Genomic DNA, 57,671 nt, shown 5'->3' with positions numbered 1-57,671 from the left:
CTTTTATAGCTTCAATTGTATCTTTTGCTTGTCCAATAAAAGTAACCTCACAACCTAACTCTTTTGCTCTTGCTAGAAAAGTAGGAGTGTTTGAATTATAAATTTGATAATCTTCTATTTTTTCATAATGAAGTTTTAACTCTTCTCCACTTGCAAAAACTACAATTTTAGGTCTTTTATAAACTTTAATATGTGAAATTCCTTGACTAGCAAGCAGAGTTATTTTAGAAAAATTAATTTCTTCACCTATTTTGACTAAAACTTCATCTTTTTTTATATCTTCACCAATATATCTGATATGTTGAAATTTATTAACTTTTTGTATAATTTTTATTTTATTGTCATTTAGTTCTTCTGTATCTTCTTTTGGAATAATAGCAGTTGCATTTTGAGGGATTCTAGCACCAGTCATAATTTTTATACAACTATTTTTTTCTAAAAGTTTTGTATTATTATCTCCTGCAAAAATTGTATCAATAATTTTTAATTCTTCATCTTTGTCTTCAAATATAATTGCATAACCATCCATAGCAGAATTGTCAAATTTAGGTAAATAACTATTTGCAACAATCTCTTTAGCACAAATTCTATTTAGACAATTTTCAATGGGTAGAATTTCATATTTTAAATTTGTTTTTATATTTGTAATTATATCTAATGCAGTATTAACTGAAATAGCCATATTATCCCTTCTTTAGTTAAAATAAAAACTTATGACAAGTTAGATATAATACCAAAATTTTTTAAAAGTGAGATAAACAAGTATGGAATTAATGCAAAGTGCAATTCAAACACACGTATATACAATATATTTTTTCTTAGCAATTATGTTATTTAATTTATATTCAGTTACAAAAGAAAAAAATTTTATTGTTTTAGCAAAACGATTAAAATTTATGACACCTTTATATCATTTAACAAATGCAATTGTTATTTATACAGGAACAATAGTTGCTTTTTATGCACAAACATTTAGTTTAACAATTGCTTTAATGATTCCTGCTTCAATTTTTTTATTAGTAATTGAAATAAAAAGATATAAAAAAATGAGAGTTATTAAACATGATCAAATTGAACTACAAAATGAATTTTTTATTTATGCAAAAAAGATTTATACAATTGAAATTTCTGTAATTGTAGTTGTTTATATTATTAGTAAGGTGTTTTAATGCAATTTACTTATGATGAATTTTGTGGTAGTGATATTTTAGAAATTAAAGATGAAGTTTATAATTATCTAATAAAAGCAAGACGTCATAAAATAGATGATGAAATATATTTTAGAAATTTAAAAGATGAAAATATCTATTTATATAAACTTTCGTTTATTGATAAAAAAAAGGCACTTTTAAATTTATTATCAAAAGAAGAAAAGATTTTAGTGAATGAAAAAAAATTACACATCGGTTGGTGTGTAATTGATCCAAAAACTGTTGAAAAATATATAACTTCTTTAAATGAAATGGGAGTTGATAAAATTACTTTTATTTACAGTGATTTTTCACAAAAAAATTTTAAAATAAATATTGATAAATTACAAAAGATTTTGATTAATTCTTCATGTCAATGTGGAAGAAGTGATATTATAAAACTTGAAATTTCAAAAAATTTAGAACAATTCGTAAAAGAGAATGAGAATGTTTATTTTTTAGATTTTTCAAATACTTCAATTACAGATAAAAAAGATGAGATAAAAACTTTAGTTATTGGTTGTGAAGGTGGTTTTTCACAAAAAGAGAGAGAAAAATTTAATAAAGATTTTGTTGTTGGATTTGATTCTAATTTGATTCTTCGTTCAGAAACAGCTGTAATATCAGCTTGTTCAAAAATCATTTTATAAAAGAAGATAAATTTAATTTATCTTCTTTAAAATTATTACCAGTTTCTAACTATTGAGTGACAGCTAGAACATGCATTTAACATATCAGAGTAAGCATTAGCTGCATTTACATACGATTTAGTATCTAAATTAAGTTCTAATACGTTGATATCTAATGCAATTCTTTTTGAAGCATTTTCAGCAACATTTGCCATATGTTTTTTATTTTCTGGTAAATATTGAGAGATAACTTTTTTATCAGAGAAAAGGCTATTTCCCTCTTTTACAAGTTCAGTACCTTGTTTTATTAATTCAAGATTGTTATTTAAAAAACCTTGTTGAATTTGAGTCATACCTTTTTCCATGATTGACATAGATTTTTGCATAACATCATTTGCATTTGCAGCAGCAACAAATAAAGATGCAGCTACTAGAATTTTTACTAATTTCATTTAATTTCTCCTATTATAAAAAGAGATGTTCTTAATGAACATCTCTCCATTTACTTGCTTTCCATAAGAATGCAAAGATTGCAAAAATCACTAGATAGATTAAGAATTTAGGTCCTAATTCTTCTCTTTGAGCTTTTTTAGAATCACCAATTTCTTCTAAATATGCAACAACTTGAGCTTGAGATTCTTCAGATAATCCAACTCTAGGCATTGCAGTTCCTTCAAGTTGTTTTTGAGGATTATTAACAAAAGTTTCTAAATACTCGTGACCTCTTGATCTAATATATTGAGATAAATCAGGAGGTAATTTACCCATATATTTTTTAATTTCAGCATCTGGTGTAAATGCTGCCATTGTTCCTTTTTGCATATCTGCATATTTAATACCATGACATCTTTGACAAGCATCAATAAATACTTCTTTATTAGTCATTTCTTTAGGAGCAATTGATTTTAAGAAAGCAACCATATCAGCAATTTCTTGTGGTTGCATCCAGTCATAACCTGGCATTGGATGAACTCTACCATCAACAAATTTATGTTCAACCTTAGCTGCTTTTGCTGGATTTTTAATAAATGCAGCTAAATAATCTTCATTATAAAGTTTTCCAGCACTACTTAAATCAGGAGGTGTAACCCCATAAGCAGCAGCTGAACTCGCATTATCCATAACTTGTGGGAAACCTTTAGCTTCAATTGAGTGACAAGCTGTACAATTTGAAGTAACTAAAGTTTCACCATTTGCAGCATCACCTTTTAGTGCTTTAATATCTTTTACGTCTTCTTGCACATCAGAAAATTTGAAATCTGCAGGTGCAACGTGAGGATGCATTTGTGAGTGAGCAAAAGGCTCAACTCCCCAGTAAGTAATAAGTGTTAATACTATTACTACTGCTAAAATTTTTAATTCTCTCATAGTGATCCCCTTCTTTTCGCATCAATTTTTGTAATAATTGGAAGTACAATGAATAATAAAATAAATGCAACAGCTGCAAAGAATCCTACCCATGCATTTGTACCTGTTGGAGGTAATTTTCCATAAACTGTTAATACAATTAAGTCAATCATTAATATCCAGAACCATACAAAGAATCCAGGTCTTTTGTGTGCTGGTAAAATTTTTGGATCTCTATCTAACCATGGTAATACTAAGAAAATAACGTTTGCAAATGCAAATGCTATAAGACCAATATCAAATGCTTTAAATCCAGCAATATCAAAGAAGAAACCTCTTAATACTTCATATGACCATAAGAAATACCATTCAGGATAGATGTGTGCTGGTGTAACCATCGCATCTGCTGGGTCAAAGTTAACTGGATCCATTGCAAAGTTATAATGGAAGAATACTAAATAGAAGTAGAAAATTAAGAATACACCTAATACAGCTAAATCTTTAGAAATAAACACTGGCCAGAAAGGAATAACTTTTGACTCTTTTTTATTTCCACTTAAATATTTTTCAGCTTCAGCATCAAAATCAAATTCATCAGAAGATTGGTTGTTAACGTGAGGAATTCTTAATGTATAGAAGTGTAAACCAATAATTCCCATAATAGTAATTGGTAATAAGAATACGTGTAACATAAAGAATCTTGTTAATGTAGCATCAGCAACGTTAAAATCCCCTCTAATCCAAACTACAAGTGCATCTCCAATAACAGGAACTCCACCAAATAAGTTTGTAATAACCATTGCAGCCCAGTAAGACATTTGTCCCCATGGTAACATATATCCAGAGAATCCAGCAGCAGAGAATGTCATGAATAATAACATACCTGAAATCCAAATCATTTCTCTTCCTTGTTTATAAGAACCATAATAAATTCCTGTAAACATATGAATATAAATAATTAAGAAAACAACAGAAGCTGCAACACCGTGCATATGTCTAAATAACCAACCAAATGCAACTTCTTGCATGATTGTATAGTTAACAGAATCAAACGCTAAATTTACATCAGGTTTGTAATACATCATTAAGAATAAACCAGAGATTACTAGAATACCAAAAGTAGTAGCTAATAATACACCCATTGCCCATAAGAAGTTAATATCTTTTGGAATCCAATATTCAGTCATCATAACTTTGTTGAATGTAGTTAGATTTAATCTTTGGTCTAACCATTCACCAACAGAGTTAGCTTTTTCAAATTTTGCCATTCATAACTCCTTAAGCTTTTAATGTTGCAGCGATAGCTTTGTATTCAGGACCTTCTTCACCTAATACGATAGAAGTTCCTTTTACACTAAATGGAGGTAAATCAAGTGGTCTTGGAGGTGGTCCAAAAACTTGTTTTCCACTTGGATTGAATTCTCCACCATGACATGCACATTTCCATTTGTCTTTTTTCCAAGCTGGAATACAACCAAGGTGTGTACAAAGTCCTATAGCAACAGTAAATCTATCAGATCCTATTACTAAATCCCTTTCACTATTTTCCATTTCCGCAGTTTTTTTCAAGATAAAGATTGGTTTTCCTCTCCAAGTAAAAGTTTCTGGTTCACCAGCTTTTACAGTAGATAGGTCAATTTCTGTAAATCCACCAGCAAGAACGCTTGGAAGTGGATCCCATACTTGCTTCATACCAACAAGCGACGCGGCACCACCAACTGCAGCAACTGCAGCAAATGAGTAACCAATAAAATCTCGTCTATTTGTTTCTTTAGACATATTTGGCTTCCTTTTTTTAAGTTTAGAATTTGGGTATTATATTACGCAATTACTTAAAATGTATTGATTTAAGTCATGGAAGCTAGTTTTTATAGTGTTTTTTGTGAAAAATTTACACACTGTAAGATAAGTGTTTTTTGAGATTATTATTAGAAAATCTTATGATTTTCTAATAAAATTTACTATTTCAGATTCAATATCTTCTTTATTAATAACTAAAGAATGATTTATTTTTGCAGAGAATAAATCTTTAATACTTTGAGGTAAATTAGCATTGTATTTTGTTGAGATTTCTTCTAAAGCCTCTTTATCAGCATATTTTGTTGAGTTTTCATTTAAAGCATTTAATACTGTTGGAGAAAATTTTGTCCATTCAGCAGTTGAATAAATAACTGTTTTTAAAGGTTTCTCTTTTAACTCTTTATAGGCTTTTATACAAGTTGCAGTGTGTGGATCCATTAAATATCCTGAGTCTAAAAACTCTTTAATTGTGCTTGTACCAAAAGTATCATCAGAATAAATGGCTGAAAAGTATTTTTTCAGTTCATTTGTTTCATTTTCACTCATTTTGAAGATTTTTTTCTCATTTAAATCTTCCATTAACTCTTTAGTTCTTTTTGCACCAAATAAAGAGTAGATAACTCTTTCAATATTTGAAGATTTTAAAATATCCATTGCAGGAGATTTTGTAAGCTTCAATTCTTTATCTCTAATATCGTAAACGCCTGTATTTATCCACTCTGTTAAGATATTATTTTCATTTGAAGCAACTAAAAGTTTTTCTATTGGAACACCCATATTTAGTGCATAAAATGCTCCAAGAACATTTCCAAAGTTTCCACTTGGAACAACTAAATAGATTTTTTCACCAAATTTAATTTCATTTTGTTTTAAAAGTTGGATATATGACCAGAAATGATAAATTATTTGAAAAATAATTCTTCCAAAGTTTACTGAATTTGCAGCACTAAGTTTTATATTATCTTTTTCTAACTCTTCTTTAAATGTTTTAGAAGCAAGTAGATTTTTAAGTGCATTTTGTGCATCATCAAAATTTCCTTTAATTCCTAAAACTTTTAAATTTTTTCCATCTTCACAAACCATTTGTAATCTTTGAACATCAGAAGTTCCACCATCTGGATATAAACAAACTACTTGAATATTTTCTTTATTTTTAAAAGTATTAAGTGCAGCTGGTCCTGTGTCACCTGAAGTTGCAGCAAGAATCAAATATTTTTCATCTCTTTTTTTTGCAATTGAACTTAAAATCGAACCAAAAGGTTGTAACGCCATATCTTTAAAAGCTCGCGTTGGTCCATGGTATTGTTCATGAACAAATAAATCATCTTTTACACGTACTACTGGGCAAGGATTTGAAGTATCATCAAAATTGTCATATAAATCTAAAGCTTTTTTAATTTCACTCTCTTCAATATCAATTTCAAAAGCTTTTAAAATATCATAAGCTAATTGTTTGTAAGTTGAATTTATGTGATTTTGTAAAAAATTTTCTTCTAGTTTTGGTAATTCTTTTGGTACATATAATCCACCAAAAGAAGTACTTGGATTTAATATCGCTTCGCTAAATGGAACTTCGATAGGTTTAATTCCATCGTTTCCTCTTGTTTCTATAAAATTCATAATATTCCTTAATTCTCTAATAATTTCTCTAAGTCAATACCATTATTTGGATTGTCTTTTCTAATAAATTGTGTTCCAATTCCATCACTTGTAAATAACTCTAATAAAATTGAGTGTTCAACTCTTCCATCAATAATATGAGCTTTGTTTACACCATTTTCAATCGCATCAATACAAGAATCAACTTTTGGAATCATACCACCAGCAATTGTTCCATCTTTCTTATAATTTTCAACACTTTGTTTATCTAAAGTTTGAATTAGATTTTTTTCTTTATCTAAAACTCCAATAGTATCTGTTAAAAATAGAACTTTTTGTGCTCCAATTGCAACAGCAATTTCACAAGCTGCAATATCTGCATTTATATTAAATCCTGGATGATTTGGTTCAGCACTATCTGCAATTGGTGCAATAACTGGAATAAATCCCTCTTTGATTAGATTATTTATCATTGTTCCATTTACTTTTGTAATTTCACCTGTGTATCCAAATTTTCCACCATCTTTTGGAACGGCATTTATGATACTTGAATCTTTTCCTGAAATTCCAATAGCTTTTGCCCCATGATGATTTAATAAAGAAGTGATATTTTTATTGATTTCTCCACTTAATACCATCTCAACAACTCTCATACTATCTTCGCAAGTAACTCTATGTCCATCAACAAATGAAGAAGGAATATTTAACTTTGTTAAAAGTTCAGTAATTCTTGCTCCTCCTCCATGTACGATTACAGGTTTGATACCTAATAATGAAAGAAAAACTATGTCTTGTGCAAATTTTTCTTTTAAATCTGGACTAGTTTGTGCAGAACCACCGTATTTGATAACTATAGTTTTTCCAAAAAATTTTTTTATATATGGAATTGCATCAAGTAGTGTTTGAACTTTTTGTTCTTTTGAAAATGGATAATCAGTTTGCATATTTACAATCCTATGTAATTTTTAAAGCAAGATTATATCTAAAAGTATCTTATTAACTAAAATGAAATAGTTACTTTAGTATTATTCTTTTATGAAAAAATATTTAGCTTTAAAAGCCAGTGCAGGAAGTGGTAAAACATTTGCACTTACGGTTCGTTACATCACTTTGTTATTACTTGGTGCAAAACCAAATGAAATTTTAACTCTTACATTTACAAATAAAGCTGCAAATGAAATGAGTGAAAGAATATATAAAACACTTCTTACATTAGGTGATGATGAAGCATATCTAAATGCAATTATTGAACAATCAAATCTTTCAAAAGAAGAGATTTTAGGTAAAAAAGGTTTTTTAGTAAAATCATTTTCAAATGCAAATTTATCAATATTTACTATTGATAAATTTGTAAATAAAATTTTAAGAGAGTTTTGTGGATATATTGGAATTTCAGATGATTTTGAAATAAAAGTTGATGATATTGAAACTCTTAGTTTAAAATTTTTAGAATCACTTGATTTAAAACAGTTTGAAACACTGATAGATTTTTCCCATTATGAGAAAAAGAAATTTAATTCACTTTTTGAACTTTTTAAAATACTTTTAGAAAAAAATGAAAAAATAAATATTTTAAATATTGATGCTAAATTAATAGATTTCCAAAAAGAGAGAGTTTTAGAAAATGCTTTTAAAATAAAAGAGTTTATTTTAAATTGTAGTGTTGCAAGCCCAAGTGCAAAAAAAGCTGTTGATTTTGAAAAATTTGATGATTTATTTGGACGAACATGGCTTGAAAAAGATTGTTTAGCTGAATATTCATATTTTAAAAAATGTGCAAATGAAACAATTGAATCTTATTTTATAGAGTTAAAAAAAGAGATAACAATATATTATAAAATAAGAGCAGGGTACAGTTTAAATAAACTATTTGAACTCTATTTAATGTTTAAAGATTTTAAATTTGAGTTTAACAAAAATAAAAACTATTTAGAATTTAACGATATTTCAAATTTAGTTTATGAATTATTATCAACAAAAATTGATAAAGATTTTTTATATTTTAGACTTGATTCAACTTATTCACATATTTTGATGGATGAGTTTCAAGATACTTCACTTTTACAATATAAAATTTTAGAACCTTTAATAAAAGAGATTCTTTCAGGTGATACAACAAAATTCAAAACATTTTTTTATGTTGGGGATACAAAACAATCTATTTATAGATTTAGAGGTGGGAAAAGAGAACTTTTTGATTATGTAGCAAATACAAATAATGTTTTAGAAGTTGAAGTTTTAAATACAAATTATCGTTCATGTGAAAACATTATCTCTTATGTAAATTCACTTTTTTTAAATCTTAGTAATTATGAATATTATGAACAAGAATCTGTTGCAAAAGATGGTTATGTTGAAGTTTGTGAAGATGAAGCATTAGATGAAGAAGAAAAATTTGTAAATATTGCAAAAAAAATTGAAGAGTTGATAAGTTTGGGTGTAAATTCAAACGATATAGCAATTTTAACTTACACAAATGATGATGTTTTATCTTTATATTATTATTTAAAACAGAAATTTCCTGATATGAAAATATCAACTGAAATGACTTCAAAATTAATAAATCAACAAAATGTAAAAGCAGTTATTAATGCTATGAAATATCTTTATTTTAAAGAGGAAATTTATAAAGAGAATGTAAATGCACTTATTGGAAAAGAGATATTAAATGAATTGGATTTACAAATCCAATTGGAAGAAAAATCTGTTCAAGAAATTATAAAAGAGTTATCAAAAAAATTAAAAATAATAGATGAAAATGTTGTTAAATTAATTGAAGTAAGTTCAAGTTTTAATAATATTGTAGATTTTGTTTATGAGATAGATAAATTAGATGCAAATATGGAAAATAGTGAATCAGTTGGACTTCAAATATTAACTATTTTTAAATCAAAAGGTTTGGAGTTTCATACAGTTATTTTACTTGATAGAATTAAAAGAAAAAATGTAGATAAATCTTCACTTTTATTTGAATATGAAAATCTTGAATTAAAAAATATTTTTTACAAAATAAAAGGTTATGAAAATTTTGATAAAGATTATGAAAAAGCAATAGCAAAAGAAAAGGCACTAAGTCTTGAAGATGAAATAAATATTTTATATGTTGCAATGACAAGAGCTAAAAATAATATGATTATCTTTAAAAAAATAAAATCATCTGTTTTTGATATTTTAAATATGAAAGTTTGTAAAATTGGAAAAATAAAAGAGAGTATTAATTTATCAATAAATAAAGATGAAAAAAATATTGTTTCATATACTCCTTTAGATTTAGGAACACAAGAAAAACAAATCTCAAAAGAAAAAGAGTTAGAAGTTGACCATTTGCATGCAAAATATTTTGGATTGGCAACTCACTATTGTTTAGAGATGATGAATGAATTTGATGAAAAAAATTTAGATTATTCTATGGATTTAGTTCAAACTAGATATTCAAACTATTTAAGTGAAGATGATTTTTTTGATATAAAAAATAGATTGAGATTTTTATTGAATGATTCAACTTTTAAATCTTTATTGGAAAACTCAATGTTTATTTCAGAGCAATCTTTGATTTATAAAGAAGAGATAAAGATAATTGATTTACTTTTATTTAAAGAAGATTGTTTTTATATTATTGATTATAAAACAACAAAAGAAGAACTTGATGAACACAAAATTCAAGTTTCATATTATAAAAAAGCTATAAAAGAGATATTTAAAACTTCAAATGTAAAATCATATCTAGTTTATTTAAAACCTAGTGATTGTATTATTAAAGAAGTTTAAATAAAATATCGAATAGATGCAAAACCGTAGGCTTTTTTATTTTCTATTTTAGCGATTTGTTCTTCTGAAACTATCCCTCCAAGGGCAATAATATTTATATCTTTATATAAGTTTGTTGCCTCTTCTAACTTTTCTATTCCTTTAGGTTCACCTTTATTTGGTGTATTAAAAATAGGAGAAAAAGTAATCGCATCTGCTTTTTGTTCAATAGCTTTTTCAATCTCTAAAAAAGTGTGACAAGAGATAATTGTAAAAAGATTTTTTTCTTTTGCTTCTTTGATTTTATCAAATTGTTTTGAATTTAGATGAACACCTGTTGCTCCTAATTTTTTTGCCAACAAATAATTTGAATTTAAAAGAATCTCTTTTATATTAAATTTTTTACAAATCTCTATAAAGATTTTTGCTAATTCTTCAAAATTTTTAGATTCCTTATCTCTAAAACAAGCAATATCTATTTTATGTTTAGTTAAGGTTTTTATCAAAGTTTCTCTAAATATTTCTATATCATTAGTATAATATTGAGGGTCAGTTATAAGATATTTTTTCATTAGTCTTTCTATTTAAAGATATAAAAAAAGGGAATAAGTAAAAACTTATCCCCTTTTCAAAATTTTTTATCAAAATTTTTAGTGTTCTTCGTGTTCCATCATAATAGAACCAGCAATATAAACATAAGTTAATATACTGAAAATAAACGCTTGTAAGAAACCAAACGCAGTTAATAAGAAGAACCCAGGAAGAGGTAATAACCAAGGTACTAACATTAAAAGTACCATTAAGAACATATCATCTCCTCTGATTGAACCAAAAAGTCTGAATGATAATGAAACAATTCTTGATAAGTGAGAAATAATTTCAATTGGGAACATTAATGGAGCTAATGCAGGCATTGGTCCCATAAAGTGTTTAAAATAGTTAACAAAACCATTTTTCTTAATACCTAAATAGTTATAGTAAACAAATACTATTAAAGCTAAAGATAAAGTAAAGTTAATATTTGAAGTTGGAGCTTCGAAACCAGGGATAACTCCAATCATATTACTAACAAAAATTACTAAAGCTAAAGAACCAATTAAAGGCATATAAGTTCTAGCGTTTTTTTCACCCATAGTATCAGCACCCATTGCAACGATACCACCTACGAACGTTTCCATTACATTTTGAGATCCACTTGGAACTAATTGTAACTTTCTAGTAGCTGCTCTTGATATTAAGAAAATTATCCCAATAACTAGAACAAAGTGTGATAAGATTATCCACTCTTGCCCGTGCCCACCAATTGCACCCAAGAATGTAAACAGTCTTCCTTCCATTTTCTTCCTTTTTTTTTGTTTCTACATATACTAAATTATGCGTGCATTATAATATTTATTTTCTAAAATCTTTCTAAAGACAAAAAATTAACTTAAATTTGTTTAAATCTGTAACCATTTTGTTTCAAATTTTCTCTAATTAGTTCTTGATGTTCTTCACCTTTTGTTTCAAGTGCAATTGTTACATGAGCTTCACCAAACTCCAGTTTTATAGAGTTTCTATCATAATCTATTTGAACAATATTTGCTGAACAAGTTTTGAAAATCTCTGTTAAATGCATTAAAGCACCTGGTTTATCCATAAGTGTTACGATTAGATTCATTTTTCTAAATGATTTTACTAATCCTTTATCAATAATCAAAGATAACATTGTTACATCAATATTCCCACCACTAACTATTGCACAAACTTTTTCTTTTTCAATATGTACTTTATTGTGCATAATTGCAGCCGTTGCAACTGCACCTGCACCTTCAACCATAAGTTTATGTTTTTCAAGTAAAAATAAAATTGCATTTGCTGTTTCATTATCACTTACTTCTACGATTTCGTCCACATACTCTAAAATAATATCAAGTAATTTTGGTGTTACGTCACGAACAGCAATTCCATCAGCGATTGTTCTAACACTTGAAGAATCCATTGGAAGTCTTGCTTCAAAAGAGTCTTTCATTCCTCTTGCTCCACTTGCAACTACACCTGTGATTCTTATGTTTGGATTTATAGATTTTGCAGCTATTGCAATTCCAGAGATTAAACCTCCACCTCCAATTGGTACAATAATATGTTCAATATCTTCAATTTTTTCTAAAATTTCTAATGCAATTGTTCCTTGTCCCGCAATAACTGCATCATCTGCAAATGGATGAATAAATTCTTTATTGTTTTCTTTTGCAAATTTTGTAGCTGCTGCATATGCTTCATCAAAATTCTCACCAGTTAAAACAACATTTGCTCCATAAGATTTAACCCCCGAAACTTTTGTAAGTGGAGTTGCTTCTGGCATAAAAATTGTTGCTTCACAATTAAAGTGTTGAGCAGCAAAAGCTAAACCTTGTGCATGATTTCCTGCACTTGCAGCTACTACACCATTTTTTCTTCTAGTTTCATCAAGCATAGCAACTCTATTAAAAGCACCTCTAATTTTAAAACTTCCTGTTAATTGTAAGTTATCTTCTTTTAGAAAAATTTCTGCATTTTTTTCTTTACTTAAAATAGGAGCTTTCATAAGCGGAGTTGCGTGAACTGTGTTTGATAATCTTTTTTTTGCTTCTTTTATATCATTTAATGTAATCATGGTTTCTTTTCTCATTTTTATAATTCCCGAATATTATCTAAAAATATGTTTTATCATAATTAAGTTATGACAAAACATATTCTTACTAGAGCAAAGCTCTAGCAAGTTTTTTCTTTTACAATTTTTACTGCTTCAACCATATTTTTTAAACTCTGTTTAACTTCTGGCCATTTTCTAGTTTTTAATCCACAATCAGGATTTATCCATAATTGCTCTTTTGGTAAAACTTCGATTAAAGCTTCAATTTGTGTTACCATCTCTTCAACACTTGGAACTCTTGGGCTATGAATATCATAAATTCCAGGACCAATTTCTTGTTTATAAGCTACTTCTTTAAAAATCTTTAAAAGTCTATTTCCACTACGTGCAGTTTCAATTGAAATTACATCAGCATCCATAGCTTCAATAGTTTTAATGATGTCATTAAATTCGCTATAACACATGTGTGTATGAATTTGAGTGTCTGCTTTTGCACAACTAACACTTAATTTGAAATTATCAACTGCCCAGTTTTCATAAGCTTTTATATTTTCAGCTCTTAATGGATAACCTTCTTTAAATGCTGCTTCATCAACTTGAATCATTTTTATTCCAGCATTTTGTAAATCATTTACTTCTTTATTTATAGCAAATGCAATTTGCTTTGCAACTTCATTTCTTGATATATCATCTCTTACAAATGACCAATTTAAAATAGTAACTGGTCCTGTTAACATCCCTTTCATAACTTTTTTAGTTTTACTTTGAGCATATTTAATCCACTCAACAGTCATTGGATTAGGTCTTGAAACATCACCATAAATTAAAGGTGGTTTTACACAACGACTACCATAAGATTGAACCCAAGCATTTTGTGTAAAGGCAAAACCATCCATCAATTCACCAAAATATTCAACCATATCATTTCTTTCTGGTTCTCCGTGAACTAAAACATCAAGTCCAATTTCATCTTGAAAAGCTACACAATCATCAATATATTTTTTGATTTCATTTTCATATTGTTCTTTTGAAATAGCATTTGCTTTATATTGTTTTCTATTTTCTCTAATTTCAGGTGTTTGAGGGAATGAACCAATAGTTGTAGTTGTTAAAAAATCATATTTGAAAAATTCTCTTTGAATTTTGATTCTATCTTGGAATTTATCAACTCTTTCAAAAATTTTAAGATTTTTTATTTCATCTTGAATTTCTTTATTATGAATTTTAGAAGAGATTTTTCTTTGATTATTATCTTCAATATTTCTTTTTATAATTGATAACTCTTCTAAATTTAGTTTGAAATCAAAAAATTGTTTAGATACAAGTGATAACTCTTTTAATTTTTCATTTGCAAAAGCTAACCAAGATTTTATCTCTTTATCCAATTTCTCTTCATAATTTAAAGTAAATGGAACATGTAAAAGTGAACAAGAAGTTCCAACTATTATATTTTCTTTATTTACATTTTTTGAGATTTTTTCAAGTAATTCTACTTTATCTTTAAAATTACTTTTCCAAATATTTCTTCCATCTATTACTCCAGCAATTAAAACTTTATTTGAGTTTTTTATAAACTCTAAAGCTTCAAAGTTTTTAGCTCCATGAATAAAATCCAAACCTAAAGCCCAAATTGGAGTATTAACTAATATTTTTGTAGCTTCATTTGAATGTTCAAAATATGTTGTTATAACGATTTTAATGTTTGGTGCAACCAAAGTTAGGGCATCATAAACTGGTTTGATTAAAGATAAAACTTTTGTATCTAAATCTTTTACAAATAATGGTTCATCAAATTGAACTACAATTTCATCATCAAGTTTTGAAATCTCTTCTAATAACTCTTTATAAACTTCAATTACTTTATTTATATGTAAAAAAACATCACTATTATCAACACTTTTTGATAAACCTAAATATGTAATTGCTCCAATTAGATTTATTTTTGTTTTTATCCCTAATTCACGTGCTTCTTTATATTCTTCAATTACTTTTTTACTATTTAATCTAAATGTTGTATCTTTTGAAATTTCTGGAACAATATAATGATAGTTTGTATTAAACCATTTTGTCATTTCCATTGCTACACTTGTTTCATTTCCTCTTGCCATTGCAAAATATAACTCTTCATCTTTTAGATTTTCAAATCTTTTTGGAATGGCTCCTAATAAAATAGATGTATCTAACATATTGTCATAATATGAAAAGTCATTTGAAGAAATAAACTCAATTTTTGCCTCTTTTTGATAATTCCAATGTCTTTTTTTAAGTTGTTCAGCTACATATTTTACTTCATTAAAATCTGTTTGTTTTGACCAATATTTTTCTAAAACTTTTTTAAGTTCTCTTTTTTCTCCAATTCTTGGAAATCCTATCACATAATTTTTTTGCATAATTAATCCTGTTGTATATTTTTTTGTTTTGATTTATGTTTGAAAGATTAATTAGAAAATTGGTGGATGAACTCCCGTTCTTCTAAATGCGAAGTAGGTTGTATAGTAAGGACATCTTGGAATAAATTTAAATAAAGCAACAGCTAATGCAGTTCTTCTTTTGAAGACACAATCACAATGACAAGGTTTTTTATTTTGTATAAAAACAGATAATAAATTTTCTTGAAGATTTGGAGGTGATTCTTCCTCTTCATCATCTTCTGAAGATATTGATAATTTTTTATTTAAGTAATTTTTACTAGATGTAACAATACTATGTAATTTTGGTGCAACAGAGTGTGCTTGTATTGAAGAAAGTGTAAAATACTTTTTCCCAAAACCGTTTAGTAATTTCAAGTAATAACCTTTTGTTTAAATAAGGTGGGAAGTGTAAAGGATAAATGCTTAATTATAAATAAAAATAAATATGCTATTATTCCAATAAAAAAAAGGGTAGATTTTATTTTGAAATTTACATTTGTTACACTTTTCCCTAATCTAATAGAACCATATTTTCAAGATTCTATTTTAAAAAGAGCAGTTGAATCAAATTTTATATCTTATGAGTTTTATAATCCAAGAGATTTTACAACTAATAAACATAAAAAAGTTGATGACCAAATGGTAGGTGGAGGAGCAGGAATGCTTCTTTTTTGTCAACCATTATTTGATTGTTTAGATGAAATAAAAAAGAAAAATGAAGATGCTTATATTATTTTCCCACTAGCTGCTGCAAAACCATTTAAACAAAATGATGCAAAAAGATTAGCAAAGAAAAAAAATATTGTATTTGTAAGTGGAAGATATGAAGGAATTGATGAAAGAGTTATTGAAAAATATGCAAATGAAGTATTTAGTATTGGAGAATATATTTTAACAGGAGGAGAATTAGCTTCTACAGTAATGGCAGATGCAATTTCTAGAAATGTTGATAATGTCCTTGGAAATGCTGATTCTTTAGATGTTGAAAGCTATGAAAACAATTTACTTGAAGCACCTTCTTTTACAAAACCTGAAAATTTTCAAAATTTAAGTGTTGTTAAAGAATTTTTAAAGGGAAATCATATTAAAATTGCCGACCTAAAAACCAATCTGGCTATTTGCAAAACAAAATACTTTAGACCAGGTTTAGTTACAAACAAAAAATTTAAATAAAAGTGTGATACCCCGCAAGTTGCAAATGCGGGCACTTTCGCCAAAGGGAAATACAATGAAAAATAGATACATTGCGAGCTTCGAAGCAGCGCAAATTGCAGAAAAACAAATTCCTCAATTCAAAGCAGGAGATACTGTAAGACTTGGTGTTGAAATTAAAGAAGGTGAGAAAAAAAGAATTCAGCTTTTTGAAGGTATTGTTATTGCTAGAAGTGGAAATGGTGTAGATGCTACTTTCACAGTTAGAAAAATCGGTGCAAATTCAATTGGTGTAGAAAGAATTTTCCCATTATATTCTGAATCTTTAAAATCTTTTGAAGTTGTAAGAAAAGGAAGAGTAAGAAGAGCTAAACTTCACTTCTTAAGAGGATTAAAAGGTAAAGCTGCAAGAATTAAAGAGTTAAAAAAATAGTAAATTAAGGCTTTGCCTTAATTTTGATTTTATGTCACAAATCTTAATTCACACAACATCAATAATCGAAGCAAAACCGATTATTGATTTTTTTAATTTAAAAGAATTAAAAACTACTTGCGGAAATAATATATATTCTAATGATGATATTTTACTTATAATATCTGGAGTAAGTAAAGATTTAATAATTAATTCACTGGATTATATTTTCAAAAACTACTCAATCTCAAAAGCATTTGATTTAAGTATAGCTTCTTGTAGTGATGGAAGTATTGCTTTAGGAACACTTTTTTGTACAAACCGTTTTGTTGGTGGTTTGAACTTTGCTAATATCACAACTGTTGAAAAAAAACTTGAAACAGATGAAAATTTAGATACTTTACTTGTGGATAAACAAGCTCTGTTTTTTTCTCAAAAGTGTAAAGAGAATATCAAAGATTATTATGTATTAAAAATTGTATCTGATTATTTTGATGAAATTGAACCTACAAATGAAAAAATATTCGAACTTATAAATAACTCTATTTCAAAATGGAAAAAACTAATTTAAAGGAATCTCTTGTTAGCTAATATAATCAATTTTATAGTTGAAACTGTTGGAAGTTTAGGCTATGCAGGTATTTTTATTATGATGTTTTTAGAGAGTTCTTTTTTCCCTTTTCCTTCTGAAGTTGTAATGATACCAGCAGGTTATTTGGCATATAAGGGTGAAATGAATATGTACTTAGTTATTCTAATGGGAATCTTAGGTTCACTTGCAGGAGCTTTATTTAATTACTATTTAGCAATAAAATTAGGAAGAAAAGTTCTAATTAAATATGGAAAATATTTTTTTGTTAAAGAAGAAACTATTGTAAAAATGGAAAACTTTTTCAAAGCTCATGGGCATATTTCAACTTTTTCAGGAAGATTAATACCTGTTATTAGACAATATATCTCTTTTCCTGCTGGATTAGCAAAAATGAATCTTTTTGTATTTTGTTTATATACAAGTTTTGGTGCAGGAATTTGGGTTGTAATTTTAGCAATGCTAGGTTATTTCTTAGGTGATAACGAAGGTTTGATTAAAGAGTATTTACACTATATTATCATCATACTTCTACTTTTAGTTTCAATTTTGTGCTTCTTTTATTACAAAAGAGCAAAAAAAGCAAAAATTATATAGGATTAATTTTTAGATTTATTTCTAAAAATTGATTATCTTTTTCTACAATAAATATTTTAGCTACTTTATACACACTTCAAAATGATAAGTTTCTTTTAATACAAATACAATAAGGGGAACATGAAAATGAGAAAAATAACACATCTAGGAATTACAACAAGTTTAATGCTTTTATCTACACAAGCATTTAGTGCAGATACTCTGGCAAAGGCTTTTGAAGAGGGAAAAGTAAGTGGTGAAATAAAATCTCAATATTTTCAAAAAGAAGTAGCTGATAAAAAAGTTAGTATTTGGACAAATGGTGGAAATTTATCATATGTGACAGGTGATTTTTATGGATTTAACGCAGGAGTTACAGTTCAAGCGTCAACAGTTACTGCTGATGATTTAGATAATGCACCAACAGCTTATGATAAAGACCAAAATGTATCAGGAGCTATTTTATCACAAGCATATATTCAATATACAAAAAATAACTCATCTGTAAAAGTTGGTAGACAATATATTTCAACACCACTTTTAGAAGGTTCTGGTTCAAGAATATTTAAAGAGGCATTTGAAGGAGTTATTGTTACAAATAATGATATTTCAGATACAACAATCTTAGCAGCTTTTGTGGATAAAGAACAATATAGAACAAAAATTGCAAGTGGTGGAACTGAAGTAAAAGATGTTTCTGATTTTGAACAAATTCAAGATGGAGCTTATACTTTATATGTAAATAATAAATCAATAACTAATCTAAATCTTGATGCTCAATATCTTCAAATAGATAGTAATACAACAAACAAAGATGATACAAAAGCATTTTATGTGACAACAGCATATGATATTAAACCTTTTACAATTGCATTTCAAACTTATCAAACAGATAATGGAGAAGATACAAATTCAAGAGGTAAAGCTTATGGTATAAATCTTACTTCTAAACTAGATAAATTATCGTTAGGTGCAGCTTATACAACAATTGATGATAGTGGAGATATTGTTGCTGGAATAGGAAATGGTGCAGATTATTTATATACGGCATCTTGGATTTATGGGGGGATTTATGAGGCCGATACAGATGCCTATAAATTATCAGCTGGATATGAGATTATTGATGATTTAACATTTGAAATAATGCATTCAGCTTGGAAAACAGGAACTCAAGAAAGAGCTTCTGAAACTGATTATGTAACAACTTATGCTTTTGATAAAAATTTATCAACAACTTTTGTATTTGCAACTTATGATAAATTAGCAGATGAGAGTTATAGATCAAGAGTTTACCTATCTTATAAATTCTAATAAAAAAGGCTAATTAAGCCTTTTTTATAGACAACTTTTAATAAGTTTTATACCTTTTTCAATTTGTTCAAAAGATGAATGAGTATAGTTAAATCTAATCTCTCCATTTGGAACTTTATCTATATAAAATTGATTTCCAGGAACATAAACAACTTTCTTTTTTAAACACTCTTGAACAAGTGCAAAAGTATCAATTTCATCTTCAAAAGCTCCATATAAAAACATTCCCCCTTTTGGTTTTTCATGTTTAAACTCAGGCATAATAAGATTTAATTGCTCTGAAAAAAAGTTAGCTTTTTTAGAATAATCATCTCTTATTTCTTGAAGATGTTTTTCATATTTTTGTTCATCTTTTAAATATTCAGTCAAAATATATTGAGAAATTCCACAAGAGTGTAAATCAATACTCTCTTTAATTATCATCAATGATTTTAATAACTCTTCATCAGCTCTAATCCAACCAATTCTAAGACTTGGAACTAATGTTTTTGAAAAACTTCCCAAATGAAAAGAGTTTTTTGGAAGTTTAGAACTAATAGAAACATTTTTTTTATCAAAAAATAGTTCACCATAAGGTGAGTCTTCTATTAAAATTCCATCATATTTTTTTATGATTTTTGCTATTCCTTCTCTTTTTTCATCACTATAAGTTGTTGCACTTGGATTTTGAAAATCTGGAATTATATAAGTTAATTTTGTATCTTTGAAACTTTTTTCAAAAGCTTCTATATTAACTCCATCATTTTCAAGTTTTACTCCTTGCATATTTAAGTGATTTAATCTAAATATATTCATAGCTCCTAAATATGAAGGTTCTTCTATAGTTATGTTTTTACCTTCAAAATATTTTGCCAAAATATACATAGCTTGTTGGCTTCCTGTTGTTATTAAAATATTATCTTTTGTTGTAGGAAATCCTTCATTTGTATAACGCTGCGCTATTTGTGCTCTTAATTCATTTATACCATTACTAATTCCATATTGGTATATTTTGGGATTTTCCATAGCTTTTAAAGTTGCAGTTTTTATATCTTCACATGGAAATAGATTTTCACTTGGAAGTCCTCCTGCAAAAGAGATAGTCTCTTCGTCGATTGCTTCAAGGATTTCTCGAATAAATGATCTTTTCATTTTTATCCTTTTTTTAAATTTGTGAAAGTTTACATCAAAATATTTTTTTATTCTTTACATAAAATGCTTTAAATATTATCTATTTTTGCTATTTTTATATACATTTATTGTTATAATAAAATTATGAAAAAATCAACTTATGAAAAACGAGCAAAAATTGCAAATGATGTGATGAACTATATTTATAAATATATTGATACAAATATAAATATAGATGAGTTAAGTTTGGAATTAAATATTAGTAAATTTCATCTTCATAGAATTTTTAAAGAAGAGTTTGGAAAAAATATTTATGAGAGTATAAAAGCAATTAGACTTGAAAAAGCTGCAAATTTATTAATAACAAATAAATATTCAACTATTACAGATATTTCAAAAATGACAGGATATAGTTCCCAAACCTCTTTTTTACGAGCATTTAAAGAAAGATTTTTGATGACTCCAAAAGATTGGAAAAATGGAGGTTATAAAGAGTATTCAAATAAAATAGTTGAAAAAATCTCTACAAACAATGAAAGAATAAATTTTTCAAAAATTGAACCAAGTATAGTAAAAATGCCCGAAATAAAAGGTTATTATATAAGACACAAAGGTTATGACAGAACTATTAAAAAAACTTGGCAAAAACTTCAAACTTGGATTTATACAAATGATATAAAAGAGTACAAACAAATGGCATTACATCATGATAATCCAATTATTACTCCACTTGAAGAGTGCCAATATATTGCCATTGTTGTTTTAGAAAATGAAGAAGAACAATTAAAAGATTTATCACTTCCAACTTTGATAGTTCCAAAAGGAATTTATGCAAAATTCTCTTTAAGTGGAAAATATGGAGATGTTATAAAACTTATTCAATGGGTTTATCACACTTGGTTAATAGAAAGTGGTTATGAAACAACACCAAGTCCTTCATATACAATTTATCAAAAAAACCATTTTTTAAACAGTGAAGAAGAGTTTATCTTGGATTATTATTTACCAATTCGTTATGTTTAATTGTTTATAATTGTTTTTGTTTTAAAGGAAATAAATGAATACAAGTTTAGAAAAAATAGGGTGCTTTAATACTGTACTTGACCCTTATAATGGAATAACAATAGATAAAAAAGATTTACCAAAAACAAAAGAAGAGTTTGAATTAAATCTTGATTTTTTAGTTAGTGAAGTTGAAAATAAAAGAAATTTAATTTGGATTTATATAGATATAAAAAAATCTGATTTTATACCAATAGCTGTAAATAGAGGTTTTGTATTTCACTCATGTGATGAAGATTATTTATTGATTGTTAAAAGATTAAAAGAAAATGCCGTAATCCCAACTTGTGCCAATCACACTTTAGGAGTTGGAGCAGTTGTAATAAATGATAATAATGAAATTTTAGTAATAAAAGAAAAGATTTTAAATTTGGGTTACAAACTTCCAGGTGGTCATATTGATAATGCTGAGATGATTTCAACAGCAGTTGCAAGGGAAGTTTTTGAAGAGACAGGAGTTATTGTAGAGTTTGAATCAATTATCTCTTTGGGACATTTTTTTCCCCACCAATTTCACAAATCAAATTTATATATTATCTGCACTGCTAATCCAAAAACTTATGAAATAAATATCCAAGATACAAATGAAATTCTTGATGCAAAATGGATAGATGTAAAAAGATATTTGGAAGATGAAACTGTACTTGCTTACTCAAAAGCTGTCGTTTTTGCAGCTCTTGAATATAAAGGATTTATCAGAGCAAATCATGAAGTTTTATGTCATATCAAAAAAGATTTTGAACTATTTTTCCCAAGCGAAAGTAAGAACCTTGTATAATACAAAAATTTAATAAAGCTTACAATTAAGGATATAAAATGAAAACTATAATTTCAACACCAAATGCACCAAGTGCAATAGGCCCATACAATCAAGCAACAGCATTTGATAAACTAATTTTTACATCTGGTCAAATTGCTTTAAATCCACAAACTATGGAAATAGTAGAAGGTGGAGTTCAAGAACAAACTAAACAAGTTATGGAAAATCTAAAAGCTGTTTTAGAAGAAGCAGGAAGTTCTTTTGAAAATGTTTTAAAAACGACTTGTTATTTATCAGATATGGATAACTTCGTAGCTTTTAATGAAATCTATGGACAATATTTCAAAGGTGAAACTGCACCTGCAAGAAGTACTGTTGCTGTTAAAACTTTACCAAAAAATGTTTTAGTTGAAGTAGATACAATCGCTTTTAAAAACTAGGGAATATCTCTAGTTTTTTTGTATAATGTTAGAATAAATAATTAAATAATATAATTAAAAAATTATATGTAGGATTCTAATGGAAAAAAATAATTCTTATTTTGAAGCTGTTTTTGACACTATTTCTGAACCTATTTTTCTAATGGAGGGACAAACATTTATTGATGGTAATTCCTCAGCTCTTAGTCTATTTGATATAAATTCTAAAGATGAACTTCTTTTATTACATCCTTCACGATTATCTCCAAAATATCAACCTGATGGTGAATTATCCCTTGTAAAAGCAAATAAAATGATTGAGCTTTGTTATAAAAATGGTGAACATACTTTTGAATGGTTAGCCAAAACATTTAACAATAAGATTTTTCTTTTAGAGGTTAATTTAAAAAAGATAATTATTGATGGTAAAGAAATTATTATAAATAAGTTAAAAAGTTTTGATGAAAAAAAGAATTTAGTTATTGAACAAAAAGAAAATAGTCTGAAACAAATAAATGAGAGATTATTAATAAATAACGAAAATAATGAAAATTTATTTGAATCAATACTTTTGTTAGAAGAGTATAAAAGAGCATTAGATGCAAGTTCTGTTGTTTCTAAAACAGATTTATATGGAATTATTACTTATGTAAATGATAAATTTTGTGAGGTATCAGGTTATGAAAGAGAAGAATTAATTGGACAAAATCATAATATTATTAGACATCCTGATATTCAAAAAGAGTTTTTCAAACAATTATGGGAAACAATAAGAAATAAAAAAATATTTAAAGGAATAATAAAAAATAGAAAAAAAAATGGACAAGGATATTATGTTGATTCAACAATTATTCCTATTCTTGATAAAAATAATGAAATTCTTGAATATATAGCAATTAGAAATGATGTTACATCTTTATTTGAAAAAGATGAACTAATTTATGAACAATTTACTGATGAATTAACCTCTTTACCAAATAGACAAAAACTTTTAAAAGATTTAAAAACTTGCATTAATCCAAAACTTGCAATTATAAATATCGATAGATTTAAAGATATAAATAGTTCTTATGGTATGGAAGTTGGGGATAGAATATTAAAAGAGTTTGCTAAAAAATTACTAATATTTAAAAGTATAAATCTAAATATTTATAGAATTTCAGGTGATATATTTGCTTTTATGGCATTTGGAAATTTTAAAATTGAAGAGTTATACAAAACTTGTTCAAATCTTAATATTTTATGTGATAGAGAAGGTTTTGTTATTGATGATAATAGTTTTGATATCTCTTTTACAATTGGAATGGCTGATTGTGATGAAAAATTATTAACTCATGCAGAAATTGCACTTTATTGGGCAAAAAAGATTAATATTGATATAGGAATTTTTGATGAAGAGATGCCTATATATAAAGAATTAAAAGGAAATATAGAGTTAACAAAAGATATAAAACAAGCTTTAAAAGATGACAATATTTTGATGTATGCTCAAAAAATTATTGATAATAAATCAAGTGATGTAAAATATGAAATATTAATGAGAATGAAATTATCTGATAAAAGAGTTCTTTCGCCATTTGTATTTTTAGAACATGCAAAAAGAGCAAGACTTTATCCTTTGATGACAAAAAAAATTATAGAAAAAGCTTGTGAATATTTTGAAGATAAAGAGATGATTTTTTCTATAAATTTGATGATAGAAGATATAAAAAATGAAAAAACAGTAGATTTTTTATTTACAAAATTAATAGAAACAAATCTTGCAAATAGAGTTATTTTAGAAATAGTTGAATCAGAAGGAATTGAAAAATTTGAAGAAGTTGGAGATTTTATAAAAAAAGCAAAAGCCCTTGGTTGTAAAGTTGCGATTGATGATTTTGGAACGGGATATTCAAATTTTGAATATATAATAAAACTAAATGTAGATTTTATAAAAATTGATGGTTCGTTGATTAAAAATATTCATATAGATGACAATGTTAGATTAACAGTTTCAACAATAGTAAATTTTGCAAAAGTTCTTGGTATTCAAACTGTTGCTGAGTATGTACATTGTCAAGAAGTTCAAGATGTAGTTGAATCATTAGGAATAGATTTCTCACAAGGATATCTATTCCATGAACCTGAACATCTGCTTTGATTATTGAGTCTTTTTAGTTTCTAAATTACAAACATTAATTTTGCAAGAATTACAATAATAATTGAAAGAATTAAAGCATAAGTATGAAAATGTTTCATAAAAGAGATAGGTTCAATTTTTGTTAATTTACAAAATATAGTATATATAACTCCCAATACAATCAATAAAACTAAAAATACTTTTATTAATAATAGTATTTGAGAAGGAGTGTTGAAAAAACCAACTTCACTATTTATATATTTTGTGAACATATATCCACCACTTGTGATTAATATTATCACTATTAAAGGGTATATTTTTATTCCTCGACTAATAATTGCATTCATCATCTTGTCATAAGTTTCTTCACCATATTTCTTTTTAACAGCAGGAAATATAAATATATCTGCAAAAATAAAACCTATAAAAATTATTGCACACAATAAGTGAATAATTTGAACTAATATATATTCCATAATCAAATATCCTTTTTTTATTGAGAATTATAATCAATAAAAAAAGTCTATACCTTGATAATAATCAATTTATTTTAAACTCAACCCAACTCTTTGTTTCTCTAAATCTACATTTATTACTTTTAGGTTTTCAAGATTTTGATTTATACTTAAAACATCACTTGGATGAGAGATTCTTTTTTCACTAATTTGTGAGATATGAAGTAGGGCATCATTTTTTAGTCCAATATCCACAAAAGCACCAAAATCTGTGATATTTCTTACTATTCCACTTAAAATATAACCTTCTTTTAAATCATTTATATCCAAAATATCATTTGCAAATTTTATTTGATTAAACTCTGTTCTTACGTCATACCCTGGTTTTAAAAGTTCAGTTACGATATCTTTTAGTTTTAGTAAACTTGTATTTAATTCAAGTGCTGTTTTTTCAAAATCTTTTATCTCTTCTACTTTATAGTTTTTTTGAATTTTGGCTGTTAATTCATAATCTTCTGGGTGAATTGCAGTGTTATCTAAGATTGATTTTCCATCTTTGATTCTTAAAAATCCAACACATTGTTCATATGCTTTTTCTCCAATACCTTTTACTTTAAGCAGTTCACTTTTAGTATTAAATTTTTTGATTTTATTTCTATGTTCAACTATATTTTTTGCTAATTTTTCAGTAATTCCAGATATAAAAGACAAAAGTTTATATGAAGCAGAGTTCAAATCAACTCCAACTTTATTTACTAAGTCAATTGTTATATTTTCAAGTTTTAAAGCTAACTCTTTTTGGTTTACATCATGTTGATATTGACCAATTCCTAAAGATTTTGGATCAATTTTTACTAAAGCTGCCATTGGGTCACGAAGTCTTGAAGCTATAGAAATTGCACCTCTTATTGTAACATCAAGATTTGGATACTCTTCATTTGCTATTTTTGAAGCAGAATAAACACTAGCTCCTATTTCACTTACAATTGCGTAGTTTATTTTTAAATCATTTTGTTTGATTAGTTCATTTATAAAATTTGCAGTTTCTCTTGAAGCTGTTCCATTTCCTATTGCAATAGTTGTGATTTTATATTTTTTGATTAAATCTAAAATAGTTTTTGATGAATTTGTTATATCTTCTTTTGGTTTTGTTGGATATATAACGGCACTATCCAAATAGAGTCCATTTTCATTAATAACTGCCAATTTACAACCAGTTTTATATCCTGGGTCCATTCCTAAAATCACTTGATTAACTAGTGGAGCAGTAAGAAGCAGTTCTTTTAGATTTTTTCCAAAAAGTTCTATGGCTTCACTACTTGCTTTTTCTTTTAGAGTTGTTATTGTTTCTCTTTTTAAACTTGGAAGTAATAGTCTTTTTAAACCATCTTTGTAAGCGTCAAAAACTAACTCTTTTGAAGAGGCTGCATTTGCTGGAATTTTATATTTTTTAATATTTTCTAAAATATGATTTTCATCAATTTCAACTTTAATAGAGAGTTGTTTTTCATTTACACCTCTTAAAATTCCTAAGACTCTATGAGATTTTATATATTTTATTTTTTCATTACTATCTACAAATGAAGCATAAAGACCATTTTTATCAAGCTCTTTTGTCCCTTTTACTTCAAGTGTTCCCCAGTTTGCTATTAGATTTCTAATCACCTCTTTTGATTTAAAATCATCTGCATATCTTTGTGCGATGATATCTTTTGCACCATTTATTGCTTCATCAATATTTGAAACATTTTCATTTAAAAATTGTTTTGCTTTTTGATTTATCTCTTCAAGTGAGTATTTCATACTTTGAATTATATTTGCCAAAGGTTCTAAGCCATTTTCAATAGCAGCTGTTGTTCTTGAAGATTTTTTCTCTTTAAATGGAGCATAAATATCTTCACAAGCTTGAAGTGTTGTTGCACTTTCAAGATTTTTTAAAACTTTCTCATCTAAAAAATTTTTCTCTTTTAAAAGATTTATAATCTCTTCTTTTCGTACAAGAAGTTTTTTAGAGTATTCATAAACTTCTTCAAAGATACGAAGTTGTTCATCTGTTGCACCATCTGTAAAATCTTTTCTATATCTTGCGATAAATGGGATAGTACAACCTTCGTCTAAAAGTTTTATGATATTTGAAATTACATTATTTGATAGATTTGTTTTTTCTTTTATTAATTCTATTAAATTTTTGTTCAAGTATTACTTCCTTATTCTTTTTTCAATTGATTATTGCATTATGCCATTGAACTAAACTTATTCTTCTTCCTGAAATTACTTTTAATACTTCATGGGTAAAATATGGATTACTTAAAAATATTAACATACTTCCAGCTTTTGGTTTTATCTTTATTTCATTACCATTGATATCACATAAAAAATTAAACAAAAGTTCTCCACCTTCAAATGTTTCCTCACTTGCAATGTCATTATTTGATGTTGTAAATAATACGGTAGATATTTTTCTTTGTTTGGCTATTGGTAAAAAACCTATTAATTCATTATCTTTATAAATCATACTAGAATCATCACTATGTATGGAATAAAAAGATTCTTTTAAGTATTCAAGTACTTGGACATTTGTCGATGTTGTTAAGGCTAATTTGAAATAATCTTCAATTTTTGCTTGATAAGATAAAAATCTATTAGAATAGATTTCTAAATATTTTTCATTTAAAGAGTAGATATTTGTTTTTCTGATTTCTTCATTTGTTTTTGAAGTTATAAGAACATCTTTTATTTTTATTTGTGCTTTTTGATAATCATCATCTTCTTTTACTTTTTTATTAATTTCATTGCACTCATTTGAGTCTAAAAAATTTTCTATTATTAAATATGGATAGTCATAATAAGGATTAGGTAATAATTTAGTTTCGATGTCAAATGAAATTAAAAAATCAGCACAGTAAATATTGTTACTAATTTGTGTCAAATAGTTCCTTTCATAAACATTCGTTTATGAAAGTTGTTTAATAAGATTTTTTAAATCGCCAAGAACCCAAACATCTACAATTTTTCCATCTCTAAATTTAAAAAAAGATGCACCACTATAGGCAATTTTGTTGTTACTTGGTTCAAATTCAAATAATTTACCAGTATGTCTACCATTATACAATGCTTTAACTGCTATTGTATCGCCTTCGCAAACCATAGTTACAATACTATGGAATAAATTTGGAATACCAGTTAAAATTGTATCCATATAGGTTTTGAACTGTTCTTTCCCTTTTACATCTATATCCAAAGAACCATGGAAAGTAATATTATCATCAAATAAAATATCTATATAATCTTTATTTTGTTTATTCCATAATTCATCATAGTATAGTTTTACTAACTCTTTATTAGTCAATTTCTTCATAATTTCCCTTGTGACTTGGACTATAGTCGTCATCAAAATCATAGTTATCATATTCATCATAATCTACTGTGAATATTTTAGGATAACCTAACTTTACTAATTCTTTATCTATATTCTCTTCAGTCAATCTATTTTTTACTCTATTCATGATTAATTCAATATGCTCTTCGCTTACATCGTTTGCTCTTAATTCGTAAATAATAGCTAAATCCATAATTTCAAATTCCTCTAAATTAATATATTTTTAGTATTTTAATTAAGCATTTTTATCAATATATAAACTGCTTAATATATGTAAAATCGTTTTTACCGATTTAATTGATGCTGTTTCTTCAACTGTATGATAACCTGTTGTTGGTATTTGTAAAGTTGTACCTTGAATTGTTCCTTTAGATTCCATTACTATTCTTCCAAGTTCTGTACTTCCTAAAGTCAATAGTGGTAAACCTTTTTCTTTTCTAATTTTATTTTTTTCTTGAATAAAACTATCTTTGCAAGAAAAATTTATACCATTTTTGTGACAAAAGTTTTTAAGCTGTTTTAAAACAGGAGATTTAAACTTTGCATTTGCATCTCTATTTCTTAAAACTACTTGTTGAACATCTGCTTCCATTCTTGTATCATAAGGACTCGTATCCAAAACCAATAACTCATTAGTTGTTACATTATTTTTTCTAAACCATTCATATACATATCTCCAAGATTTACCAGCTTCTTCTTGAGCAGTAAAAAAAGCTGTTCCTTGAAAACCATTTTGATATAAATAGATTATAATTGCTGCACTAATTACATTGTCAAGTTGTGCTGATATTAAATCATCATCTCTTTTTAACTTATCACTAAATGCAATTGGAGTTCCAGGTTGTAAATGTGATAATCCTTCTATTTTAAAAATAAGATTATTTACTTCTTCACACATGTAGGCATCATTTATTCTACCAATTCCTAAATAACTTCCACTCCATGGCTCATAAGCTTGTACTTGTTGATTTATATATCTTTTTGCAATTAATTGATAAGTTTGTTCTGATAGGGAGTTTCCTCTTAAATCTGAACGATTTTTAGCAAGAAATGCTGCAAATTGAAACTCATTTGGTCCGGTACAAATTACACCATGTCTATCAATATGTGCACTTAACATTCCTTTGGTAGGATTTTTACCTTGTGCAACTAATAGACCATCATAATATTGTGTTTCTATACCAATTTCTTCTAACTCTCTTTTTAAATATAATAAAAAAGAGTGTTCAGCACCAGTTACTGATGGAACCCTTATTAATTGTTTTAATAAGTCAAGAAAAGGAATAAAATTTTTTGGCTCATTTGTAAATGAAGCACCCAATTTATTCTCCTGAAAAATTTAGATAGAATAAGATTTATAGGAAGATTTATGAACCATCTAAGATTATCTTCTTATTCTATATTGCAATTATAAACCATAAAAAAAAGAAATTTTCTGAAATAAAACTTAAAGAAAAAATTATTCCAAAAGATATCGATTTTACGGCCATTTAAGCATAAAAATAAATTTATTTAAGAAATCTTATCAGCAAGAATTATTTAAAAAATCGGTGAAAATTTGATAATTTTTATTATTAAATATTTATAAAAGAGTGAAAAAATAGAGATAAAATAAAGTATAGTTATTTAATCAAGATTAATTTAATTTATTTTTTATAAATCTAGGATATAATTTCTAAAATAAAATGATTTTGAGATATTATATAGTTTTAAAATTTTAGGAGAAAATTATGGCAAAAGAGTTATCTGCATTAGAGCAATTAAAAGCTTCAAGAAATCCTTTAAGAGTTATAGAAGACATTTATAAAGAAGCAAATGAAGGCATTTCTTTAAAAGATGAATATATTGGTTTATTAAAATGGTATGGAATGTATCCTCATGTAAATAGTGATGGAAGAGAAGATAAAAAATACTTTATGAAAAGAATAAAATTAGTTGATACTAAAATGAATTTAGCTCAACTAAAAGTTATGGCAAAAATTGGTCTTGAATATGCTCAAGGATTAGTTGATTTTACAACAAGACAGAATGTTCAATTTCACTATATCCAAATTAAAGATATGCCAGCAATTTTTGATTTATTACAAAGTGTAGGTTTAACTTCAAGAATGGCTTCAGGAGATGGACCAAGACCAATTATGACTTGTCCAGTTAGTGGAGTTGATGAGGGTGAAATTTATGATGTGAGAGAACTTGTAAAACAAGTAGATACTTATTTTGATAAAAATGATGATAGATTTTGTAATTTCCCAAGAAAATATAAAATAGGTATTAGTGGATGTAAATGCCATTGTGCAGCTCATGAAATCCAAGATGTTGCTTTTACAGCGTTTAAAGCTGATAATAGCGAAGTATTATTTGATTTAACAATTGGTGGTGGTTTATCAAAATCAAAACAAATAGCTACAAGAGCTTCAAGATATGTAAAACCTGAGCAAGTTTTAGATGTGGCAGTTGCTTGTGCTGAAATTTTTAGAGATAATGGAAATAGAGATAATAGAAATAAAGCAAGGGTTAGACACTTATTAAATGATTGGGGAATTGAAAAATTCGTTGATGAAATTGAAAAGGTAATTGGTTATAAATTACAAGAAGGTTTAGTTGAACCAAAAATTGCTTCATTTGAAAATAGAAATCATTTTGGAATTAATAAATCAAAACAAAAGGGATACTCTTATGTTGGATTTGCAACAAATTCAGGAAGAGTTCCTGGAACTGACTTTGCAAAAATGGCAGAAATTTGTGAAAAATATAATGCAGAAGGTTTAGCTTTAACTGCAACTCAAAATTTTGTTGTTTATGGTGTAAAAGATGAGGTAGTTCAAGCTTTAGCAGATGAGTTTGTTGCTTTAGGATATCCATATCAACCAACTCCTTTTAGAGCGAGATTACAATCTTGTACAGGAAAAGAATTCTGTAAATTTGGAATTACAGAAACAAAAGAGTTTGCAAAAAAAGTTGTTGTTGAAATTGAAAATAGATTCCCAGAATTTACAGAAGATGTGACTATTTCATTTTCAGGATGTGGAAATGGATGTTCTCAACCACAAATTTCTGATATTGGATTTGTTGGTGGAATGATAAGACATGAAGGTGAAAGAGTTGAAGGTTATGAAGTTTTACTTGGTGGAAATTTAGAAGGGACAAGTAAAAGTAGACTTTCAAGAAAAATTGGAGTAAAAGTTCCAGCTACAGGGGTAGTTGATTATATTGAAAAACTAATTAATGATTATAAAGCTGATAATTTAGGTCAAAAAAGATTTAAAGATTATTTAGCTGTAATTGAGCCAGTTGGAGCTGTAGAAGATTCTGAATAATAAAACATAAGCTAAGTTTTTTTACTTAGCTCTTGTTTATATAATGCTTTAGTTGTGTACATTGATTTATCTGCTTTTTTAAGTAAAGAATCAAGGGTATCACCTTTTTCATATTCACTTATACCAAAACTACAACTTATTTTTAATTCACTGTTTACATCAAAAGTCAAATCATTTATATTTTTTTCTAATGTTAAAATCATAGCTTTTGCTTGATTTTCATTTGTTTGAGGAAGTACAATTAAAAATTCATCTCCTCCCCATCTTCCAAAACTATCGCTTTCTCTTATATTGTTATTTATAGTTTGGGTAACTTTTGTTAATACTTCATCTCCAATATGATGTCCAAGTTTATCATTTATAATTTTGAAATCATTTAGGTCAAAAAATATGATAGAAAAATGAGTACCATATCTTTTGCTTCTTATTAACTCTTTTTCACAAATCTCTTCAATTTTTCTTCTATTGAAAATATTTGTTAAACTATCTTTATTGGCAAGTTTTAATAATTCGGCTTCAACTTCTTTTCTTCTATGAATCTCTTTTTTTAATTTTATATTAAAAATTACAAAGATAAGTAATAACAAAATTAGAGGTAAAATGTATTTTAAAAATTGAATATAATTGATTCTATCATGGTACAAAATTTGTTGATAGTTATTTAATATTATTTTTTCTTCATCTTTTGTAATTCTATTTATAGCACTATTTATTAAATCTACAAATTTATAATCTTTCTTTTCACTTTGTAAATACATATTTAAAGAATAATCAATAGTTGAATTGATTTTTATATTAGATAAATGATTTTTATTTATATAATGAGTTAATGAGTAAATATTATCAATAAAGCCATAAGCCTCATTATTTTTTAATTTATAAAAGCCATTTTCTACAGAATTTACTTCTATAAAGTGAATATTTGGGAAATCTTTTTCTAATAGATTTTTTATATTTAGTTTATCTAAAACAGCAATCTTTTTATTTGATAATATTGATAAATCATTTATAAAATTTTTATCATTTTTTGTAGCAATAGCAAGATTAATTTGAGAAATTGGTTTACTTAAAATATAATTGTTATTTTTATCATTTCCTTCATAACTATATATAAATTTAGCCTTTACTGTATTTGAAAATATATTAAACATTTTATTATCTATTGTTTCTTCAATATTAAATGGTTTGTTTAATTTTTCTGAAATTAGATTCCAAAAATCAATTTCTATGCCTTTAAATTGATTTGTTAGTTTAAAAGAGAAAGGAATTTTATTATCTTCAACTAAAAGAGTAAAATGATTATTTTCTAAATAATTTAATTTCTCTTTATTAAAAATAACTTCTGTTTTGTTTAAAATAATTGAATTTGTATCAAATATATTATTGTTTTTATTCAATCCTAAAAAATTATAAAATCTTTTTATTTCATCAATTTTTTCTGGATTTATTTCTCCTAAATTTCCATTATCAAATTTAGATAATTTTTTTAAAACATTTCCTTCGTAAATTAAAGCTTCAAGAGTTTTATTTTGAGTGTTATATTTTTCATAAATTAATTTTGCAGTCTCTTCAATATTTTTAAAAGCATAACTCCAACCTTTTAAAGAAGCTTCATTAAAATTTTGTACTCTAGTTGGATTTGTTAATAGCTCATTTAAAGAGGTAAATAAAATACCTTCGTAAAAATTAAAATTATAATCATTTGGATTTATTATATTGTATGGTATTTTTTTGCTCTCTAATATGTATGGCTCGTTAGATAAATAAGATGCCATAACTTCGGTTTTCCCTGATATTAAATCTTCGATTTTAAAAGTGTGCTCTTGAATTATTAAATCATCTTGACTTACTCCTTGTGAAGTAATCAAAGTTTTTAAAGCAGCAGCTTCTTTTGCATCATTTGTAATCATAATCTTGCGATTTTTTAAATCTTTAGGAGTTTTTATATTTGATTTTTCTAGGCTTATTAGAACTAAAGGAGAGTTTTGAAATACACTTGATAATAAAATAATATCATTTCCATCATATTTATCAATAATTAAAGAGGCTTTTCCAATACCATAACTATTAGGTTTTTTTATTACTTCATTTGTAATATTACTGTTTTGATTAAACTCAATAATATCTACATCTAAGCCATAATTACTATAAAAACCTTTCTCTTTTGCAATATAATAACCTGCAAATTGGAATTGATTTAACCAATCAAGATATAGAGTGATTTTCTTATTTTCAGTAGAAAATAGACTTGAAATTAACAATAATAAAATAATAAGTAATTTTTTAATAATCATAGAATGGATTCTACAATATAAAAAATAAATTTATTATTTTATGTCAATTAAAATTTTAAAATATCACCATTTAATTTATATTTTATTTTTTGACCAATTTGAAGATGGTCATCAAAACTGTGTACAAATAACTCTTTTTCTTTTGAAGAGATTTTTATTTCATAAAAACTTCCATAAAAAATAATATCTTTTATTGTAGCTTCAAATTCACCATTTTCACAAATTTCAATATGTTCAGGTCTTATATATGAATTTTTTGAAATCTCAGTCATTTTTCCTAAAAAGTTTGCACAATATAAATCATTTGGATGATGATAAATCTCTTTTGCAGTTCCAATTTGTAAAATATTTCCTTCATGCATAATTGCAATTCTATCTGAAAGATAAAAAGCATCTTCTTTATCATGTGTTATAAATAGTGCTGTAATATTAAAAGCTTTAATCATCTCTTTTAATTCAATTCTTAAATGAGTTCTTAATTCTGTATCAACATTACTTAAAGGTTCATCTAAAAGTAGAATTTTAGGTTTATTTATAATTGCACGAGCAAGTGCAACACGTTGCTGTTGTCCACCACTTAATTCATGAGGAAATTTATTTTCTTGTCCTTTTAGTTTTGTTTTTTCTAAAACTTCTTCTAAAATCTCTTTTGAAGCATCACTTCCAAAGGTAATATTTGAAGCAATTGTAAGGTGTGGTAAAAGTGCATAGTTTTGAAATACAACTGCAACTTCTCTTTGTTTTGGTTCAAGATTTGTATTTTTTGAAAAAACTAATTTATTATCAATAAATATTTCTCCATCATCAGGAGTTTCAAGTCCAGCAATCATTCTTAAAAAAGTTGTTTTACCACTTCCGCTTTTTCCTAAGATGGTAAAAATTTCACCTTCATTAATTGATAAATCAATTTTATTTGCAACACAAATATTTCCTTTACAGAAAATTTTATGTAAATTTTTTGTTTGAACTATTTCATTCATATTTTTCTTCTCACAAATTTAGAGTTTAAAAGTAATACAGCAATAGCTGTTGTTAGTACAAGTACAAGAGATGGAAAACCAACTTTATAAAGCATTTCATTACTTGCAAGTTCATATATTCTAATAGCCAAAGTATCAAAATTAAAAGGTCTTAAAATAAGTGTAGCTGGTAACTCTTTTGCTATATCAATATAAAGTATTAAAAATCCACTTATAATATAAGGTTTCATTAATGGCAAATAAACGTTGATTATATTATAAAATTCACTTTTCCCAAAAATTTTACTAGCATCATCAATAGTTGTATCAATTTTACTAAAACCATTTTCTATAGAACCAATACTTGAAGCAAAATATCTTGTTGCATATGCAAATATAAGCATAAAAAATGTTCCGCCAAGAAGTACGTAACCAAGTGTATTGTCTATTGAACTACTAATAACTAATAATCCAACACCAACAACAGCTCCTGGAATTGAGTAGCCTAAAATTGATAGTTTATGTGTAAAATTTCCAATTTTTGAAGGATAAAATCTAAGCATATAAATTACAAAAAATGATAAAAATATAATTATTATTGAAGAAATTATATTTAGAGTTAAAGTATTGTATAAATAACTAAATAGACTAAAATCTAAATTTTCAATATCAAGAATAAACCAATAGATTAAAACTAAAGTTGGAATAAATAATGAAATTGTTGAAATAAAAAAAGAGATAAAAAATGCAATAAAATTGTATTTACCTTTTAATTTGATTTTTTCAGATTTTTTTCCACTAAAAGTTGAACTAATAAATCTATATTTTTTTCTAATTAAACTTTCTGTCCATAAAATACCAAAAACAAAAACTAATAAGATTATTGCAACATTAATTGATTGCATAAAATCTCCATATCCAAACCAACTTTTAAATATTCCAACACTAAATGTATCAATACCAAAATATAAAACAGTTCCATAATCACTCAGTGTTTCCATAATTGCAAGTATACTTCCTGCAAAAATAGCAGGATATGCTAAAGGTAAATAGACTGTAAAAAAGGCTTTTATTGGATTGATTTTATGTAAAGATATAAGTTCACTAACAGTTGATGAAATTGAAGAGAAAGATACTCTTGCTAATATATAAACATAAGGAAACATTGCAATACCAAAAATAAATATTACTCCTGGCATATTCAAAATATCAACTCTTGCTTGAGTACTTCCAACAATTTCTGATAATATTCCCCTATATTCAAAAAAACCTACATAAGTGTAACCTAAAATATATGCTGGAAATGCAAGTGGAAGGACGAATAAAATAGAAAAAAGTTTATCTCCAAAATATTCAAATCTAGCACTTAAATAAGAGCTTGTTGTTCCTAATAAAACAACAAGAAAAAAAGTTCCTAAAACTAAAATAGTAGTATTATTAATGTATTGAGTTAAAACTTTACTAAATAAGAAATCAAAGTTAAAACTTCCTTCTAGTACGAAATAAACTAATAATGCTAATATAGGTAATGATATACATAGCCCAATAATTGGTGCTATGTAATATTTAAGTCTTTTTATTTCCAATCTGCCTCTGTCGCTATTTCTACAGCTTTTCTAGTATATTTTCCAACTTCGTTTAATGATATAGTATCTTCTTTAAATTTTCCCCATGAACTAACTGTTTCTGAAGATTTTGCATTTGGATTTGCTGGAAACTCTTGATTTGCTTCTGCAAAAATTTCTTGAGCTTTTACTGAACTTAAGAATTCTAATAATTTAATAGCATTCTCTTTATTTGATGCAAAATTAGTAACTCCACCACCAGAAATATTCATATGAGTTCCAGTTGTATTTTGTGCTGGGAAAAAGATTTTTAAACTTTTTGCAATTTCTGAATCTTTTTTATCTTCACTATTCAACATAACTCCAAGATAATAAGTATTTACAATAGCAATATCAGCATCACCAGCAGCAACTGCTCTAATTTGGTCTCTATCTCCACCTTTTGGGCTATATGGTAAATTAGAAACTAAACCTTTTGCAAAAGCTAAAGCTTTTTCTTCCCCATTGTTTGCAACAATTGATGCTAATAAAGATTTATTATATGCACTTGTTGAAGATCTAGTTATAACTTTGTTTTTAAATTTAGGATCTGCAAGACTTAAATAATCACTTAAATCAGCTGGATTAACAGTTTTTGGATTATAAACAAAAACTCTTGCTCTTTTTGTTAATGCAAACCAATTATTATCTGGGTCTCTTAAATTAGATGGAATATTTTCTTCTAAAGTTTTTGATTTTATAGGTTGTAATAATTTTCTAACCTTTGCATCATATAGATTTCCAATATCAGCAGTTATTAATACATCAGCAGGTGTATTAGCCCCTTCAATTGCTAATTTTGAAACAAGCTCTTCAGCTTTTGCTGTAACAACATTTACTTTGATACCTGTTTTTTCTTCAAACTCTTTAAATAAGATTTTATCAGAGTCATAATGTCTTTGTGAATAAACATTTACCTCATTTGCAGCAAACAAAGAACTTGCTAAAACCACTACACTAAGTGCTATCTTTTTAATCATATTAAATCCTCTTTTGTATATTAATAATTATTATTGAAATGATAATCTTTTAAAACTTCAAGTTTTCTTAATACTAAGAATGATTATCATAAAATAGAAAAAATTTGATTTTAAGATAAACAAATCATATTATAGTTATAATAAGCTAAATTAGAAAATTAGGAATAGATAAAATATGATTTTAATGATTGATAATTATGATTCATTTACTTACAATATAGTTCAATATTGTTTAGAATTAGGTGCAGATTTAAAAATTATTAGAAATGATGAATTAAGCATTGAAGAAATAGAAGCTTTAAATCCTGAAAAAATTATAATCTCTCCAGGTCCAGCAACACCAAATGATGCAGGTGTTTGTTTGGATGTTATAAAATATTTTGCTGGTAAAAAACCAATTTTTGGAATTTGTTTAGGTCATCAAGCAATAGGACAAGTTTTTGGAGCGAATGTTGTGCGAGCAAAAAATATGATGCATGGAAAAACTTCATTAATAAAAGTAGATAAAGATACAAAAATTTTTGATGGACTTCCAAAAGAGTTTACACAAACTAGATATCACTCTTTAATTGTTTCAAAAGAGAATCTTCCAGAAGATATAATTGTGACTTCTCATAGTGAAGATGATAATGAAATTATGTCTTTAGAAATAAAAGATAAACAAATTTATGGTGTCCAATTTCACCCTGAATCAATTATGAGTGAACATGGATATAAAATAATTGACAATTTCTTAAAATTATAAATATTATGACAGCTACTGGTAAATATAGCTACTATTTTTACACTCTTTTATTTATATTAGTAGGTGTTTTAATATTAAAAGCAGATTTATCTCTTAGTATTTCATATAAAGAAGCTTTAAATGTATTTGTAAATAATTCAATTCTAACAATTATTACAAATACATCAATCTATTTTTTTGGTCAAAATGATATTGCACTAAGATTACCTTTTATACTTTTTTATTTTTTTAGTGTAATTTTAATGTACAAAATTACTGAAAACTATTTTAAATATGAAAAAGATAGGTTTATTGGTATATTGATTTTTATGATGTTACCTGGAGTTCTTAGTGCTTCATTATTAGTTAATAGTGCAATCATAGTAACATTTTGTACATTATTATATGTATATCATTATAATAAATACAAAACTCACTCTTATATACTATTAATTATATTTTTTATAATTGATAATTCATTTGCAATTTTATATTTAGCGCTGTTTTTCTTTTCATTAAAAGAAAAGGATAAAAAACTTTTATATTTTTCATTAATACTATTTGTTCTTTCTATGTATATTTATGGTTTTTCTACTGATGGAAAACCAAAAGGATTTTTGGTAGATACTGTTGCAATTTATGCAACTATATTTTCACCTATTCTTTTTTTATATTTTATATATACAATGTATAGAGCAGGAATCCAAAAAGAGAGAAGTTTAGCTTGGTATATTTCAATAACAGCTTTATTGTTATCTGTAATTATCTCTTTTAGACAAAGGGTTTATATTGAAGATTTCGCACCTTTTGTAGTAATATCAATTCCTTTGATGTTAAAAACTTTTTTACACTCTTATAGGGTAAGATTAAAAGAGTTTAGAAAAATATATAATATATTGGCAATTTTAATCATAGGAATGTTATCTTTAAATGTAATATTCACATTTGTAAATAAACCATTATATATCTTATTACCAAATCAAACAAAACATTTCGTTTATCAATATCATTTTATAAAAGAGTTGTCAAAAGAGTTAAAAAGTAGAAATATAGATAATTTAACTGGAGATAATGAATTACTTTTAAGACTAAAATTTTATGGAATAAACCAAGGTGAAGATTACTACATATCAATGAAGGATTTTTATAATTATGACGAAAAGATAACTATAAAATATTATGAAAGAGAACTTTTTGTAGTTTATATAAAAAAATTAAAATGAAAAGATCATTTTCCCTTTTAGAAATTATTATAGTAATAACTCTAGTAGGTTTTTTATACACAATTTTTATTCCAAAAACTAACCCAAACAAACTTGACGAGATTACAAATAGAATTTCATTATATTTATCATATGTAAGATTTAAAGCAATGATAGATGATAAATATGATGAAAATGATACTTTATGGCATAAAAAAAGATGGACAATAAAATTTTTTAGATGCCGAAATAAAGAAGATGGAATCTACTTTACAATATATAGTGATAAAAATAAAACTGGACATCCAAGTATAGAAGATACTTTAAAAGATCCATTAACAAAAAAATATATATATAGTTCAAATTATTGTCAAGAAAATGAAAAAAATAGTGAATATGTATTATTAACAAAAAAATTTAACATAGAAGATATAAGTATAGATTGTAACAGTACGACATCTTTAGGACAACTCTCTTTTGGTAGTGATGGACGAATTTACTCAAAATTATCAAATTTTGAAAATGAATTTTATGAATATGAAATAGAAAAAGAGTGTAAAATAAGTATAAAATCAAAGAATGGTAAAGAAAAAGAGATAAAAATCTATCCAAATAGTGGATTTATTGAATAAAAAGATAATAAAAGAAGATATATTTAGGAGAATTTATGTCTTTTTACTAATTAAATATTGTAATTTTAAAGAAAATTAAAAAAAATAGAAAAAAGATACAAAAAGCTCTTGACAAGTAAATAAAAATCTATTATAATTCCCGTCCAATTTGACTGGAACGCTTCAAACGAAAAGCTTGAAGAGAAACGATTCAATCGAGTCTGGAATGATCTTTAAAAATGAATGAAAGTTTGTAAAGTAATCTTTATAAACCGAATATAGAACTCTTATAAAAAATCTATGTTTATTTAGATTAAAAATAAGAATAAATGTTAAAAAATATAAAAACAAGAAAATTTGGTAAAACAAATACTTGTCTATAAAATTTGAGTGATAATTTTGTAATTGAAGAGTTATAAAATTTGTCAGTTTCAAAAACTCTATAATTTATGGAGAGTTTGATCCTGGCTCAGAGTGAACGCTGGCGGCGTGCTTAACACATGCAAGTCGAACGAGAACGGATTATAGCTTGCTATAATTGTCAGCTAAGTGGCGCACGGGTGAGTAATGTATAGATAACCTGCCCTTAAGAAAGGAATAACAGTTGGAAACGACTGCTAATGCCCTATATGCCTTTAATACATAAGTATGCAAGGGAAACGCTTTAGTGCTTAAGGATGGGTCTGTATGGTATCAGCTTGTTGGTGAGGTAATGGCTCACCAAGGCTATGACGCCTAACTGGTTTGAGAGGATGATCAGTCACACTGGAACTGAGACACGGTCCAGACTCCTACGGGAGGCAGCAGTGGGGAATATTGCACAATGGACGAAAGTCTGATGCAGCAACGCCGCGTGGAGGATGACACATTTCGGTGCGTAAACTCCTTTTATATAGGAAGATAATGACGGTACTATATGAATAAGCACCGGCTAACTCCGTGCCAGCAGCCGCGGTAATACGGAGGGTGCAAGCGTTACTCGGAATCACTGGGCGTAAAGAGCGTGTAGGCGGGTATATAAGTCAGAAGTGAAATCCAATAGCTCAACTATTGAACTGCTTTTGAAACTGTATACCTAGAATGTGGGAGAGGTAGATGGAATTTCTGGTGTAGGGGTAAAATCCGTAGAGATCAGAAGGAATACCGATTGCGAAGGCGATCTACTGGAACATTATTGACGCTGAGACGCGAAAGCGTGGGGAGCAAACAGGATTAGATACCCTGGTAGTCCACGCCCTAAACGATGTACACTAGTTGTTGTGAGGCTCGACCTTGCAGTAATGCAGTTAACACATTAAGTGTACCGCCTGGGGAGTACGGTCGCAAGATTAAAACTCAAAGGAATAGACGGGGACCCGCACAAGCGGTGGAGCATGTGGTTTAATTCGACGATACACGAAGAACCTTACCTGGACTTGACATAGTAAGAACTTTCTAGAGATAGATTGGTGTCTGCTTGCAGAAACTTATATACAGGTGCTGCACGGCTGTCGTCAGCTCGTGTCGTGAGATGTTGGGTTAAGTCCCGCAACGAGCGCAACCCTCGTCCTTAGTTGCTAACAGTTCGGCTGAGAACTCTAAGGAGACTGCCTACGCAAGTAGGAGGAAGGTGAGGACGACGTCAAGTCATCATGGCCCTTACGTCCAGGGCTACACACGTGCTACAATGGGGTATACAAAGAGCAGCAATACGGTGACGTGGAGCAAATCTCAAAAATATCTCCCAGTTCGGATTGTAGTCTGCAACTCGACTACATGAAGTTGGAATCGCTAGTAATCGTAGATCAGCTATGCTACGGTGAATACGTTCCCGGGTCTTGTACTCACCGCCCGTCACACCATGGGAGTTGAACTCATTCGAAGCGGGGATGCTAAAGTAGCTACCTTCCACAGTGGATTCAGCGACTGGGGTGAAGTCGTAACAAGGTAACCGTAGGAGAACCTGCGGTTGGATCACCTCCTTTCAGAGAGAGAAGTAAGATTCGTTTCTTACTTCCAGAGATTTTATATTCGGTTTATAAAGATTATTTAAATAGGTAGTAAAGGGGCCTATAGCTCAGCTGGCTAGAGCGCTCGACTGATAATCGTGAGGTCTCAGGTTCAAGTCCTGATAGGCCCACCATTAAATAATCTAGTAAAGATTAATTTAGGTTGGGGAATTAGCTCAGCTGGGAGAGCGCCTGCTTTGCACGCAGGAGGTCAGCGGTTCGATCCCGCTATTCTCCACCACCTATAACTAATAAGTTCATCAGATTTAAGAAGTTAAATATAAGTTCAATAAGAGATTGAATTTATATTTGATTTTCAAAATCAAAACGATATTTAAAAATATAATGTTAAAGTCTTTAATTTTTTCGTAAGAATTAAATAATAGATATAAAAAGAGATTTTTATATAGATTAAATAATTTAAAACAAAAAAAATTTCATATCTAAGAAATTAGATAGAACACAACATTATTTTATTGGATATATTTTAAATAATATGTTTAATAAGATAGTAGCCAAAGAATATTATCAAAAATGCGATAGAGTTTAACTCTATTTATTAATAAGCTATTAAGGGCTAATGGTGGATGCCTAGACTGTAAGAGGCGATGAAAGACGTATTAGGCTGCGATAAGCCTCGGGGAGCTGCCAAAGAGCTTTGATCCGGGGATTTCTGAATGGGGCAACCCAGCATATAGAGATATATGTTACCCTACGGGGAGCTAACCTGGTGAAGTGAAACATCTCAGTAGCCAGAGGAAGAGAAATCAAACGAGATTCCGTCAGTAGCGGCGAGCGAAAGCGGATTAGGACAAACCCAATGCTTGCATTGGGGGTTGTAGGACCATAACGTGAGACTAAAGAGGATAGATGAAATACTTGGAAAAGTGTAGCATAGAAGGTGAAACTCCTGTAATTTAAATTCTCAATAGCTCTAATGGTATCCTGAGTAGGTCGGAACACGTGATATTTTGACTGAAACCGGGGGGACCACCCTCCAATCCTAAATACTACTTACAGATCGATAGTGAACAAGTACCGTGAGGGAAAGGTGAAAAGTACTCCAGCGAGGAGAGTGAAATAGAACCTGAAACCATTAGCTTACAATCATTCAGAGCCCTATGATTTATCAGGGTGATGGACTGCCTTTTGCATAATGAGCCTGCGAGTTGTGGTATCTGGCAAGGTTAAGTCAAGTACGAAGCCGTAGCGAAAGCGAGTCTTAATAGGGCGATTTAGTCAGATGCTGCAGACCCGAAACGAAGTGATCTATCCATGAGCAGGTTGAAGCTGGTGTAAGAGCCAGTGGAGGACCGAACCGATAGGCGTTGAAAAGTCTCCGGATGACTTGTGGATAGGGGTGAAAGGCCAATCAAACTTCGTGATAGCTGGTTCTCTCCGAAATATATTTAGGTATAGCCTTGTGTTGTAGCATATGGGGGTAGAGCACTGAATGGGCTAGGGCTGCTTACCGCGGTACCAAACCCTATCAAACTATGAATACCATATGTGGAATCACAGGAGTCAGGCGGTGGGTGATAAAATCAATCGTCGAGAGGGGAACAACCCAGACTAACAGCTAAGGTCCCTAAGTTACATCTAAGTGGAAAACGATGTGGAGTTACTGTGACAACCAGGAGGTTGGCTTAGAAGCAGCCATCCTTTAAAGAAAGCGTAACAGCTCACTGGTCTAGTGATTCTGCGCGGAAAATATAACGGGGCTAAGATGTACACCGAAGCTTTAGATTCAATTTTAATTGAGTGGTAGGAGAGCGTTCTATTCAGCGTAGAAGATGTACCGGTAAGGAGCGTTGGAGCGGATAGAAGTGAGCATGCAGGCATGAGTAGCGATAATTGAGGTGAGAATCCTCAACGCCGAAAACCCAAGGTTTCCTACGCGATGCTCGTCATCGTAGGGTTAGTCGGGTCCTAAGTCGAGTCCGAAAGGGGTAGACGATGGCAAATTGATTAATATTTCAATACCAACATATAAGCGCGATGTGGGGACGCATAGAGTTAATCGAGGTCACTGATGGAATAGTGGCTCGAAGGACGTAGGCTGTTACTTAGGCAAATCCGGGTAACGTTAGGCCGAGATCTTACAGGCTCTTGACACTCTTCGGAGGAGATGGAGAATCGATGATACTGTCGTGCCAAGAAAAGCCACTAAGTATATTATATGTTGCCCGTACCGTAAACCGACACAGGTGGGTGGGATGAGTATTCTAAGGCGCGTGGAAGAACCCTGGTTAAGGAACTCTGCAAACTAGCACCGTATCTTCGGTATAAGGTGTGCCTACTTTTGTATATGAACTTGCTTCAAAAAGCGAAAGAGGTTGCAACAAAGAGTCCCTCCCGACTGTTTACCAAAAACACAGCACTTTGCTAACACGTAAGTGGATGTATAAGGTGTGACGCCTGCCCGGTGCTCGAAGGTTAACTGATGATGTCAGCGCAAGCGAAGCATTTGATTGAAGCCCGAGTAAACGGCGGCCGTAACTATAACGGTCCTAAGGTAGCGAAATTCCTTGTCGGTTAAATACCGACCTGCATGAATGGCGTAACGAGATGGGAGCTGTCTCAACCAGGGATCCAGTGAAATTGTAGTGGAGGTGAAAATTCCTCCTACCCGCGGAAAGACGGAAAGACCCCGTGCACCTTTACTACAGCTTGACACTGTAGCTTGGATATTCATGTGCAGGATAGGTGGGAGGCTATGATGACTAGACGCAAGTAGAGTCGGAGCCATCCTTGAGATACCACCCTTGAATATTTGAGTTACTAACTGCGTACAATTATCTTGTATCAGGACAATGTCTGGTGGGTAGTTTGACTGGGGCGGTCGCCTCCTAAAAAGTAACGGAGGCTTACAAAGGTTAGTTCATGGCGGATGGAAATCGCCAGTTGAGTATAATGGCATAAACTAGCTTGACTGTGAGACATACAAGTCGAACAGAGACGAAAGTCGGTCATAGTGATCCGGTGGTTCTGTGTGGAAGGGCCATCGCTCAAAGGATAAAAGGTACGCCGGGGATAACAGGCTGATCTCCCCCAAGAGCTCACATCGACGGGGAGGTTTGGCACCTCGATGTCGGCTCATCGCATCCTGGGGCTGAAGTAGGTCCCAAGGGTATGGCTGTTCGCCATTTAAAGCGGTACGCGAGCTGGGTTCAGAACGTCGTGAGACAGTTCGGTCCCTATCTTCCGTGGGCGTAGGAAAGTTGAAGAGATTTGTCCCTAGTACGAGAGGACCGGGATGAACGTACCACTGGTGTACCAATTGTTCTGCCAAGAGCATCGTTGGGTAGCTACGTACGGATGTGATAAGAGCTGAAAGCATCTAAGCTCGAAGCCAACTCTAAGATTAACTTTCCCTGAAGTTCCCAGCAAGACTAGCTGGTTGATAGGCTGGATGTGTAAGCGTTGTAAGGCGTTTAGCTGACCAGTACTAATAGAACGTTTGGCTTATTTACAAATTCTTTGGTTTACTATCTTATTAAATGTATATCTTATATATTTGATAGACAAAAATTGTGAAAGACTTTAACATTATTTTTTCTTAACTCCTTACGAGTTGAGTATTAAGTTTATTTTTTTTAGATTTAATACTCAACTTTGCTGGTGGCTATAGAGAAGTGGAAATACCCAGTCCCATTCCGAACCTGGAAGTCAAGCACTTCATCGCCGATAATACTGCCGGGTCCCCTGGTGGAAACGTAGGCCGCTGCCAGCTCTTGAGTTTTTTACACACAAAGCTTTTTCCAATTTGAACTCCTTACTCAAGTTCTTCTTGGAAGAAGCTTTTTTTTTACACCCCCCCCCTAAACACCTAGCCTTTTCCCCATTTCATTATTTGCTTTTTCTTTTTATCACTATTTTTACTTTCTTCGGTTTTCTTTATTAATTCTTTTACATTTATTTCTTTTGCTTTTTTATTGAATAGTATTTAATATCCAATACTTTACCTTTTTAGACTTTTTTCTTATATTTACTCTATAAAGTATTTTATTCTTTTAGAATACTTATTATTGTTTTTTTCTCAGAAATTAGATTAGAGCTTTTTTATTGGACTATTAGGTATATTATTTTATATTAGTTTTTTTAACATAAAAAAAGGGGAAGAAACTTCTCGTTCCTTCCCTTTTTCCCTTTTCAAAATCAATTTATTATAATTAATCTCTTTTTTCAAAAATCTCAATAGAAATAATTTTATCATTTTGTTTAATTGAATCAAGTGTTGCAAAGCTATCTGTATCATTCTCTTCAATTCCACCAAATACTGTATGATGATTATTTAGATGAGGGCAAGGTACAAAACATATAAAGAATTGACTTCCTCCTGTATTTCTACCTGCATGAGCCATTGATAATGAACCTCTATTATGTATTTGTTTAGGTGCATCAATTTCACATTTTATAGACCAACCTGGTCCACCCATTCCTGAACCTTCAGGGCAACCACCTTGAGCCATAAATCCTGGAATTACTCTATGAAAATTTAGTCCATTATAAAAACCATCATTAGCTAATGTAGCAAAATTTGATACTGCAATTGGTGTTTCTTCATTAAAAAGTTTTACCCAAATTACACCTTTTTCAGTAGTGATTTTTGCATAATTAAATTTTGATAATTCTTCTTTTGAATAGTTGTATTCTTTTAATTCTTTTTTAAATCCAAACATATTAATCCTTATTTTTTTTCTGGAATTATACCTTCTTTAGGTGTTAAATAGTTTAACTTTACTAAGTTTTGAACGATTTCTTTAAACACAGGTACAGCTGACCAAGAAGCATAATAATAATACCAATGAGTACCTGTTGAGATTGGATTAATTACAGTTACTCCAATTGTATAGGAATTTCCTTTATCATCATTTACAAATCCAAAAAATGATGAAATATATTTTTTAAGATATTTTCCACCTCTTGCAATTTGTGCTGTTCCTGTTTTCCCACCAATTTCTAAACCATCTATTTTTGCAGATTTTCCTGTTCCATCTGTTACAGTTTTAATTAACATTTTTTTCATTGCATCTGCTGTCTCTTTTGATACAATTTTTTCTGGTTTATCCTCATATGGTTTATATTTATTTCCATCATGTGTTAAATAATTAACTATTCTTGGAGTAATCATTTGCCCATCATTATTAAAAATTGAATAAGCTTTTAATAATTGAATAAATGTTGCTGTCATACCTTGTCCAAAAGATACTGTTGCTTTAAATACATTATCTCTTTTTTCTTTGTCACCTGCTGAGAATTGCCAAACTTTTGGCATTACACCTTTTTTCTCATATGGTAAATCAATTCCAGTTTTTCTTGTAAAACCAAATCTTTTCATGCCTTCAAAAAATTCAGGACCAGTTAATCTTTGGGCAATTTGTAAAGTTCCAATATTTGAAGAATAAATAACAATATCTTCAAGTGATAAGTAACTTTTTGAAAAAGCATGGTCATCTTTTATATTAAATCTTCCAATTTTATATACACCTTTCCCACCACCTGAATTATATGCAGGGAAACTTTCATTCTTTTTTATAAGCCCTTTATCCATAGCAATTGCAATTGATAAAGGTTTCACAACAGAACCTGGTTCAAATTGATATTCAACTGCATTAACATTTAATGAACCAATATCCTCTTTTCTAATTTTTTCAGGATTAAATCTGTTTGATGAAGCCATAGTTAAGATTTTACCAGTTTTACTCTCCATTATAGATACAATAATTTCATCTGCACCCAATTTTTCTTTATATACATCAAGAGTTGTTTCATTATTTTTTTGAAGTTTTAGTGGAATATTCAAATTTAATGTTGCACCATCAATTCTTTTTCTAATAATAGAATTTTTATCAAAAGAGATATATGATAATACATCTCTATCTCCTTGTAAAACACCATCTTTTGATTGATTTAAAACCTTGTTATAATGTCTTTCTAAACCTTTTATTCCATTTACTTTTGTTTTTCCTAATTCAGATTCATATTTTGAAATATATCCTACAACAGGAGTTAATGTATCGTTATATGAAAATGTTCTTTTTTCTCCACTTTCACTTATTGTTAATCCTCTTAGAATTTTTGTTCCATTTACCATTCTACTTGTAAAAACATCTAATTGAACTAATTTGAAAGCTAATTCTTTTAAGTTTTTGGCTGATCTTGAGTCAATTCCATATGATAAAACTAAATTACCAGGATTTTTTTCTCCCTCTATTAATCTCTCTTTTAAAACTTCATACTCTGTATTACTATAAATAGAAAATAGGTTAAGAAATAACTCTTTTTTATTTGGGTCAAGATGTCTTGTATCAATTGCAGCTTTATATAGTTTTTTAGATGAAGCAATTTTAAAATTATCTTCACTTATTATATCTCCTCTAACTGCAAGTTCATTTTTTTCACCTTGTAAAGAGGGAAGATGTCTCTTTTCTGAGATAGTTCTAAACACTGAAATCATTAGAATGCAAAGAAATAAGAATATTAGTAAAAATAGTATAACTATTTTTTTTGTTTTATCGACTTTTTCAATTTTATTTGAAGACATATTTATCCATATTATTATATAATGAGAAATGAATTTTAACAAAAGTAAGATTAAAGCAATTAATAATAATATGAATAGTAGTGAAGCCGATTATACATTGTTTATATTGGTGTCATTATTGATAATAATAAGTATAATATTTTCCTATTCTCTAACAATATATACAGTGGAATTTTTTGGTTATGATGAATTTCACTTTTTCATAAGACAAGGATTAGTTGGGATAGTTTCTATATTGATTATGTGGACACTCTCTTTAGTGGATCCAGATAAAATAGTTGAAAAAGTTGGTATGAATTTATTTATAATATTTTTTCTTCTAATGATAGCAATGCCTTTTTTGCCAGGTTCATTAGTAACAGCTTCAGGAGGAGCAAATAGATGGATTAGACTTCCAGGGTTTTCTTTGTCACCTGTTGAGTTTTTCAAAATTGGATTTATCTATTTTTTATCTTGGTCTTTTCATAGAAAGGTTATTTTTCAACCTAAAAAAATCGGATTGAAAGAAGAAGTATTACTTCTTGCTCCATATTTTTTAACTTTTTTTGTTGTTGTTTTTGTTATTGCATTTTTACAAAAAGATTTAGGTCAAGTTGTTTTATTAGGATTAATTCTTGTTGCTTTATTAATATTTGCAAATAGGTCATTTAAAATATTTTTGGCTTTAGGTGCAATTGCTTTAGTTGGTTTAGTTGGATTAATTATTGCTGCACCTCATAGGATTAAAAGAATTCACTCTTGGTGGGCGATGGTTCAAGATGGGATTTTATCTGTTTTACCATCTTGGGCAGAACCATATTTAAGAATTGATGAATTACCTGAACCTTATCAAGTTTCTCACTCTTTAAATGCTATTCATAATGGTGGTTTCTTTGGTCAAGGTGTTGCCCTTGGGGATATAAAAGTAGGATTTTTATCTGAAGTTCATACAGACTTTGTACTAGCAGGAATTACAGAAGAAGTTGGTTTATTTGGTTTGATGGCAATAACATCTATTTTATTTGTAATTATTTGGAGAATTTTTAGAATAAGTAGAAGAGTAGAAAATCCAATTTATCATCTATTTACTCTTGGAATCGCCCTAATGATTATTATTGCTTTTTTAATAAATTCATATGGAATTTCAGGAATGATTCCAATTAAAGGTATTGCTGTACCATTTTTATCTTATGGAGGTTCTTCAATGCTTGCAATGGCAATTTCCATAGGTTTAGTTTTATCTATTAGCAGAGTTGTAAAAGAAGAGGAAGTTAAAAAAAAGGTGAAGATTAAATGATGGAAACAGTTGTTATAACTGGTGGTGGAACAGGTGGACATTTAAAAGTTGCAGATGCTTTTATTGAAGAATTTTTTAATAGAGGAATAAATGTAATTTTTATCGGTTCTTCAAATGGTCAAGATAAAGCTTGGTTTGAACATGATAGAAGATTAAAAAAAGCAATATTTTTAGATACTAAAGGTGTCGTAAATAAAAAAGGTTTTGGAAAGTTTCTTTCATTATTTAATATTTTTTCTAAAACAATTTACTGTTTGAGCTTATATTCAAAATATAATATTAAAACTGTTGTTAGTGTAGGTGGATTTTCAGCTGCTGCTGCAACTTTTGCTTCTATATTAAAAATGAATTGTAAATTATATATTCATGAGCAAAACTCAAAAATGGGTAAATTAAATGAAATAACTTCAAAATTTGCTACTGAAATTTTTTCTTCATTTGATGAAAATTCTTTAGTAAAAGATTATCCTGTTTCTAATGAATTTTTTAATAGTGCAAGAGTAAGAGATAAAGTTAAAACTGTTGCATTTTTTGGTGGTTCACAAGGAGCTATTTGTATAAATGATTTTGCTTTAAAAGTTGCTCCAAAACTCAATGAAATGGGAATTAATATAATTCATCAAACTGGAAAAAGTGATTTTGAAAGAGTAAAAAATGAGTATGAAAAGTTAAATATAAATGCTGATGTATTTGATTTTTCAAAAGAGATACCTTCAAAAATGTCAAAAGCTGATTTTGCAGTGAGTAGGGCAGGAGCTTCAACGCTTTGGGAATTATGTGCAAATTCTTTACCAACTTTTTTTATTCCTTTTAAACATGCAGCTGGTGATCATCAGTATTACAATGCAAAAGTTTTAAAAGATAAAGGTTTGTGTTTTTTACAAAGAGAAGAAGAGTTAAGTGAAGAGTATTTTTTTGAAGCTTTAAAATCTGATATTCATAAAATTAGCATTGAACTTATAAGTTCTATAAGTCCAAATGCTATTGCTTTGATAGTAAATATTATTTTAGAAAATAATAAGAAGTAAGATTCCAAAAATTATTCTGTAAATTCCAAAGGCAACAAAAGTAAAGTTTTCAAGGAATTTCAGAAATAGTTTTATTGCAAGAAATGCAACAATAAAAGATACAACAAATCCTGTTGCTAAATTTAAAAGATTTGCACCTACTAAAATCTCATTATGGTGCTTTAACAAATCATAAGCTGTTGTTGCACACATAACAGGAAAGGCAAGTAAAAAAGAAAATTCAGCACTTGTTTTTCTATTTAATCCAACAAGCATTGCTCCAATAATACTTGAACCAGCTCTAGAAGTTCCTGGAATCAATGCAAATATTTGTGCAAATCCAATCCAAGCTGCTTGTTTATATGTAACATCTTCAACATCTAAAGTATGAGTAGTTTTTTCATCGTAAAATTTTTCAACAATTAAAAATATTACTCCACCAATAATAAACATCCAAGCAACAATTTCTATTGAAAATAACTCTTTTACTTGTTTTGAAAAAATAAAACCAATTATTGCAATAGGTAAAAATGCAATTAAAACTTTTGTCCATAAATTTATATGTGAAAAAGTAAATTTTGAAGGATAATTCAAAATTACAGCTAAAATAGCCGCAAATTGAATGATAACTTCAAAAGCTTTGTTTATACTTGTTTGTTCAATTCCTAAAAATTCACTTGCAACAATTAAGTGTCCAGTTGAAGATATTGGTAAAAACTCTGTTATACCTTCAATTATCCCTAAAATTAGAGAATCAAATAATGTCATTTATATCCTTTTTTCTTTAGTTAATTTTAGAAAAAGTTTTAAAGCTCGTTTTTCTTTATAACCTAAATCATAATCGATTTTTTCTAAATATTTTAAAATGTTTTCTTTTGATACACCACTTCTTTTTGAATATTGTTTTAGGATGTATTGAGGTATTTTTATATATTTTTTATTGAAATTTTTTGTCAGTTTTTTTAATCTTCTTTCATGTTTGTTATAACATAAAACAGCAAATACAAAAGGAAGATTATATTTTTTTTGCCACTCTTTAGCCAAATCTAGTTTTAAAGTATTTGGATTATCGTGATAAAATTTTAAAGCTTTATCCCCAATAATTACTTCACCTTTTAAATTTAAAACATTAGCTAAGGCATTTGAAGTTTTTGATTGAAAATCCTTTGCTTCAATTCCTGGAATTAATAAAACTGATAAAACTTCATCTTTTGCAACTATTCCAAAATCTAAAAATTTTTCATTTTTTGATGCAATAGAAGAGATAAAAGCATTATCAACTTTTCTTTTTTTAAATTTGTTAGTAATGTATGAAGGATATGATTTTTTATATTCAATTATTGATTTTAATTGAGAAGATTTAATATTTTTTTTTATAAATATATGAAAAGGCAATAAATTTATAAAATCGATTTTTGAAAATATCATAGAATTTTTGTCCTTGTTATGTTAAAATGAAAGTGGATATAATAGTATAAATATAATAAGAAGGGATTAAAATGGTAAAAGTTGAATTTTTAGGTCCAATAAATAAAGAGGATTTGAGTCTAGAAATAAGTAATTTATCTCAATTAAGTGAAATTTTAAAAAATGATAGTTCTGTTTCAAATTGGTTAGAAACTTGTGCAGTTGCTGTAAATGATACACTTGTTATTTCAAAAGATGTAATTTTAAATGATGGAGATAGAATTTCATTATTACCTCCTGTTTGTGGTGGATGATATGGAAAATAGAAAAGAGTTTTTAGAACTTTTTGATGGAAGTCTACCTGTCGAACAAATTACTAATAAATGGTATGAAAAATATAAAAACTCAAATTTTGGGGCGATTATAACTTTTGTTGGAGTTGTAAGAGATGAAAACCAAATTGAGGGATTAAGTTTTGATATTTATGAACCAATTTTAAATAATTGGTTCGATAAATGGCAAGAAAAAGCAAAAGAAAAAAATGCAATTGTTTTAATGGCTCACAGTCGTGGTAATGTTTTTAATCATGAAAGTTCATATATTGCTGCTGTTTGTAGTCCAAAAAGAAGAGTTGCTTTAGAGCTTATTGATGAGTTTGTAGAAGATTTCAAAGCACAAGCACCAATTTGGAAATATGATATTATCAATGGTCAAAGAGTGTATGCAAAAGATAGAAGTACAGCTATTAAAGGTGCTGGCTTATTGTCTTGATAATTATGAAAGGTTTTAAAGATAGATGAGAATAGATTTACATAATCATACAATTTTATGTAATCATGCAACAGGTACAGTTGATGAATATATTGAAAAAGCTATTGAATTAGGTATAGATGAATATGGTTTTTCAGACCATGCTCCAATGAATTATGATCCAAAATATAGAATGGATATAAGTCAAAAAAGTCTATATGAAAAATGGATAAATGAAGCAAAAGAAAAATACAAAGATAAAATTAAAATTTTATTAGCATATGAAGTTGATTATTTAGATGGATTTTTATTAGATGAAATATTAAATGCAAAAGTTGATTATTTAATTGGTTCAGTACATTTTTTAAAAAATAAAAATGATATGTGGGGATTTGATAATCCTGAATTTATAGGTGTTTATAAATCAAAAGATATTGATACAATTTGGGTTGAATATTTTGATGCAATTAAATCAATGGTAAAAACTGGACTTTTTGATATTGTAGGTCATTTTGATTTAATAAAAGTATTTAAGTTCTTACCTAAAAAAGATATTAGGCTTATTGCAAAAGATGCATTAATAGCAATTAAAAAATCAAATATGATTTTAGAAATAAATCCAGCAGGACTTAGAAAACCAATAAATGAATCTTACCCTTCAAAACAACTACTTGAAATGGCTTATGAAATGGGAATTGATATAACATTTGGTTCTGATGCACATAATTTAGAACAAATTGGTTTTAAATATGATGAAATTACTACTTTATCAAAAGAGATAGGATTTTCAAAATGTGTAACTTTTGATAGTAGAGACAGAAAACATATTGAATTTTAATAAGGCATATTATTTTAAATATAATTGTATAAAAAATATACAGCTGTTTTATTTTATTTTTTATATTTTTGGATACAATTACTCAAATAATTTGAAGGAGTTAAACCTATGGGTAAGTTCGTTAATAGTATTGAAGAATTTTTTGAGTATAGTAAAGCAAATGAAGTTAAATTTGTAGATTTCAGATTTACAGATATGAAAGGTATGTGGCACCACGTTACATATAAATTTAGCGCAGTAAGTGCTTCTACTTTAGAAAATGGAATGCCATTTGATGGTTCTTCTATTGAAGCATGGCAACCAATTCACAAATCAGATATGCTTTTAAAACCAGATGTTGAAACAGCATTCTTAGATCCATTTACTGCTGATTCTACAATCATTGTTATTTGTGATGTTTATGACATTTATAAAAATGAAATGTACGAAAAATGTCCAAGATCAATTGCTAAAAAAGCATTAAAACACCTTGCAGAATCTGGATTAGGTGATGTTGCATATTTCGGACCTGAAAATGAGTTTTTTGTATTTGAAGATGTAAAAATTAAAGATACAATAAATGAGTCTTATTATAGAGTTGATTCAGAAGATGGTGAATGGAATGATTCTGTAGATATGGAAGGTGGAAATATGGGTCATAGACCTAGAACTAAAGGTGGATATTTCCCAGTAGCTCCAATTGATACAGGTGTTGATTTAAGAGCTGAAATGATGACAGTATTAGAGCAAGTTGGTCTTGAAGTTGTTTTAGGACACCACGAAGTTGCTCAAGGTCAACATGAAATCGGTATAGTATTTGGAGATTTAATTGAAGCTTCTGATAACGTACAAAAATTAAAATATGTAATCAAAATGGTTGCACACTTAAATGGTAAATCTGCTACATTTATGCCAAAACCACTTTATGGTGATAATGGAAATGGAATGCACGTACACCAATCAATCTGGAAAGATGGTAAAAACCTATTCTACAAACAAGGTGAATATGGTAATTTAAGTGAAACTGCTAGACATTATGTTGGTGGAGTATTTAAACACGCTAGAGCTGTTGCAGCATTCACAAATGCATCAACTAACTCTTATAAAAGATTAATTCCAGGATTTGAAGCTCCTTCAATCTTAACTTATTCATCTCAAAACAGATCTGCTTCTTGTAGAATTCCTTATGGAGCAGGTGAAAAAGCAACAAGAATTGAAATGAGATTCCCAGATTCAACTTCTTGCCCATATTTAGGATTTGCAGCAATGTTAATGGCTGGTTTAGATGGTATTAAAAATAAATATGAGCCAGTTGGACCAATGGATGACGATTTATTTGAATTATCTTTAGATGAAATTAGAGAAAGACAAATTCCTCAAATGCCTCATACATTAAGAGGAGCATTAGAAGCTTTAATTAGAGATAATGATTTCTTAAAACCAGTATTCTCTCAAGAAATGATTGATACTTATCAACACTATAAATTTGAAACTCAAGTTTGGCCTTACGAAGCAAGACCAACTGCATTCGAATTTAAAACAATGTATTCTTGCTAAGAATATATTCTTAAAACCAAAAGGGGCAAGTTCAGATGAACTTGCCCCTTTTTTTATTAGTATAATTTAAAAGTAAAACTCTAAAGAAGTTTTATTAGAATTCTAAAACTTCTTCATTTGGATTTAGTGGTTGTTGTTGAATTAAAGAATCAATTTCTGGTACAGGAGAAATATCAGTATAAAACTCTTCTTTACCATTTATTGTTGTACTATAAACATTATCAGGTTTTATAAAATTTCTTGGAATTTCTGGATGAATTTCTAAATATTTTTTAAAGAAATATGAGAAAGCAGGTCCAGCAATTTTTCCACCAGTTTCAGTTTTTCTCATTGGAGTGTTATTATCATTTCCAAACCAAACAATAGTTTGAATTGATGGAGAATAACCGCAGAACCAAGCATCAACATTATTATTTGTTGTACCAGTTTTTCCAGCTAATTCAATACCTGGAACTTGAGCAGATTTTCCTGTACCTTTATTTACTACATCAGTTAAAATTGATGTCATTAAATAATTTTGCTCAGGAGTATTAATCTCTTTTGTTTGTGGTTCAAAAGTTACTGTTTTTCCATCTTTATTTACAATTTGTTCAATAATATATGGTTTTACTTGTGTTCCATTATTTGCAAAAGCACTATATGCTTCACTAAATTCAACTAATGAAACACTCATTGAACCTAATGTTATAGATAAATTGTCAACAATATCATTAAAACCATATTTTTTTAGTGCTTCAGTTACAACTGGAACACCAACATCAGTAACAAGATTTAGTGTTGATAAATTTCTTGAAGCAACTAATGAATCTCTAAGACTAACAACTCCTTCGAAATTTCCTCCATAGTTTTTTGGTTGCCATTTTTTCTGAACACCACCAACTGTATAGTTATAAGTTCTTGAAATATCAAATAATTGTGAGGCAGGATTATATCCCTCATTTAAAGCTGTTTGATATAAAAAAGGTTTTATTGCACTTCCTGCTTGTCTTTTTGATTGATATGCTCTATTAAATACAGATTGATTATAATCTACACCACCAACAAAAGCAAGAATTCTTCCTGTTCCACTTTCTAATGAAATCATTGCACCATTTAACTCTTTAACATAAGTATCATCATTTGGATTTTTTGAATTTTTTCTAAAATCTAAATCTCTTTTTATTGCCTCATCATAAGAGGCTTTTAATGCATCTCTTGCAATTTCTTGTGCACTTAAATCAATAGTTAAATAAATTTTATATCCACCATATAATATGTCAGGAATATCATTTATTAATAAACTAATTGCATAATCAACTGCATAAGGTGCTTTATTTTTTGTTAAAGTTTGATTATAAATAACAGGTGTCTCTTTCATTGACTCTTCATATTGTTCTTTATTAATCCACCCAAGAGTATTTAATCTTGTAATTACTTGATTTGCACGAGCAAGTGAAATTTTAAGATTTTTTGTCGGGTCATAAAAACTTGGAGCTCTTGGAAGTCCAACAAGAATTGCCATCTCTTTTAAAGATAATTCATATAAGTCTTTATTAAAATATCCTTTTGCAGCTGTTTTTATTCCATAATAACCATGTCCAAAATATACATGATTCAAGTATCTTTCAAGTATTTCTTCTTTTGTAAGAACAGTTTCTAACCTAATAGCAAGTAGTGCTTCTTTTACTTTTCTCATCAATTTTTTTTCTCTACTTAAAACAAGCAATTTAATTAATTGTTGAGTTAAAGTACTTGCTCCTTCAACATATCCACCAGCTTTAATATTTTTAATCATAGCACGGCTAATTGCATCTGGATTAATTCCATAGTGTTCGAAAAATTGTGTATCTTCAATTGCAACTAAACCTTCAATAATTCTTGCAGGAATATCATCATATTTTACATATTCTCTATTTTCATCTTTGAATGTATTTGCTAATAAGTTACCATCTTTGTCAAAAAATTGAGTAC

At 28.2% G+C, this 57,671-nt stretch carries 50 protein-coding genes, 2 tRNA genes and 3 rRNA genes (2 of these 55 only partly in view); 27 read left to right on the top strand and 28 right to left on the bottom strand.

What is annotated here, in order from left to right; translation table 11 throughout:
* Positions 1 to 682 carry the 5' portion of a molybdopterin molybdotransferase MoeA gene (locus AELL_RS12595; protein ID WP_118918282.1) on the bottom strand. Its footprint begins 542 nt before the window's first position, so 682 of the gene's 1,224 nt are visible here — the first part of the coding sequence; the start codon lies at positions 680 to 682; the stop codon falls past the left edge of the window.
* A gap of 82 nt (positions 683 to 764) precedes the next feature.
* Between AELL_RS12595 and AELL_RS12590 the strand changes: the two genes are divergently transcribed.
* Both AELL_RS12590 and AELL_RS12585 read left to right on the top strand, forming a co-directional pair.
* Complete coding sequence (locus AELL_RS12590) at positions 765 to 1,169, top strand: hypothetical protein (RefSeq protein ID WP_118918281.1); 405 nt, start codon at positions 765 to 767, stop codon at positions 1,167 to 1,169.
* On the top strand, positions 1,169 to 1,840 hold the full coding sequence (locus AELL_RS12585; RefSeq protein WP_118918280.1) for a 16S rRNA (uracil(1498)-N(3))-methyltransferase: 672 nt from the start codon (positions 1,169 to 1,171) through the stop codon (positions 1,838 to 1,840). Before AELL_RS12590 ends, AELL_RS12585 begins: the two co-directional genes overlap by 1 nt.
* 35 nt (positions 1,841 to 1,875) lie before the next feature.
* On the opposite strand, the gene AELL_RS12580 is transcribed toward AELL_RS12585, so the two are convergent.
* From AELL_RS12580 to argB, 6 genes are all read right to left on the bottom strand, one after another.
* Entirely contained in the window at positions 1,876 to 2,271 is a 396-nt protein-coding gene (locus AELL_RS12580; RefSeq protein WP_118918279.1) for a hypothetical protein, read from the bottom strand.
* Positions 2,272 to 2,302: 31 nt separating this feature from the next.
* Complete coding sequence (locus tag AELL_RS12575) at positions 2,303 to 3,187, bottom strand: c-type cytochrome (RefSeq protein WP_118918278.1); 885 nt, start codon at positions 3,185 to 3,187, stop codon at positions 2,303 to 2,305.
* The gene (locus tag AELL_RS12570) at positions 3,184 to 4,434 is read right to left on the bottom strand and encodes a cytochrome b (protein ID WP_118918277.1); all 1,251 of its coding nucleotides are present in this window, start codon (positions 4,432 to 4,434) and stop codon (positions 3,184 to 3,186) included. Before AELL_RS12570 ends, AELL_RS12575 begins: the two co-directional genes overlap by 4 nt.
* Before the next feature lie 10 nt (positions 4,435 to 4,444).
* Complete coding sequence (locus AELL_RS12565; RefSeq protein ID WP_118918276.1) at positions 4,445 to 4,945, bottom strand: Rieske 2Fe-2S domain-containing protein; 501 nt, start codon at positions 4,943 to 4,945, stop codon at positions 4,445 to 4,447.
* A gap of 159 nt (positions 4,946 to 5,104) precedes the next feature.
* Complete coding sequence (thrC, locus tag AELL_RS12560) at positions 5,105 to 6,586, bottom strand: threonine synthase (protein ID WP_118918275.1); 1,482 nt, start codon at positions 6,584 to 6,586, stop codon at positions 5,105 to 5,107.
* A gap of 8 nt (positions 6,587 to 6,594) precedes the next feature.
* Positions 6,595 to 7,509 carry an acetylglutamate kinase gene (gene argB / locus AELL_RS12555; protein ID WP_118918274.1) on the bottom strand — a complete coding sequence of 305 codons (915 nt, stop codon included), beginning with the start codon at positions 7,507 to 7,509 and terminating at the stop codon, positions 6,595 to 6,597.
* A gap of 91 nt (positions 7,510 to 7,600) precedes the next feature.
* Between argB and AELL_RS12550 the strand changes: the two genes are divergently transcribed.
* On the top strand, positions 7,601 to 10,333 hold the full coding sequence (locus AELL_RS12550) for a RecB-like helicase (protein ID WP_118918273.1): 2,733 nt from the start codon (positions 7,601 to 7,603) through the stop codon (positions 10,331 to 10,333).
* Here AELL_RS12550 and AELL_RS12545 read toward each other — a convergent pair.
* From AELL_RS12545 to AELL_RS12525, 5 genes are all read right to left on the bottom strand, one after another.
* Entirely contained in the window at positions 10,330 to 10,884 is a 555-nt protein-coding gene (locus tag AELL_RS12545) for a thiamine phosphate synthase (RefSeq protein WP_118918272.1), read from the bottom strand. The genes AELL_RS12550 and AELL_RS12545 overlap by 4 nt on opposite strands.
* 78 nt (positions 10,885 to 10,962) lie before the next feature.
* Positions 10,963 to 11,649, bottom strand: coding sequence for a F0F1 ATP synthase subunit A (locus tag AELL_RS12540; protein ID WP_118918271.1), 687 nt, complete (start codon positions 11,647 to 11,649; stop codon positions 10,963 to 10,965).
* A 92-nt stretch (positions 11,650 to 11,741) separates the two neighbouring features.
* A complete protein-coding gene (gene ilvA, locus AELL_RS12535; RefSeq protein ID WP_118918270.1) occupies positions 11,742 to 12,947 on the bottom strand; it encodes a threonine ammonia-lyase in 1,206 nt (401 codons plus the stop codon).
* Between the two features lie 98 nt (positions 12,948 to 13,045).
* Positions 13,046 to 15,316, bottom strand: coding sequence for a 5-methyltetrahydropteroyltriglutamate--homocysteine S-methyltransferase (gene metE, locus AELL_RS12530; protein ID WP_118918269.1), 2,271 nt, complete (start codon positions 15,314 to 15,316; stop codon positions 13,046 to 13,048).
* A gap of 51 nt (positions 15,317 to 15,367) precedes the next feature.
* Entirely contained in the window at positions 15,368 to 15,712 is a 345-nt protein-coding gene (locus AELL_RS12525) for a hypothetical protein (RefSeq protein WP_118918268.1), read from the bottom strand.
* 108 nt (positions 15,713 to 15,820) lie between these two features.
* On the opposite strand from AELL_RS12525, the gene trmD reads away from it, so the two are divergent.
* The 5 genes from trmD to AELL_RS12500 all read left to right on the top strand — a co-directional run bounded on the left by trmD (position 15,821) and on the right by AELL_RS12500 (position 19,377).
* Positions 15,821 to 16,510 carry a tRNA (guanosine(37)-N1)-methyltransferase TrmD gene (trmD, locus tag AELL_RS12520; protein WP_118918267.1) on the top strand — a complete coding sequence of 230 codons (690 nt, stop codon included), beginning with the start codon at positions 15,821 to 15,823 and terminating at the stop codon, positions 16,508 to 16,510.
* A 55-nt stretch (positions 16,511 to 16,565) separates the two neighbouring features.
* The gene (gene rplS / locus AELL_RS12515) at positions 16,566 to 16,922 is read left to right on the top strand and encodes a 50S ribosomal protein L19 (protein ID WP_118918266.1); all 357 of its coding nucleotides are present in this window, start codon (positions 16,566 to 16,568) and stop codon (positions 16,920 to 16,922) included.
* Between the two features lie 31 nt (positions 16,923 to 16,953).
* A complete protein-coding gene (locus AELL_RS12510) occupies positions 16,954 to 17,472 on the top strand; it encodes a hypothetical protein (protein ID WP_118918265.1) in 519 nt (172 codons plus the stop codon).
* A gap of 9 nt (positions 17,473 to 17,481) precedes the next feature.
* Entirely contained in the window at positions 17,482 to 18,087 is a 606-nt protein-coding gene (locus AELL_RS12505) for a DedA family protein (protein ID WP_118918264.1), read from the top strand.
* Positions 18,088 to 18,213: 126 nt separating this feature from the next.
* Complete coding sequence (locus AELL_RS12500; protein WP_164967212.1) at positions 18,214 to 19,377, top strand: OprD family outer membrane porin; 1,164 nt, start codon at positions 18,214 to 18,216, stop codon at positions 19,375 to 19,377.
* Positions 19,378 to 19,401: 24 nt separating this feature from the next.
* On the opposite strand, the gene AELL_RS12495 is transcribed toward AELL_RS12500, so the two are convergent.
* Complete coding sequence (locus AELL_RS12495) at positions 19,402 to 20,508, bottom strand: aminotransferase-like domain-containing protein (protein ID WP_226805992.1); 1,107 nt, start codon at positions 20,506 to 20,508, stop codon at positions 19,402 to 19,404.
* Between the two features lie 123 nt (positions 20,509 to 20,631).
* Here AELL_RS12495 and AELL_RS12490 point away from each other — a divergent pair, with 123 nt between their 5' ends.
* The 4 genes from AELL_RS12490 to AELL_RS12475 all read left to right on the top strand — a co-directional run bounded on the left by AELL_RS12490 (position 20,632) and on the right by AELL_RS12475 (position 24,868).
* Entirely contained in the window at positions 20,632 to 21,510 is an 879-nt protein-coding gene (locus AELL_RS12490) for an AraC family transcriptional regulator (protein ID WP_118918261.1), read from the top strand.
* A 34-nt stretch (positions 21,511 to 21,544) separates the two neighbouring features.
* A complete protein-coding gene (locus AELL_RS12485; protein WP_118918260.1) occupies positions 21,545 to 22,327 on the top strand; it encodes an NUDIX hydrolase in 783 nt (260 codons plus the stop codon).
* Between the two features lie 38 nt (positions 22,328 to 22,365).
* Positions 22,366 to 22,749 carry a RidA family protein gene (locus AELL_RS12480; protein WP_118918259.1) on the top strand — a complete coding sequence of 128 codons (384 nt, stop codon included), beginning with the start codon at positions 22,366 to 22,368 and terminating at the stop codon, positions 22,747 to 22,749.
* A 79-nt stretch (positions 22,750 to 22,828) separates the two neighbouring features.
* A complete protein-coding gene (locus tag AELL_RS12475; RefSeq protein ID WP_118918258.1) occupies positions 22,829 to 24,868 on the top strand; it encodes a sensor domain-containing protein in 2,040 nt (679 codons plus the stop codon).
* Positions 24,869 to 24,888: 20 nt separating this feature from the next.
* On the opposite strand, the gene AELL_RS12470 is transcribed toward AELL_RS12475, so the two are convergent.
* The 6 genes from AELL_RS12470 to AELL_RS12445 all read right to left on the bottom strand — a co-directional run bounded on the left by AELL_RS12470 (position 24,889) and on the right by AELL_RS12445 (position 30,002).
* Complete coding sequence (locus AELL_RS12470; protein ID WP_118918257.1) at positions 24,889 to 25,323, bottom strand: copper resistance protein CopD; 435 nt, start codon at positions 25,321 to 25,323, stop codon at positions 24,889 to 24,891.
* A gap of 69 nt (positions 25,324 to 25,392) precedes the next feature.
* On the bottom strand, positions 25,393 to 27,498 hold the full coding sequence (locus AELL_RS12465; RefSeq protein WP_118918256.1) for a helix-hairpin-helix domain-containing protein: 2,106 nt from the start codon (positions 27,496 to 27,498) through the stop codon (positions 25,393 to 25,395).
* Positions 27,499 to 27,520: 22 nt separating this feature from the next.
* On the bottom strand, positions 27,521 to 28,231 hold the full coding sequence (locus tag AELL_RS12460) for a 2OG-Fe(II) oxygenase (protein ID WP_118918255.1): 711 nt from the start codon (positions 28,229 to 28,231) through the stop codon (positions 27,521 to 27,523).
* 24 nt (positions 28,232 to 28,255) lie between these two features.
* Positions 28,256 to 28,660: an ester cyclase gene (locus AELL_RS12455; RefSeq protein ID WP_118918254.1), complete on the bottom strand. Its 405-nt coding sequence runs from the start codon at positions 28,658 to 28,660 to the stop codon at positions 28,256 to 28,258.
* The gene (locus AELL_RS12450) at positions 28,644 to 28,874 is read right to left on the bottom strand and encodes a hypothetical protein (RefSeq protein WP_118918253.1); all 231 of its coding nucleotides are present in this window, start codon (positions 28,872 to 28,874) and stop codon (positions 28,644 to 28,646) included. The genes AELL_RS12455 and AELL_RS12450 overlap by 17 nt, the downstream gene beginning before the upstream one ends.
* 42 nt (positions 28,875 to 28,916) lie before the next feature.
* On the bottom strand, positions 28,917 to 30,002 hold the full coding sequence (locus AELL_RS12445; RefSeq protein WP_118918252.1) for a peptidase M42: 1,086 nt from the start codon (positions 30,000 to 30,002) through the stop codon (positions 28,917 to 28,919).
* Between the two features lie 409 nt (positions 30,003 to 30,411).
* Between AELL_RS12445 and AELL_RS12440 the strand changes: the two genes are divergently transcribed.
* Positions 30,412 to 31,998, top strand: coding sequence for a nitrite/sulfite reductase (locus tag AELL_RS12440; protein ID WP_118918251.1), 1,587 nt, complete (start codon positions 30,412 to 30,414; stop codon positions 31,996 to 31,998).
* A gap of 11 nt (positions 31,999 to 32,009) precedes the next feature.
* Here the strand turns inward: AELL_RS12440 and AELL_RS12435 are convergent, their stop codons facing one another.
* Genes AELL_RS12435 through AELL_RS12420 form a run of 4 tightly spaced genes read right to left on the bottom strand, consistent with a single transcriptional unit; the run spans position 32,010 to position 37,835 of the window.
* Positions 32,010 to 34,292, bottom strand: a complete 2,283-nt coding sequence (locus AELL_RS12435; protein WP_118918250.1) for a transporter substrate-binding domain-containing diguanylate cyclase — start codon at positions 34,290 to 34,292, stop codon at positions 32,010 to 32,012.
* A 47-nt stretch (positions 34,293 to 34,339) separates the two neighbouring features.
* Positions 34,340 to 35,272 carry an ABC transporter ATP-binding protein gene (locus tag AELL_RS12430; protein ID WP_118918249.1) on the bottom strand — a complete coding sequence of 311 codons (933 nt, stop codon included), beginning with the start codon at positions 35,270 to 35,272 and terminating at the stop codon, positions 34,340 to 34,342.
* Positions 35,269 to 36,837 carry an ABC transporter permease gene (locus tag AELL_RS12425; RefSeq protein WP_118918248.1) on the bottom strand — a complete coding sequence of 523 codons (1,569 nt, stop codon included), beginning with the start codon at positions 36,835 to 36,837 and terminating at the stop codon, positions 35,269 to 35,271. Before AELL_RS12425 ends, AELL_RS12430 begins: the two co-directional genes overlap by 4 nt.
* On the bottom strand, positions 36,828 to 37,835 hold the full coding sequence (locus AELL_RS12420) for a Fe(3+) ABC transporter substrate-binding protein (protein ID WP_118918247.1): 1,008 nt from the start codon (positions 37,833 to 37,835) through the stop codon (positions 36,828 to 36,830). Before AELL_RS12420 ends, AELL_RS12425 begins: the two co-directional genes overlap by 10 nt.
* A gap of 175 nt (positions 37,836 to 38,010) precedes the next feature.
* Between AELL_RS12420 and AELL_RS12415 the strand changes: the two genes are divergently transcribed.
* The 8 genes from AELL_RS12415 to rrf all read left to right on the top strand — a co-directional run bounded on the left by AELL_RS12415 (position 38,011) and on the right by rrf (position 46,093).
* A complete protein-coding gene (locus AELL_RS12415) occupies positions 38,011 to 38,580 on the top strand; it encodes an anthranilate synthase component II (protein WP_118918246.1) in 570 nt (189 codons plus the stop codon).
* A 5-nt stretch (positions 38,581 to 38,585) separates the two neighbouring features.
* Positions 38,586 to 39,782, top strand: a complete 1,197-nt coding sequence (locus AELL_RS12410; RefSeq protein ID WP_118918245.1) for a hypothetical protein — start codon at positions 38,586 to 38,588, stop codon at positions 39,780 to 39,782.
* Positions 39,779 to 40,393, top strand: a complete 615-nt coding sequence (locus AELL_RS12405; RefSeq protein WP_118918244.1) for a pilus assembly FimT family protein — start codon at positions 39,779 to 39,781, stop codon at positions 40,391 to 40,393. The genes AELL_RS12410 and AELL_RS12405 overlap by 4 nt, the downstream gene beginning before the upstream one ends.
* Before the next feature lie 425 nt (positions 40,394 to 40,818).
* Positions 40,819 to 42,336: ribosomal RNA gene (locus AELL_RS12400) — 16S ribosomal RNA — on the top strand.
* 81 nt (positions 42,337 to 42,417) lie between these two features.
* Positions 42,418 to 42,494 (top strand) — tRNA-Ile (locus AELL_RS12395).
* Between the two features lie 31 nt (positions 42,495 to 42,525).
* A tRNA-Ala gene (locus AELL_RS12390) sits at positions 42,526 to 42,601 on the top strand.
* Between the two features lie 319 nt (positions 42,602 to 42,920).
* Positions 42,921 to 45,833: ribosomal RNA gene (locus AELL_RS12385) — 23S ribosomal RNA — on the top strand.
* Positions 45,834 to 45,977: 144 nt separating this feature from the next.
* Positions 45,978 to 46,093, top strand: a 5S ribosomal RNA gene (rrf, locus tag AELL_RS12380).
* Together the 16S, 23S and 5S rRNA genes with 2 tRNA genes alongside form the textbook arrangement of a ribosomal RNA operon.
* Before the next feature lie 439 nt (positions 46,094 to 46,532).
* Here the strand turns inward: rrf and AELL_RS12375 are convergent.
* Together AELL_RS12375 and AELL_RS12370 are read right to left on the bottom strand one after the other, a co-directional pair.
* Complete coding sequence (locus tag AELL_RS12375; protein WP_118918243.1) at positions 46,533 to 47,042, bottom strand: peptidylprolyl isomerase; 510 nt, start codon at positions 47,040 to 47,042, stop codon at positions 46,533 to 46,535.
* Between the two features lie 8 nt (positions 47,043 to 47,050).
* Positions 47,051 to 48,820: a peptidoglycan D,D-transpeptidase FtsI family protein gene (locus tag AELL_RS12370; protein ID WP_226806039.1), complete on the bottom strand. Its 1,770-nt coding sequence runs from the start codon at positions 48,818 to 48,820 to the stop codon at positions 47,051 to 47,053.
* A 115-nt stretch (positions 48,821 to 48,935) separates the two neighbouring features.
* Between AELL_RS12370 and AELL_RS12365 the strand changes: the two genes are divergently transcribed.
* The gene (locus AELL_RS12365; RefSeq protein ID WP_118918241.1) at positions 48,936 to 50,183 is read left to right on the top strand and encodes an FtsW/RodA/SpoVE family cell cycle protein; all 1,248 of its coding nucleotides are present in this window, start codon (positions 48,936 to 48,938) and stop codon (positions 50,181 to 50,183) included.
* On the top strand, positions 50,180 to 51,211 hold the full coding sequence (locus tag AELL_RS12360) for a UDP-N-acetylglucosamine--N-acetylmuramyl-(pentapeptide) pyrophosphoryl-undecaprenol N-acetylglucosamine transferase (protein ID WP_118918240.1): 1,032 nt from the start codon (positions 50,180 to 50,182) through the stop codon (positions 51,209 to 51,211). The genes AELL_RS12365 and AELL_RS12360 overlap by 4 nt, the downstream gene beginning before the upstream one ends.
* On the opposite strand, the gene AELL_RS12355 is transcribed toward AELL_RS12360, so the two are convergent.
* Both AELL_RS12355 and AELL_RS12350 read right to left on the bottom strand, forming a co-directional pair.
* On the bottom strand, positions 51,191 to 51,958 hold the full coding sequence (locus tag AELL_RS12355; protein ID WP_118918239.1) for an undecaprenyl-diphosphate phosphatase: 768 nt from the start codon (positions 51,956 to 51,958) through the stop codon (positions 51,191 to 51,193). The two genes, AELL_RS12360 and AELL_RS12355, sit on opposite strands and share 21 nt — an antisense overlap.
* A complete protein-coding gene (locus tag AELL_RS12350; protein ID WP_118918238.1) occupies positions 51,959 to 52,618 on the bottom strand; it encodes an MqnA/MqnD/SBP family protein in 660 nt (219 codons plus the stop codon).
* 71 nt (positions 52,619 to 52,689) lie between these two features.
* Between AELL_RS12350 and AELL_RS12345 the strand changes: the two genes are divergently transcribed.
* The 4 genes from AELL_RS12345 (at position 52,690) to glnA (ending at position 55,721) form a co-directional block, all read left to right on the top strand.
* Positions 52,690 to 52,911, top strand: a complete 222-nt coding sequence (locus tag AELL_RS12345) for a MoaD/ThiS family protein (RefSeq protein ID WP_118918237.1) — start codon at positions 52,690 to 52,692, stop codon at positions 52,909 to 52,911.
* Position 52,912: 1 nt separating this feature from the next.
* A complete protein-coding gene (locus AELL_RS12340) occupies positions 52,913 to 53,368 on the top strand; it encodes a molybdopterin synthase catalytic subunit (RefSeq protein ID WP_118918236.1) in 456 nt (151 codons plus the stop codon).
* 25 nt (positions 53,369 to 53,393) lie between these two features.
* A complete protein-coding gene (hisJ, locus tag AELL_RS12335) occupies positions 53,394 to 54,185 on the top strand; it encodes a histidinol-phosphatase HisJ (protein ID WP_118918235.1) in 792 nt (263 codons plus the stop codon).
* A gap of 108 nt (positions 54,186 to 54,293) precedes the next feature.
* Positions 54,294 to 55,721, top strand: coding sequence for a type I glutamate--ammonia ligase (glnA, locus tag AELL_RS12330; RefSeq protein ID WP_118918234.1), 1,428 nt, complete (start codon positions 54,294 to 54,296; stop codon positions 55,719 to 55,721).
* Positions 55,722 to 55,815: 94 nt separating this feature from the next.
* Here glnA and AELL_RS12325 read toward each other — a convergent pair whose 3' ends face one another.
* A protein-coding gene (locus AELL_RS12325) for a transglycosylase domain-containing protein (protein WP_118918233.1) crosses the window boundary here: on the bottom strand, positions 55,816 to 57,671 show its 3' portion. 124 nt of this gene lie beyond the right edge of the window; only the last 1,856 of its 1,980 coding nucleotides appear in the window; its start codon lies off the right edge, out of view — the gene reads right to left on this strand; the stop codon is at positions 55,816 to 55,818.

Source organism: Arcobacter ellisii (assembly GCF_003544915.1).
Lineage (GTDB): Bacteria > Campylobacterota > Campylobacteria > Campylobacterales > Arcobacteraceae > Aliarcobacter > Aliarcobacter ellisii.
The sequence above is the reverse complement of the archived record's forward strand: the minus strand, read 5'-3'. Positions and strand labels throughout refer to the sequence as shown.

Bases quoted from the DNA above. Each gene is read 5' to 3' on its own strand.
- AELL_RS12590 (WP_118918281.1), top strand. From the start codon at position 765: ATGGAATTAATGCAAAGTGCAATTCAAACACACGTATATACAATATAT.
- AELL_RS12585 (WP_118918280.1), top strand. From the start codon at position 1,169: ATGCAATTTACTTATGATGAATTTTGTGGTAGTGATATTTTAGAAATT.
- AELL_RS12580 (WP_118918279.1), bottom strand. From the start codon at position 2,271: ATGAAATTAGTAAAAATTCTAGTAGCTGCATCTTTATTTGTTGCTGCT.
- AELL_RS12575 (WP_118918278.1), bottom strand. From the start codon at position 3,187: ATGAGAGAATTAAAAATTTTAGCAGTAGTAATAGTATTAACACTTATT.
- AELL_RS12570 (WP_118918277.1), bottom strand. From the start codon at position 4,434: ATGGCAAAATTTGAAAAAGCTAACTCTGTTGGTGAATGGTTAGACCAA.
- AELL_RS12565 (WP_118918276.1), bottom strand. From the start codon at position 4,945: ATGTCTAAAGAAACAAATAGACGAGATTTTATTGGTTACTCATTTGCT.
- thrC (WP_118918275.1), bottom strand. From the start codon at position 6,586: ATGAATTTTATAGAAACAAGAGGAAACGATGGAATTAAACCTATCGAA.
- argB (WP_118918274.1), bottom strand. From the start codon at position 7,509: ATGCAAACTGATTATCCATTTTCAAAAGAACAAAAAGTTCAAACACTA.
- AELL_RS12550 (WP_118918273.1), top strand. From the start codon at position 7,601: ATGAAAAAATATTTAGCTTTAAAAGCCAGTGCAGGAAGTGGTAAAACA.
- AELL_RS12545 (WP_118918272.1), bottom strand. From the start codon at position 10,884: ATGAAAAAATATCTTATAACTGACCCTCAATATTATACTAATGATATA.
- AELL_RS12540 (WP_118918271.1), bottom strand. From the start codon at position 11,649: ATGGAAGGAAGACTGTTTACATTCTTGGGTGCAATTGGTGGGCACGGG.
- ilvA (WP_118918270.1), bottom strand. From the start codon at position 12,947: ATGATTACATTAAATGATATAAAAGAAGCAAAAAAAAGATTATCAAAC.
- metE (WP_118918269.1), bottom strand. From the start codon at position 15,316: ATGCAAAAAAATTATGTGATAGGATTTCCAAGAATTGGAGAAAAAAGA.
- rplS (WP_118918266.1), top strand. From the start codon at position 16,566: ATGAAAAATAGATACATTGCGAGCTTCGAAGCAGCGCAAATTGCAGAA.
- AELL_RS12510 (WP_118918265.1), top strand. From the start codon at position 16,954: ATGTCACAAATCTTAATTCACACAACATCAATAATCGAAGCAAAACCG.
- AELL_RS12500 (WP_164967212.1), top strand. From the start codon at position 18,214: ATGAGAAAAATAACACATCTAGGAATTACAACAAGTTTAATGCTTTTA.
- AELL_RS12495 (WP_226805992.1), bottom strand. From the start codon at position 20,508: ATGAAAAGATCATTTATTCGAGAAATCCTTGAAGCAATCGACGAAGAG.
- AELL_RS12490 (WP_118918261.1), top strand. From the start codon at position 20,632: ATGAAAAAATCAACTTATGAAAAACGAGCAAAAATTGCAAATGATGTG.
- AELL_RS12485 (WP_118918260.1), top strand. From the start codon at position 21,545: ATGAATACAAGTTTAGAAAAAATAGGGTGCTTTAATACTGTACTTGAC.
- AELL_RS12480 (WP_118918259.1), top strand. From the start codon at position 22,366: ATGAAAACTATAATTTCAACACCAAATGCACCAAGTGCAATAGGCCCA.
- AELL_RS12475 (WP_118918258.1), top strand. From the start codon at position 22,829: ATGGAAAAAAATAATTCTTATTTTGAAGCTGTTTTTGACACTATTTCT.
- AELL_RS12470 (WP_118918257.1), bottom strand. From the start codon at position 25,323: ATGGAATATATATTAGTTCAAATTATTCACTTATTGTGTGCAATAATT.
- AELL_RS12455 (WP_118918254.1), bottom strand. From the start codon at position 28,660: ATGAAGAAATTGACTAATAAAGAGTTAGTAAAACTATACTATGATGAA.
- AELL_RS12450 (WP_118918253.1), bottom strand. From the start codon at position 28,874: ATGGATTTAGCTATTATTTACGAATTAAGAGCAAACGATGTAAGCGAA.
- AELL_RS12440 (WP_118918251.1), top strand. From the start codon at position 30,412: ATGGCAAAAGAGTTATCTGCATTAGAGCAATTAAAAGCTTCAAGAAAT.
- AELL_RS12435 (WP_118918250.1), bottom strand. From the start codon at position 34,292: ATGATTATTAAAAAATTACTTATTATTTTATTATTGTTAATTTCAAGT.
- AELL_RS12430 (WP_118918249.1), bottom strand. From the start codon at position 35,272: ATGAATGAAATAGTTCAAACAAAAAATTTACATAAAATTTTCTGTAAA.
- AELL_RS12420 (WP_118918247.1), bottom strand. From the start codon at position 37,835: ATGATTAAAAAGATAGCACTTAGTGTAGTGGTTTTAGCAAGTTCTTTG.
- AELL_RS12415 (WP_118918246.1), top strand. From the start codon at position 38,011: ATGATTTTAATGATTGATAATTATGATTCATTTACTTACAATATAGTT.
- AELL_RS12410 (WP_118918245.1), top strand. From the start codon at position 38,586: ATGACAGCTACTGGTAAATATAGCTACTATTTTTACACTCTTTTATTT.
- AELL_RS12405 (WP_118918244.1), top strand. From the start codon at position 39,779: ATGAAAAGATCATTTTCCCTTTTAGAAATTATTATAGTAATAACTCTA.
- AELL_RS12375 (WP_118918243.1), bottom strand. From the start codon at position 47,042: ATGTTTGGATTTAAAAAAGAATTAAAAGAATACAACTATTCAAAAGAA.
- AELL_RS12370 (WP_226806039.1), bottom strand. From the start codon at position 48,820: ATGATTTCAGTGTTTAGAACTATCTCAGAAAAGAGACATCTTCCCTCT.
- AELL_RS12365 (WP_118918241.1), top strand. From the start codon at position 48,936: ATGAATTTTAACAAAAGTAAGATTAAAGCAATTAATAATAATATGAAT.
- AELL_RS12360 (WP_118918240.1), top strand. From the start codon at position 50,180: ATGATGGAAACAGTTGTTATAACTGGTGGTGGAACAGGTGGACATTTA.
- AELL_RS12355 (WP_118918239.1), bottom strand. From the start codon at position 51,958: ATGACATTATTTGATTCTCTAATTTTAGGGATAATTGAAGGTATAACA.
- AELL_RS12350 (WP_118918238.1), bottom strand. From the start codon at position 52,618: ATGATATTTTCAAAAATCGATTTTATAAATTTATTGCCTTTTCATATA.
- AELL_RS12345 (WP_118918237.1), top strand. From the start codon at position 52,690: ATGGTAAAAGTTGAATTTTTAGGTCCAATAAATAAAGAGGATTTGAGT.
- AELL_RS12340 (WP_118918236.1), top strand. From the start codon at position 52,913: ATGGAAAATAGAAAAGAGTTTTTAGAACTTTTTGATGGAAGTCTACCT.
- hisJ (WP_118918235.1), top strand. From the start codon at position 53,394: ATGAGAATAGATTTACATAATCATACAATTTTATGTAATCATGCAACA.
- glnA (WP_118918234.1), top strand. From the start codon at position 54,294: ATGGGTAAGTTCGTTAATAGTATTGAAGAATTTTTTGAGTATAGTAAA.